The sequence below is a fragment of the uncultured Tenacibaculum sp. genome, assembly GCF_947499065.1.
Lineage (GTDB): Bacteria > Bacteroidota > Bacteroidia > Flavobacteriales > Flavobacteriaceae > Polaribacter.
The window spans coordinates 230,685-288,355 of sequence record NZ_CANMMT010000001.1; the positions used below are offsets into that span (position 1 = coordinate 230,685).

The following is a 57,671-nucleotide window of genomic DNA, read 5'->3' on the forward strand; positions in this document are numbered from 1 at the left end:
CAAGATACTTTTTTAAAAGCAAGTATTAGTTGGCAAAATAAAAATCCAGAAAATCCAGAAGCATGGCTAACTCAAGCTGCTAAAAATAGAGTACTTGATCTTTTCAGAAAACTTAAAGCAGAACAAAAGTACCTCCCCGAAATTAAAAGTGGGATTGAAGTTATAAGTATTAACGAATTGTTCTTAGACTCTGAAATTGAAGATGCACAGTTACGAATGATTTTTACTGCCTGTCACCCAAACTTAGCTCCAAAAGACAGAATTACCTTTGCTTTAAAAACTATTTCTGGATTTAGTATAAAAGAAATAGCATCTGCTTTGCTCACTAAAGAAGAAACGATTAAAAAACGTTTATTAAGAGCTAGAAAGACAATTAAAAAAACAAAACTTGAATTTAAAATCCCTCAAGGCAATGAGCTTCCCCATCGTATAGAAAGTGTCTTAGAAGTTCTATATCTAATCTTTAACGAAGGTTTTCATTCAAATAAAAAAGAAATTTTAATACAAAAAGAGTTATGTGGAGAAGCAATGCGTTTGTGCAAAAGCTTATTAAAAAATAAACACACAAATATTTCTGCAAGTTATGCCTTATTTGGTTTAATGTGTTTTCATGCTGCTCGTTTAGATGCTAAAATAAACACAGAAAATGAATTATTAGATTTAAGAGAACAAGATAGAAACAAATGGTCTTTTCCTTTAATTCAATTAGGCAATGCTATGATGAACAAAGCTGTGGAAGGTAATGTATTCTCTTCTTATCATTATGAAGCTGCTATAGCTTCAGAACATATCAAAGCTCCAAGTTTTAAACAAACTAATTGGAATAAAATATTGCAATGGTATCAATGCTTACACAAACTACAACCCAATCCTTCTCATTTACTAACTATGGCTGTTGTTTGTTTACAAAACAAAAACTACATTAAAGCCAATTATTATTTTGATCAATTACAACCTGACATTCTAGAACAGCGTTCTTATTTATTTTACGGTGCTAAAGCAGATTACTTTTTTGCAATAAATAACAAAGAAGAAGCTATAAAAAATATTGATTTAGCTATTGAAAAGGTTACCAATAAATTCGAAAAAGAATACTTAAAAAAGAAGAAAGCTACTTTTAAAAACTAATTTTAACTTAAGTTGTTTTGCTTTTTTTAAAAAGATAAATTAGTTTTCAGTTCTAAAAATTAAACAATGAACAACAATCACATAAATTACATTGAATTTAAAGCTAAAAACATTGAAAAAATAAAACAATTTTATTCAAAAGCTTTTGATTGGACTTTTACTGATTACGGTCCTACCTACACCGCTTTTTCTAGTAGTGGATTAGAAGGTGGATTTGAAAAAACTGATGAAGAAATAAACAATGGAGCTTTGGTAGTTTTATATAACGAAAACTTAGAAGAAATTAAAAAACATATTATCGAATTAAACGGAACCATTTCTAAAGAAATATTTTCTTTTCCTGGAGGAAAAAGATTTCATTTCAAAGATCCTTCTGGAAACGAACTAGCCATTTGGTCTGACAAATAAAACCTAATTACATTCCTTTTTTAATTCTTTTTTGTTGATATACCTCAGCAATAGTAGGATTTTCGGGACATGATTTTATTTGTTCAAATTCATCTCCCGATTTTACCTTACCGGTTTCTAATATTTTAAAGTAAATTCCTGGAAAATCCTGTTTCCAGAACTGTTTTACGATTTTCATATTATTAAATCGTACTCCAAGTTTCATGCAAGGTTGACGTGGTTTTGTTACTTCTATAACTACATCACCTACTTTATAAGTATCTCCTACATGAATTTTAGATTCATCCAAATCATCAATAGTTAGATTTTCTCCAAACATTCCATATTGCCAATCCAAATCTGGGTAAAATTCTTTCCAATAAGCATAGTGTTTTTCTGAATAGGCATAAACTGCTTGCTCTAATCCTCCATGATGTACTCTATCGCAAACTGCATCTCCTCTAACATCTTCAACATCTAAAAAAATAGGTTCATCTATTGTAAATTTAAAAATACCAGTCGTTATCAACTTTCCTTTCCAATCAATTTCTTTTCGTTCCCCTATGTTTGTAGATACTATCTTCATTTTTTTATTCTTTTAAAAAGCCTTGTAATACGTCAGCAATCTTTCTATTATCTGATAATTGTGGAATTTTATTTTGACCTCCAAACTTTCCTATAGATTTCATATACTCATGGAATCCACCTTTTTTTACTTTTCTAATTATTAAAGGTCGTAGTACTTTCCCTTCAATTAAATCAAAGTAATATACATTTTGGGACTGCATTGATGCATCTATTTTAGAAGCTAGTTCTTCTAAATTATCAGGTTCATTTTCAAACTCAATAAACCATTCATGATATGGCAATCCACTTTCTGGATTTACTTGAGGAGCTACTGTAAATTCGCTAACATTTACATCTGTCCCTACTATGGCATCATTTAAAGCTTTTTCCACTTCCTTACCTATAACGTGTTCTCCAAAAGCAGAAATAAAATGCTTAATACGTCCAGTTACTTTTATTCTATAAGGTTTTAATGAAGTAAACTCTACTGTATCTCCAATATTATAGCCCCAAAGTCCAGCTGTAGTATTTAAAATAATTACATAATTTATTCCTAACTGTACATCTTTTAAAGAAATTCTAGTTGGATTTTCATCAAAAAATTCTGTTGCTGGTATAAACTCATAAAAAATACCTGAGTTTAACTGCAATAACATTCCTTTTTCTGTTTGAGTATCTTGATAAGCTATGAATCCTTCTGATGCAGGATACAATTCAACATAATCAATCTTTTTACCTATTAATGTCTCAAACTTATTCTTGTAAGGTTCAAAATTTACACCTCCATAAATAAAGAAGTTAAAATTAGGAAAGGTTTCAGAAATTGTTTTTCCTGTTTTATCTATCAACTTCTCAAAATACATTTGTACCCAAGAAGGTATACCACTTATTACCGTCATGTTTTCCGGTAAGGTCTCTTCTACTATCTTATTTACTTTAGTATCCCAATCTTCTATACAATTGGTTTCCCAACTAGGCAAACGATTTTTTAATAAATAGTTAGGTACATAATGCGCAGCAATTCCACTTAAACGTCCTAACTTTACTCCATTCATATCTTCTAGAACAGGACTTCCTTGTAAAAAAATCATTTTTCCATCTACAAAACTTGCATCATTTGTTTCAGCAATATAAAACAACAAGGCATTTCGTGCTGCTTTAATATGTGTAGGCATTGACTCTTTTGTTATCGGAATATATTTAGCTCCAGACGTTGTTCCAGATGTTTTTGCATAATACAATGGTTTTCCTTTCCATAAAACATTCTCTTCTCCTTCCACCATCCTATCAACATAGCTTCTTAATCCTTCATAATCATTTACAGGAACTCGCTTTTTAAAATCTTCATAATTATTGATAGAAATAAAATCATGATCCTGTCCAAAAGCAGTTTTACAACCTTCAGCTACTAAATATTTAAAGACTTTTTCTTGTGTTTCATGTGGCTTATTTGCCCATTTATACACTCTTTTTCGAATCTGCTTTGCAAATGGAATTGCTATTCTTGATTTAATACTCATTTACTGAAAATCTATATAATTTGTTGGATCCACCGGAAATCCATTACTCCATAACTCGAAATGTAAGTGTGGCCCTGTAGTTAATTCACCTGTTGAACCTACACTTGCTATTACTTCTCCTGATTTTACGATATCCCCTTGTTCCTTCAATAATGCTCCATTATGCTTATAAACAGATATAAATTCGTTAGGATGTTGAATTGTTATTACATACCCTGTTTCTGCAGTCCATTCCGATAAAATAACTGTCCCATCTGCAATTGCTTTTACTGGAGTTCCTGTTTGCGCAACAATATCTATTGCATAATGCTTATCGTCTCTATTAAACTTTTGAGACACACTTCCTGTCAAGGGAGAAAAAAACACAATTTTTGCTCTTCCTTCTGCTCCTTCTGACAGAGGGAATCGATCTTTTCCTTCAACCTTATCTCTAAATTGCAAATCTTGTTCTGTAGGCCCTAACTTACTTTCATCAACTACAATGTTTTGAGCTACATCTTTAATTGAATCAACCTTTTCTGGCTCTATTTCCCCAGTAAAAACAGGTTTTAAAGCTCTAGTATAACGTTCTAATATTGCTAACTTTTTTTGTAAAGAATCTGATTTATAAATTGCTCTTGCAGCTTCTTTCTTCAAGCTTGTAGACGAATACCCTGGTATGTATTCTCTCAAACCTGTAAAGGCTATCAATAAAGAAGTTAATACAATAAGAATTATTGAAAACACTCCTCCAAAAACAAATACATTTAGACGTGATAATTTTAATGAAAATTTTTCTTGAAAAGTATCTTCATTTAAAATCACCAATCGATATTTATCAATTAGTTTTTGTTTAAGCTTTCGCTTTTTTTGAATTTTTGTCACTTTTAATACTAGTTTGGAATTCAAATATACAACGAAAAAATGGCGTAACTATTTTTTACCCTAATTACACCTTATGTTAAAAAATGAAGTATTATAAATCAAACAAATACGAGATAGAAAAATTAAAAAAACTAGTTGTATTCAAATTCGTTTCTCCCTCTAAGGCTGTTGGGAAGTTAAAGGTATAGCCTAACTCAAAATCAACGTTACCAGTACTATATTGTAAAGGTACTTGCAACTGTGTATTTATTAATCCAAAATCATTATTTTGAACATATCTTGTAAATTGCTTACCTCTAATAGTAAAAGTTTGTGACAACTGAATTGTTTGTTGAGCTAACACTATGTTTAATTGAGGCTGTAATCTTAAATGATGGCGCTTCTTTTTCACTAAATTAACAACCCCATATGTAGAAGAAACTATTTGAAATGAATTATCACTTCCAAATAAATAAGTTGTTGATACTTCCGTTCCAAAGGTTTTCTTTTTATTATCTATTTCTATTCCTAAAGATAATGCATTTTTAAAAGGATTATTTTCAGAAGTGTCTGAATAAAAATATCTATCATATGAAATAGACCATCTGTACTGTTTATTTTTCCCAAAACTTTTACCAAAACCTATAGTTGCTGATGTATAATCCCATTCTGGTGTAAATTGATCATAATAAACTCCGGTTAAACCAATGAACAAACCATTTGAATGAACATAAGTTATTTGTGGACCTATATTAAACTGATCTGTTCCAATATCTCTTCCTGAAAAATACGTTTTGTTATTATACTCTACCGATAAATGAATAAACTGAAGTTCTGTTACCGATTTTAAAAACTCTTCTTCACTTTCTTCCTCTAAAATACTGTCAATAATTTCATCTTCTTCTGAAAGCTGAACATCTTCTGATTCTTCAGAAGAGACTTGTCCATAAGCACAAATAGCGCTTAATAATAAAGAAAAAAGTAAAAATGTTTTTTTCATATATGCTATAAAAATACAAAAAAGTGGTTGATAAGATCAACCACTATAATCAAATACACTACAAAAATTTCTATCTTCTTTTCCTATTTTGTGTTCTGTTTCTAATATTTTTTTTAATTCTTTTTTTTGAGTTTTTATTTTTAAACCGTGTTTTTAGCTGCGCTTTTTGCGATTTAGTAAGTGTATTTCTAAACTTAGCTTTTACTTGTTTTACACTCTTAGTATTTTGTGCTACTAATTTTTTTTGAGACGATGTTAATGACCTCTTTAAAGCTTGTTGTCTTTCTTGCTTAGTTAAAGCCTGATTTTTTAATATAGCCTTTTGACTAGGAGTAAGCGTAGCTTTAAATGCTTCTCTATTTTTTTTTATTAGTTCTTTTTGGGTTTTTAATAATTGCTTTTGCTCTTTAGAAAGATTTAACTTTTCTATTGAGTTCTGACCTACCACATTTGAAACACCTAATAAAAGCGAAAATATAATTGCTAATATGATTTGTATCGGTTTCATCTTTATTCTTATTAATACTATTCTTTAGACCTTTTATTTCTTAAAAAGTTTTAATCTTACTCAGAAAAAATTTCATCTGTTAATAATTCTTCGTTTACATAATCTTCCAGTAGCTTATCAACATCTGCTTCCTCTGTTACTAACGATGCTATTAAAATATCATTTTCTTCTTCACTACTTATTCCAATAGGGTTATACACAGCTAAAGTAAATAACAATGCTACAACCGCTACAGCTGACCAAATAGATATTTTTTTATACAAAGAAACTACTTTTCCTTTTTTCTCTAAAACTGTTTGTTCTAAAATAGACTGTTTAGATTTTGAAAAATAATCCGAAGGTACATCCAAACCTAAATCGGATTTATGTTTTCTTTGTGTATTCATATCAAAAGTATTTCGAATGTTAAAGTTATCATTTTGTGTGCTCATAACAAACTATGCTTTAATTTTTTCTATATACGACATTTTAGTTATGTTACTTTCTATATATTTTACAGCTCCATAATAATGTGTTTTTACTGTTCCTTCTTTGATCTTTAAAATATTTGAAATTTCTCTAAACTTTAAGTTATCGTAATATTTCATGTAAAATACCTTCTTTTGATTTTCCGGCAATTGACTTAATACTGTTTGCAATTTTAATTGTGCTTCATCTCCATCAAAAAAGATATCGTCTTTTAAATCTCCTAAAAACTTATCACTCACATCTTGAAGCGAAGAAAAAGTTTTCTTCTTTTCTTTCTCTATAAAACGCATAGACTCGTTATATGCTATTTTATACATCCAAGTATGAAGTGAACTTTGTTGCTTAAAATTTGCTAAACTTTTATATACTCTTACAAATGTATTTTGCAACACATCATCAGCGTTTTCGTGAGTTCCTACTAATTTTCGAATATGCCAATACAAACGCTCTTGATATAAATCTAATAATTTAGAAAACGCCCGTTCTTTATATTTCTTACTAGTTAATTGATTTATAAAATCAGCTTCGTTCATTGGTTTTTAATAGTCTTATTTCTTAGTTAGACCTCTAAAGTTTTAAAAAGTTTAGATTTTCCTTATTTTTTTAAATTACTAAAAATGAACGGCATAAAAAAACCAGCTCTATGAGCTGGTTCTTCCCTTAATTAATAAAAACTTACTTCTTTTTCTTATTCAATTTCAAAGTAATTTCTTTAGTATCTCCATTAGCATTCGTTAAAGTTGCTACATTATCACATGATCCGTCTCCAAAATCTAAAGTAGCAGTAGCTCCATCTCTTGAAAGCTCTATTACACCACTTACAATATATTTACAAGCCCATTCTCTCCTTAAATTGGTAGTAATTGTCGCTGTTTTTACAACACCATTTTTATTTATAGACTCCCAACTTCCTGATATTGAATACACATCATCTCCTCTATTATCTGTATCTGCTCCTTCTATTTTCTCTTTTACCTTTGTGCCTTTTTTGGTAATTTCAACTCCTGACTCTAAAGTAATTTTAATATCAATAGTAAAAGTTGCTTCTGGATTTCCATTTGAATTTTCTTTTACCTTTACTATAGATTTCCCTCCTTCAACACTATTTCCTTCTACTGAAAAGTTTTCAAAAGTTACAGTCTTTGAAAAACTACTATCAGTTTTAACATACTCTATAATTATTTTACCAGCAAATTCTCTTCCTCTCTTACCTTCACATCCATCTCCAAAATCTAAGGTTACAATTTTTCCTGTTGCTGTTTCTTCTGAAGTTCTTACAACACAATCTGGGTGATTAGAAGAAGGTGTTGTACTTTTACTTTCAAATCCACTATCTATTCCATCATCTTCAATTACCTCATCAATCTCTGTAGAAATATCATCTGCTAAAACTACATTTAAAGCCTCTTCTGTTGTTACAGCATTTGCTTCTAAATCTATCCCATCATTAGATTCACAAGATGCAAACAATAATAATCCAGCTATAAATAGTCCGCTTAATTTTCTTTGTACATTACTTAAAGTCATAATTACTAATTTTAAAAGTTAATCAGTTCTTTGACCTAAGTATTTTAAAAAAGTTTTAAAAAAAATTATTTTTTATAAAAATTCATCTCATCAACATAAGTCCAAACTTCAGTAGAAAGAAGTGGTTTCATGTTCTTTTTAGCTTTGATTCCATTTCGAATCATTGTTGATGATATTTGTACGATAGGCGCGTCAACTCTATGAATTTTTGAGTTTTCTAAAAATTCATTTTCAACAATACCCTCTGATATTCTTGGATACACATAAATATTATAATCATCTAAAATTGCTTCATAATTTTTCCATTTATGAAAGCTCTTTAAATTATCCTCTCCCATAATTAAATTAAAATTATAGTCTGGATACTTCTCTGTTATGTGCGCTAAAGTATTTATAGTATAATTAGGTTGTGGTAAATTAAACTCTATGTCAGACGGTTTTATTTTATCATACTCTTTGGTTGCTAAATACACCATTTCTAACCTATGATGATTATCTAATAAAGAACTTTTCTTTTTAAATGGATTGTGTGGAGTAACTACCATCCAAATTTCATCCAAATCAGAGTTTTCAACCATATGATTTGCTATAATCAAATGACCAATATGAATAGGGTTGAATGTCCCAAAATATAATCCGATATTTTTCATACCTAAAAACCTACTCCTTTTGATTAGCTTTATCTAAACCTAAAAATTCATCAACTAAATCTTCAGCTTCTTGCAAGGCTACTTTTAAATCGTAGTTTTTAATAATTTTATCAAACATTGGTGCTGTTGCCAACTCTATAGGAGCTTTGGCTATTCTTGAAGCTATTTTTTCTTCGCTTTCTTCACCTCTACTTTTTAAACGTCTTAATAACTCATTAATATCTGGTGGTTTTACAAATACTGCTAATGTTTCTTCTGGAAATTTTTCTTTAATTCGTAAACCTCCTCTTACATCAATATCAAAAATCACATGTTTTCCTAAAGCCCAGATACGCTCTATTTCTGTTTTTAAAGTACCATAGAAGTTGTTCATATAAACCTCTTCCCATTCTAAAAACTCTTCGTTCTTTATTTTTTGCTTAAAGTCTTTCGCTGAAATAAAATAATAATCTTCTCCATCAACCTCATTACTTCTTGGATCTCTTGACGTTGCTGAAATAGAGAATTCCAATCCAAATCTTTCTTGCTTTAATAAATGACGTACAATTGTTGTTTTTCCTGATCCTGATGGCGCTGAAAACACAAATAATTTTCCTTTAAATTCTTTAGTCATTTCTATAAAACGTTTAATATTTGTTCTTTAATTTTTTCTAACTCGTCCTTCATTTGAATTACCAATTTTTGCATTGGAGCAAAATTTGCTTTAGACCCTGTAGTATTTATCTCTCTTCCTATTTCCTGAATAATAAATCCTAATTTTTTACCATTAGAATCTGGTGTTGCTAATTGTTCCAAGAAATATTCTAAATGATTTGCTAAACGAACTTTCTCTTCGTTTATATCTAATTTTTCTAAATAATAAATTAATTCTTGTTCAAATCGATTTTCATCAATTTCAACTTTTAACTCTGTTAATGCTTTTTGTAAACGCTCTTTAACATGTTCTATTCTATCTCCATCTAGCTTTTTTATTTCTTCTAAAGCTAACTGAATATTAGCTATTCTTACTTTAAAATCTTCTTCTAAAGATTTAGCTTCATCTTTACGATATTGAATAATTTCTTTTAATGCTTCATCAATATGGATATCTATCTGATTCCACTCTTCTTCATCTAACTCTTCTCTCTCTGTTTTTAAAGCATCTGGCATTCTTACTGCCATCTTTAAAAGCTCAATATCATCAGAAGAACCTGCTTGAGTTACATTTCTTAATTGTTGTATATATTCTCTTACAACAGCATTATTTACAGTTGTTGAAGTTTCATCTGCAGTCATTTCTACATAAATAGAGAAGTCTACTTTACCTCTTACCAAATTGCTCGCTAATTTTTTTCGAACAGATAATTCTTTTTCCTTGTAATAAGATGGAATTCTAGTATTTAAATCTAAATTCTTACTATTTAGAGATTTAATCTCAATGGTTACTTTCTTAGATGGTAAATGTAGTACGGATTTTCCATAACCCGTCATAGACTGTATCATATCTCCAATTTAATAAACCGCAAATATACATTTATTTATTTTTTGCAACCACTTGTTTAGCAACCAAAAAAGGCTTTTGAACATTAAACCTTCATATAATTTTATTACTATACAATATGAAAATGAAGTTAATACTAACTTTAAAAAACAAATAGAAATAAAAAAAGTACTGCAAATGCAGTACTCTTTCTTTGGTTGATTAACTCTTGATTAGTCCACTAAAGGTGGTATTCTTAATACTTGCCCTGGATAAATTTTATCTGGGTGCGTTAACATTGGTTTGTTTGCTTCAAAAATAACTGGATACTTCATTGCATTACCGTAAAACTCTTTTGCAATTTTACTTAACGAATCTCCGCTTACTACTGTATGAAATTGCGCCATTGCTGCTTCTTCTACCTCTTCAACTTCTGCTACAGTCATATTATCTTCTACAGATGCAATTCCATTCGTGTTTCCTACTACTAAGACCACTTTTTCTTTTGTTGCTAAATCTGATGCTTCTCCCGATACCGTTGCCTTGTCTTCATCAACAGTAATTGATAAGTTTTCAACAGATAACTCTAAAGTATTTACAGCATCTACTAATTTTGCAGCTTTTTCTGAAGCTTCTTCTTCTGTTGTTTTTCCAATACCAAATACTTTGGCACCAGCATTTTTAATAAATGAAAAAATTCCCATTCTTTTTGATTTTTTGTTAATTATTAATTTTTTGCTTGACCAATATACAATTTTTACGTCATTTTTTTATGCTTTTTCAATTCAACCAGAAACGAATTTCTTAAAAATTATTTTTCAAAAAAAAAAGCCATACAACTAAGTATGACTTTTTATATTTTGATTTAACTTTTTTACTCATCAAAAGAATTCCATCCTTGGGCTTTCAAATCCATTTCTTGATTTGCCCTTGTAACTAACTTCATTCCTTGATTTTCCTCTGTCATATGTCCTATAACAGAAAAGTTAGGATTCCCTTTTATTTTATCAAATTCTGAGATTGGAACTGTAAATAACAATTCATAATCTTCTCCTCCACTTAAAGCAATCATAGTACTATCCATGTTAAATTCTTCTGAAGTAGATATCACCTGAGGGTCTAATGGTAATTTATCTTCATAAATCTTACACCCCAATTTACTTTGCTTACAAATATGCATAATCTCCGAAGAAAGTCCATCAGAAATATCAATCATAGCTGTTGGTTTTACCTCAAGCTCTTTTAATAACTCAGGTACATCTTTACGAGCTTCTGGTTTTAATTGACGTTCTATTAAATAGGTATAATTATCCAAATCAGGTTGATTTTGAGGGTTTACCTGAAATACTTGCTTTTCTCTTTCTAAAATCTGTAAACCAAGATATGCTCCTCCTAAATCACCAGAAACAACTATTAAATCAGTTTCTTTAGCTCCACTTCTGTATACTACATCTTCTTTTTTTGCTGATCCTATTGCTGTAACAGAAATTAGCATTCCTTTAGTTGATGATGTTGTGTCTCCTCCTATCAAATCTACTTTATAAGTATCACATGCTAATTTTATACCCGCATATAATTCTTCTACTGCTTCTAATGGAAACCTATTAGAAATTGCAATTGATACAGTTATTTGCTCAGCTACTCCATTCATTGCATACACATCAGATAAGTTAACCATTACTGCTTTATATCCTAAATGCTTCAAAGGCATATAACTTAAATCAAAATGCACACCTTCTATAAGTAAATCAGTCGTTATTAACGTTTCTTTACCTGTTTGACTTATAACTGCTGCATCATCTCCTATACCTTTTTGAGTTGAAGAATTATATAACTTAAAATGCCCTGTTAAATGGTTAATTAATCCAAACTCTCCTAGTTTAGACAATGAAGTTCTCTCTTGATTTTTATCTTCTAACATGCTGCAAAGATAACAACTAGTAACTAAAAAAAACATTATAAATTAGTAACCTAATTTAAAATATTCATAGGGTTTAACTGTTTATAAATGTTTTATAATTAGTTAATTATTTATTTTAGTGTTTTAAAAGCTCCCGAATATGATAAAATACAGAACTTTACTTAGCCTAATCTCATTCTCTTTTTTAATTTCTTGTTCTTCAAGTGATACACCTCCAGCACAACCGCAACCTGACCCTACTAATATAGTAAAATGTACAGGTGGTAAAGCTGGAATATATCCTTGTAGTGGTTATGATTTACTTTTAACTCTTCCTTTGGATACTTTTGATGCTACGAAAGGAAATGATTCATGGGGATGGACTGACACAACTACCAACAAAGAATACGCAATTATGTGTTTAAATAACGGAACTGCATTTGTAGATATTTCAGATACAGATAACCCTGTTTATCTAGGTAAACTACCAACAGCAACAGTGAGCAGTTCGTGGAGAGATGTTAAAGTATATAAAGACCATGCATTTATTGTTAGTGAAGCATCTAATCATGGAATGCAAGTTTTCGATTTAACGCGATTACGAAATATAACTAATACTCCTACTACTTTTACAGCAGATACACATTTTACAGAATTTGGTAGCGCACACAACATGGTTATTAATGAAAATTCTGGTTATGCTTATCCTGTTGGAACAAGTAAAACAGGAACTTACAAAGGGGGTCCCTTGTTTATAAACATACAAGACCCTAAAAACCCAAAAAGCGAAGGTGGATGGGGAATGGACAACTACAGCCACGATGCACAAGTTGTTACTTATAATGGCCCAGACACCGATTATACTGGAAAAGAAATTTTAATAGGGAGCAATGAAAATGAAGTAGTTATTGTAGATATAAGTAACAAAGCAAATCCAAAGAATATTTCAAAAATATCTTATCCTAATGTTGGCTATACGCATCAAGGATGGTTTACAGAAAATCAAAAACACTTTATTTTAGGAGATGAATTAGATGAACAAAACTTTGGAAATAAAACAAAGACTATTATTTTTGACTTTACTGATTTAGACAATCCAAAACTAGACTTTATATATACTGGATTAACCGAAGCTATAGATCATAATGGCTATGTAAAAAACAATACATTTTATTTAGCAAATTACACTGCTGGTGTACGTTTTATAGATATTTCAAATATCAATGGTAAAACGATAACTGAAACTGGTTATTTTGACACTTATCCAGACAATGATGGGGCTAGTTTTAATGGTGTATGGAATGTGTACCCTTATTTTAAAAGTGGAAAAATTTTAGTAAGTGATATTAATAGAGGATTATTCATCATCAAAAAACAATAAATGTTAAAAAGACTTTCAATTTTTTTATTTATTACTCTTGCAATTGTAGGCTGTAGCAATGATGATGGTATTAGCTTATCTAACCCTATAAAAGCATTGCAAGTAGATTTTATAAAAACTTATGGAGGAACCAGAAATGAAAGCGGAAGAAGTGTTGTGCAAACTTCAGACAACGGCTATGCTGTTTTAGGTTACACTCAAAGTATTGATGGAGATGTTTCTACTACCAAAACCACCGTTCAATATGATTATTGGCTTTTAAAGTTTGATAAGGATGATAAATTACAATGGCAAAAAAACTATGGTGGCTCTAAAGACGATAGAGCATATCAAATTATTGAAACGAGTGATAAAGGATTTGCTATTATAGGATTTAATAAAAGCGCTGACGGAGATTTAACTACCAATGAAGGTTTTGAAGATGTTTGGATATTAAAACTAGATGCTACTGGAAATATTACATGGAAAACCACTACTGGTTTTTCTGGAACAGATCAAGGATTTAGTATAATACAGACTAGTGATGGTGGTTATTTTGTTGGAAGTATTTTAGACGTAACAGCTTCAGGAGGACAAGGAAACTCTAAGTTTGCAGCAAAACATGCTGGAGGCGATTATTGGGGTATAAAACTAAATTCATCTGGTAATATTGAATGGCGAAAATACTTTGGTGGTCAAAATACAGATACTTGTTATGGTGTCGTAGAAACAACAGATGGCTATATAATGATAGGATCATCAGATAGTATAGATGTTGATATCAAAAACAACAAAGGTTCATACGATTTTTGGATTGTTAAAATTGATAAAACTGGTAAACTCGTTTGGGAAAAATCTCTAGGAGGTGATCAAATTGATGAAGCAAGAGGTATTGCTGCAACAAACGATGGTAATTTTATTATCATTGGAGATAGTCGAAGCAATAATAAAGATGTAACTAAAAACAATGGAGGTGCAGATGTTTGGGCAACTAAAATTGACACCAAAGGAAACATCATTTGGCAAAAAAATTACGGAGGTTCAAGTTTTGACGTTGGTCGTTCTATTCATAAAACATCAGATAATGGATTTATTATTTCTGGAAGTTCGAGAAGTTCCGATAATGGAATTGTAAATAAAGGACAAAACGATGCTTGGATTCTTAAAATAGATGCAAATGGAAACCAACAATGGCAAAAAACAATTGGAGGTTCTGAAATAGATTTTTGTTACGATGCTGTAGAACTCTCAAACGGAAGTATTATTGCGGTAGGCGAAAGTAGTAGCAACAACCAAGACATAAAAACAAACAAAGGTTTTTCAGACCTATTAATCATAAAATTAAAATAAAAAATGAAAAAATATTTAACCCTCTTTTTAAGCTTATTACTTTTATCTTGTAGTTCAGATAGTGATGAACTTATAAAAGAAGTTACTCTTAAGCTAAACTTTACACAAAACTGGGATGGAACTGCTATTGAAAAATCAGATTTAAGTAGCTTTGAATTCACCAACAAAGCTGGTACTAAGTTAACTATAGATAGGTTAAGATATTTAATTTCAAGAATAACTTTAACTGATGGAAATCAAAAAGCAACGGTTTTCGATGGTTATAAACTAATTGACCTTAGTAAAAGTGATGAGTTAATTCATACGCTACCTCAAAAAATATCTGAAGGGTCGTATAAATTAGCCATTACATTTGGTTTTAATAATGACGATAACAAAGATGGGGTTTATCAAGATTTAAACACAGTTTCTTGGGGAGTTCCTACAATGTTAGGTGGAGGTTATCACTTCATGCAAATGGACGGAAAATACATTAATAAAAGTGGTGTTCAATCTAACTTCAATTATCATGCTATTAAAGCTGTAGATAATACTGACCCTACAAACTTAAAGTTTGAAGACACTTTTTTCACTGTAGAATTAGGTACAATATTAATTACAAATAATGCTACAATAGAGATTAGGATGAATGTTGCTGAATGGTTTAAAAACCCTAATGAATGGGACTTAAATACATTAAACACTATGTTAATGCCTAATTTTGATGCTCAAAAACTAATGGCTGCTAATGGAAAAAGTGGTGTATTTAGTCTAGGGAATATCTCGCAATAGATTATTAATGATAAAAAAAAGTATATATATCGTATTCCTTCTTCTTTTAATGAATTGCTCATCAAAAGAAGAAGATGTATATACTCCGAAACCAACTACTTTAAAGGTACCTGAACTTTTTCAACAAAAAATAATTGCCCCAGTTATACCTTCAAACAACCCATTAACAGAAGAAGGTATTGCATTAGGTAAAAAACTATTTTTTGATAAAATTTTATCTAAAAACAATACACAATCGTGTGCAACATGCCATGATCCAAAAAGAGCTTTTACCGATGAAACTCGATTTAGTGATGGTGTTGATGGAAATTTAGGAACTCGTAATTCCATGCCTCTTTTCAATTTAGCATGGAATTTTGATGAACGTTTTGCTTGGGACGGAAAAGAATTAAGTTTAGAAAGACAAGCCTTAGAACCAGTTCGTAATCCTATAGAAATGCACAGTAAATGGACTGATGTAGCACAAAGGATTCAAAACCATGCTGAATACCCTACATTATTCAAACAAGCCTTTGGAAATGTTAAAATAGATTCCACATTAATAACCAAAGCACTTGCTCAATTTGAAAGAACTCTAATTTCTGGAGACTCTAAATTCGATCAATTTCTATTAGGTAAAGCACAGCTAACCCCAGAAGAAAAAAATGGCTTTGATGTCTTTATGGATGAAACTCGTGGAGATTGTTTTCATTGTCATGGTAGTAATAATAACCCTTTATGGACCGATAATAAATTTCATAATAATGGCTTGAATGCTACTTTTACAGATTTAGGTCTGGGTAAAGTTACGGGTGATCCAAACGACAATGGTAAATTTAGAACCCCTTCTTTAAGAAATTTAAAATTTACAGCTCCTTATATGCATGATGGTAGGTTTGCTACAATAGAAGAAGTTATTGAACACTATTCAACAGGATTAAAAGCTTCTCCAACAATTGATCCTTTGATGAAAAAAGTGAATCAAGGAGGTGTAAATATTTCCAATAAAGACAAAGCTGACTTAAAAGCTTTTTTACTTACTCTTACAGACAATAACTTTGTCAATAATCCAGATTTCCAAGAATAATCGAGAAAATTAATAACTCTATTTAAAAACACAATGAAAGGTTGTGCAAATAAGTGAGACTTAAATTGTATATTTGCAAACTATTTAGAGTTAATCCACTTATACAATGATAAAAGTTTCAGACACAGCTAAAAAGAAAGTCATTGAACTAATGACAGACGACGGATTTAACGCTACAACCGATTTTGTTCGTGTTGGGGTAAAAAGTGGTGGTTGTTCAGGGTTATCATACGATTTAACCTTTGATAAAAACACCCAAGAAAATGATAAAATTTTTGAAGAAAACGATGTAAGAATTGTTGTTGACAAAAAAAGTTTTTTATACCTAGTCGGAACTACCTTAGAGTATTCTGGAGGATTAAATGGAAAAGGATTTGTTTTTAACAATCCAAATGCAAACCGTACATGTGGTTGCGGTGAAAGTTTTTCTTTATAACATTACAACTCAATCATGAGCAAGTATACCGAAGACGATTTAAGAGAAGAGTTAAAAACCAAAGAATATGAATATGGTTTTTATACAGATATAGAAAGTGAAACCTTTGCTAAAGGGTTAAACGAAGATGTGGTTCGTGCTATTTCAAAAAAGAAAAACGAACCAGAATGGATGACTGAATGGCGTTTAGAAGCCTTTAGAGTTTGGCAACAAATGGAAGAGCCAGAATGGGCTAATGTACAGTACGAAAAGCCAAACTTTCAAGAAATCGCTTATTATTCAGCACCAAAACAAAAACCTAAATTAAATTCTTTAGACGAAGTTGACCCAGAAATGTTGGCAACTTTTGAAAAATTAGGAATTTCTTTAGATGAACAAAAACGTTTGGCTAACGTTGCTGTTGATATTGTAATGGACTCTGTTTCTGTTGCAACAACTTTTAAAGAAACTTTAGCTGAGAAAGGAATTATTTTTATGCCAATCTCAGAAGCAATACAAGAGCATCCTGAATTAGTTAAAAAATATATAGGTTCTGTAGTTCCAACAACAGATAACTTTTATGCAGCATTAAATTCAGCAGTTTTTTCTGATGGATCATTCTGTTATATTCCAAAAGGAGTTCGTTGTCCAATGGAATTATCTACTTATTTTAGAATTAACGAAGGTGGTACAGGGCAATTTGAAAGAACTTTAGTAGTAGCTGATAAAGGAAGTTATGTTTCTTACTTAGAAGGATGTACTGCACCTCAACGTGATGAAAATCAATTACACGCAGCCGTTGTTGAATTAATCGCAATGGATGATGCTGAAATTAAATACTCTACAGTACAAAACTGGTTCCCAGGTGATGCTGAAGGTAAAGGAGGAGTTTTCAACTTTGTAACTAAAAGAGGTATTTGCGAAACCAATGCTAAAATTTCTTGGACACAAGTAGAAACTGGATCTGCAGTAACATGGAAATACCCAAGTTGTGTATTAAAAGGAAATAATTCTGTAGGGGAGTTTTACTCAATTGCAGTAACTAATAATCACCAACAAGCAGATACTGGAACAAAAATGATTCACTTAGGAAAAAACACTAAGTCAACCATTATTTCAAAAGGTATATCTGCAGGAAAATCACAAAACAGCTACCGTGGATTAGTACAAATTAATTCAAGAGCTGAAAATGCACGTAACTTCTCTCAATGTGATTCTTTATTAATGGGTAATGAGTGTGGAGCACATACATTCCCTTATATAGAAGCGAAAAATAAATCGGCACAAATAGAGCACGAGGCTACTACAAGTAAAATTGGTGAAGATCAATTATTTTATTGTAACCAACGTGGAATTGATACCGAAAAAGCAATAGCATTAATTGTAAACGGATTTAGTAAAGAAGTATTAAATAAGTTACCAATGGAATTTGCTGTTGAAGCACAAAAATTATTAGAAATTAGTTTAGAAGGAAGTGTAGGTTAAAATTTAATTGATTTTAACCACTAAGTTAAGTTGTTATTTAACACAACTTTACCCAAAACAAAATAAAAAAACACGTAGCAATAGCTAACATAACATAAGAACAATGTTAAAAATAGAAAACTTACACGCACAGGTAGAAGACAAAGACATTCTAAAAGGAATTAATTTAGAAGTTAAAGCTGGAGAGGTACATGCTATCATGGGACCAAATGGTGCAGGAAAAAGTACTTTATCATCTGTAATTGCAGGTAATGAAAATTATGAAGTTACTTCTGGAAACATCGAGTTAGAAGGTGAAGATATTAGCGAATTAGCTCCTGAAGAAAGAGCGCATGCAGGAGTATTTTTATCATTCCAATATCCAGTAGAAATTCCTGGTGTTACTGTAACTAACTTTATTAAAACAGCTATTAACGAATCTCGTAAAGCACAAGGTTTAGAAGAAATGCCTGCGAAAGACATGCTAAAAAAGATTCGTGAAAAATCTGAATTATTAGAAATTGATAGAAAATTCTTATCTCGTTCTTTAAATGAAGGTTTTTCTGGAGGAGAGAAGAAACGTAATGAAATTTTCCAAATGGCTATGTTAGAGCCTAAATTAGCAATCTTAGATGAAACAGATTCTGGTTTAGATATCGATGCATTACGTATTGTTGCTAATGGTGTAAACAAATTAAAATCTGAAAACAACGCAGTTGTAGTTATTACACACTACCAACGTTTATTAGATTATATAGTTCCTGATTATGTACACGTTTTACATGATGGTAAAATTGTAAAAACAGGTGACGCTTCTTTAGCTTTAAAGCTTGAAGAAAAAGGATACGATTGGATTAAAGAAGAGGTAAACTCATAATTAGTTGGATTCAACTAAACATTGAAAGAATGGAGTTAAAAGAGAAATTATTATCATCATATGTAGCCTTTGAAAATGGATTGAATGTTAATTCTGATATTCATGATATTCGTACAAAAGCGTTACAAGAGTTTGAAAAATTAGGATTTCCTACAAAGAAATTAGAGGCTTGGAAATACACTTCTTTAAATTCAGTTTTAAAAGAAGATTATAGCTTATTTCCAGAACATGATATTGCCATAGAATTAGCTGATGTAAAGAAATATTTTATTCACGATATAGATAGTTATAAGATTATTTTTATCGATGGTAAATACAGCTCTTTCTTATCGGAAACAACACACGATGGTATGGATGTATGCTTACTTTCAGCAGCATTATCTAAACCTAAGTACAAACCTGTAATTGAAAACTATTTCAATAAAATAGCTAAGCAAGATAATTTAACATCTTTAAATACTGCTTTTGCTACTGAAGGTGCATTTATTCATATTCCTAGAAACGTAGAAGTTGAAAAACCAATACAGATTATCAACTTTACAACTGGAAAGGAAGATGCTACTATGATTCAACCAAGAAACTTAGTAGTAGCTGAACGCAATGCACATGTTCAAATTATTGAGCGTCATCAAAGTTTAACAGATAACCCAGTTCTTACTAATGTGGTTACTGAAATTTTTACTGATACACATTCAACTGTTGATTATTATAAAATTCAGAACGATAATGATAACGCTTCTTTAGTAGATAATACTTACATAGAGCAACAATCGGAAAGTGTTTGTTCTGTACATACTTTCTCTTTTGGAGGAAATATTACACGTAATAACTTAAATTTCTACCAAAAAGGAGAGCGTATTGATTCTATTTTAAAAGGAATTACAATTATTGAAGGAAAACAACACGTTGACCACCACACTTTAGTTCACCATATAGAACCAAACTGTGAGAGTCACCAAGACTACAAAGGTATTTATGGAGGTCGTTCTACTGGTGTTTTCAACGGTAAAGTTATTGTTGAGAAAGAAGCTCAAAAAACGAACGCTTATCAACAAAACAATAATGTTTTAATTAGCGACAAAGCAACGATAAATGCAAAACCTCAATTAGAGATTTTTGCCGATGATGTAAAATGTTCTCATGGTTGTACTATTGGGCAATTAGATGAACAAGCATTGTTCTATATGCAACAACGTGGTATTCCTAAAAAAGAAGCTCGTGCATTATTAATGTATGCTTTTGCTAATACTGTATTGGAAAGTGTAAAAATACCTGAAGTTAAAAAGAGAATTAATAAATTAATAGCTAACAAATTAGGTGTTAATATTGGTTTCGACTTATAATATCAGATTATAAAAAATAAAACAGCCCTCTTAGAAATTAAGAGGGCTGTTTCTTTTATGAATTATTCTCTATTCTATCACAAATCGTTTACTAGTTTTAGTAAACTTATTTTCTAATCTTAAAATATAGATTCCTGAATTCAGTTTATCGATATTAATTGTTTTTTCTTCAGATAAACTTCCTTCTTTCAATACTTGTCCTAATACATTTACCACTTTATAAGATGCATTTGAAAAATTTCTTTCTGGCCCAACTAATTGTAATAATTTGCCTTTTTTAATAGGGTTTGGAGCAATATTAACTGATGTAAAGATTCCTTCATCTTCATCTCCTAAAATATCTACTCTAATATCAAATAATTCAGTAGCTATTACATTTGAACTTTCACATGATCCTTCATAAATTTTTACATTGCTAAATGTAGAGTTATTTCCAGAACCACCATCGTTATCGTTTATAAACACTAATCTATCCATAGCACCAGTATAAGAACTACCAACAGGAATTACATATTTCTTGGTTCCACTTGCATAATTATCAAAATTGGTGATTCCATAATTTTGTGTACCATGAACTTTAAAATATCTACTTGATGTTAAAGTATTATCGTTTTCAAAACCTATACCATGGATTTCTCCTTGAGAAGTACTACTAAATTCAAACTCAATCACAGTATTAGCTGTAACTGTATAATTTAAAGAAATATACTTCCAAGTATTATTTGTCAAGGTTAATGAAGCTCCTCCAGAACCTACAGAATAATTACCTGAGCTATCTTGATTAGAAAAAGAAGTAATTGTATAGTCATTAAAGTTTAATGATGAACATCCTGAACTTCCTCCTCCAGAAGTTAATGCTAAATTATCTATAGCTATATCACTAGACCAACCAGCTCCTGTTGTACCAACAAATCTTAATCTTACTTCATTTTGACCTACATATGAGCTCAAGTTTACGGATTGATTATTCCATTGATTTCCTTTATTTCCAGAATCACTCCATAAACTAGTCCAACTAGTACCATTTGTAGAAGCTTCTAATTTTAAAGAACCTACATTGGTACCGTACATATGATTACTAAAAGTAAATGTTGCAGAACTTACTCCTGACAAATTAAAACAAGGACTTTCTAAAATAGCCGTAGCATTTGCCCCTATTTGACCAGGACTACTATTATTAGAAGCCTCTAAAAACATATAATAATTACCATCAGCACCAGAACTAGGTCCAGTTCCTGTTGATGGTGTTCCTGAAGCATCTCTTACCCAATTACCATCATCTCCAGTAGCTTGTGTCCATCCATCTCCTGTTTCAAAACTTTGAGCATAAGGAAAAGAATTTACAGTACTAGAACATCCGGTTGGATTACCTCCACCACCACTACCTACACCATTTGCAGGCATAGAACTACCAATAGCACTAATTAAATCGTCGCTTCTTCCATAAGACCCATTAGGACAAAATCCTGTATTATGAATAGCTACAACAAAATTTGTGTTATAATCAATTACTGGCGAACCTGAACTTCCGCCCTCTGTATCTGCATAATAATTCATTCTTTTTCCTGCTCCTCCAGCATTTCCGCAACTTCCCACACAAGAAACTTCTGAAAAACCAGTATCGGTATTCACAGAAATTTCTTTTCTTCTTCCTCCTGGGTGTTGTGGAATATAAATTCGGTCACCTACAGATGATACTGTTGGGCTAATACTTAAATAACCATATGTACTAGTTGGATTAGTAGGTAACTTTACCAAAGTATAATCTAAACTAGAACTTGTTTTTACAAAAGTAGCTGAAGATGCTACTACATTTTGAGTAGCACTCGCAGAACCCGTACAACTTTGATATTGATAGTTGAAAATAAAATCTGTGTTTTGAGCATCAGATGAAGAACCAATACAGTGATTATTGGTCATTAAGTGACCTTCACTACCTAATAGCCAACCTGTACAACTTGAACTACCATTAATTATTAGTCTACATACAGCCTTTGCTTTTTCATACATATCTGTTCCACTATAACAAGCTATTCGCTCTTTATTATCGCTAGAACAAATAGATTTTCCTTGATGCTTTTCTACTGCTTTTATTAGCTTATTTGGGGTAAATCCATAGGCAACTTTAGCAATTTCAAATCCATTGTATTTACCTACATTTCCAGATGAATATAAGCGAACTTCAACTTTATCATCAAATAATACTTTTGACCAAAAATTGCTAATTGTTGTCATACTATTGTCAACAATTTTTCCTTTTCCACCATATATCAATGATTCTTTATTTTTTGCTCCAATTATTTCTAGGTAATCACCTGGAGCTAAATCAAAATTTTTAAAGTACAACTTAATGTAAGATGAGTTTTTAGAATAAAACTCTTTGCTATACACTAATTCCTTTTTTTGTTGATCTGAACTTTTCTTTTTAAACTTTTGATAGGTTTTTGTAATCTTGATGTCTGAGTCAAACTCATCACCTATTTTAAAAGCTTTTTGGGCATTTACGACTAATGCACTTAGAAAGATTAGGGCACAAAGTACCCCTTTGAAAAGATAATTTTTCATTTTTGAAGGGTTTTGGTTAATTTAAATCTAAATTACTAATAATCAGCACAATAAACAAAGTTAAAAATTAATTTTTAGCCTAAAAAAGCCAAAATCCTACTGTTTACAAGAGTTTTCAACCTCTCTTAAAATTTTATCTATCTTACTTTTTGACAAGAAGTTTCCTTTAACAAATACACCAGCTATTTTCCTTGTATTTGTAATATTTTCTAAAGGGTTATCTTCCAATAAAACCAAATTTGCATTCTTACCTTCACTAACACTTCCTTCTTCTGAAATAGCATTAAAATATCTTGCAGGAATTATAGTTGCAGTTTTTAAAGTTTCATAAGTTGTTAAACCTGATTTATTAATAAACTCAAGTTCTGTATGCAATGAAAAACCTGGTAAGAATAAACCATAAGTATCGCTACTTGTTAATAAAGGAACTCCTTCGTTATGTAATAACTTAGTAAACATTTGTTGCCATTGTAACTCTTTTGCTAAACGCTTTAATGATTTTTTTGAAGTAAACCATTCATACTTACGATAATGAACACTATCTGAAACCCAATAATCTTTATAGTAGTTTGGCAAATATTTCAACTCTTCTTTTTTAAGTAGTTTATCATGCCTATCATTATCAGCATAATTACTAATCATATCGAATATTCCTAATGTTGGTGACACATACACTCCACTCGTTTTAATTTGTTTAGCAGCTTTTTTCAAAAAAACTGAATTTTCTCTTTCTTTTTCAGAAAAGATATTCATAAACTCTTCTATATGTGCTATCGATTTCATTCGTAAAGAATATTCTAAAGGCATTTTTCTTTGTCCATGACCAATTACTTCTAATTGATTTTTTTGCGCCTCTCTTAACAACTTTAAATAAATATTCTTAGGTAAGTTGTCAGCTAACTTTATATAATCATATCCTCTTTTTTTATGATATGAAACTACGGACACTACTTCTTCTTCCGTTTTCAAATCTTTTCTTTGTAAATAGGGTCCTGTAGTATAATATTTAGGAGCAATGGTTAATTTTTCTGATAGCTTTTTGTTTTTAATTTGATCTTGCTTTTTATCCTCAGCCATATTTCTTGCTGAAGTAATACCATTAGCTACTAATAACTTGAATTCATTTTTAATATCAGTTTGATTATGGAAATGCATTTCTGCAAATCCTGGCAGCAAATATTTATTAGTTCCTGTAATTAATGTATCATACTTCCAATTTAACAAAGATGAATTTGGTGCTATTTTTTCTATTCTGTTTTTATGAATAAGTACATTATAATTTTTCAGAATGGTATCTACATCCATTGGAATTATATGCACATTTTCTATAAGTGTTTTTTTGTTTTGAGCTTGACTATTTGTAATTACTATGAAGAAAAAAAGTAATATTTTAAAATTGAATTTTATCATAATGGTTTGCTTTAATTTTTCAGCAAACCTAATTACAACAAGGGTTTAAGGAGTTTAAAAATGTTAGATTCTAAGAAAACAATACTTATTTATGTTGTTTTTGATACTCGCTCGGTGTGATTCCTGTATATTTTTTAAAAGCATTGAAAAACGTTGCCTTTGAATTAAAACCAACTTCTAAACCTATTGCTAATAAACTATAATTTGAAAAATCAGGATCTATCAACATTTCTTTTACATCCTCTACTCGATATTTATTAACTATATCTGAAAAGCTCTTATACGGACTTTCTTTTATTAGTTGAGATAAATAACCTGGGCTTATTCCTAGTTTTTCTGCTACAAAGTCTCTATTTAATTGTGAACTTCTATGAATATGTTCATCTGATAATAAACGAATAAACTCTTTTATTATCGGGTTTTCTATTAGTTCATTAGTTGCATTAACTTTTTTTGTTTTTAAATACTCTCTTATTTCATATTGATCGTTAGATAATTTAAATCGATAAATACCTATATAAATAACCCAGTACATCAATAAAGAAACTCCTATCCATAAATAATTTAATGACTTGCGTTCTAAGTATAAAAACCTATGAAATTCCAATAGAAAACCATAAACTTCGATTAGTGCAAAAATTACCCAAAATACTCGCAACCATTTTATAGTAGATTTTTGTGTTTTAACAAATAGTAACCAAAAGGAGGGCAGTAAAACAATAAAGGGAAAAATAATAGAACATAAACTTATTGCTTTATAAAAAAATGAAACTGAATCCTTTGTTATAAACGGCAGCTTATATAAGCCATAAATATTTTCTAAACTAACTATAATATTACATATCGTTAATACTACAAATGGTAAAAAAAATAAGACTTTAGTTCTTTTATGTATAAAGCTTTTGTTAGCCTTATAAAAAAACAATAACAATGTTACAGGATACAAAAATTGCCATAAAAAAAAGTCTAAAAATTGGATTATAACAGGGTTTTTATTAAAATCCCAAAACCAATTATTTATACCGATAATAGATATAACTATAAGTGTAATTCCCAAATATCTATTAGTTGAACTTCTTAAAAACTTAGAAAACAAAATTACTAAGCTTAACACAAAGCAATGTACTATAGCTATTAAAGTAAAAACTTCAAGATAGGATACAACCATTTTTAATTTCTAAAATTAGACCTCATCCATGCCACAATCATTCGCAATTCTCCCCAAGTATACTCGTCTTCTACAATCTCTTTTACTTTAGATAAATTATCTAAACCTGTAGCATTGATAATTCTTTTAGCCTTTTCAAGCTTTTTATCACTGAATAATTCTGTTATTTCAATATCACCTTGAGTAACAAAATGTGATAAATGTCCTTCAATAGTGCCTATAACCAAACCACGTTTTGCTGCAATTTCTTCTGTATTCAAACCTTCCTTATACAAATCGAATGTAATATCTTTTGTATTACGCTTGTCTTTCTCTATTTCTACAATTTCAATTTGTGATTTTAGATTATTGGCTTTTGCATAATCATTAATAATTTCTAATATTTCATCACCATATTTATTAACTCTAATTTTACCCATTCCATTTACTTTTATAAGTTGAGATTTATCCATTGGTAACAATTCGCATAGTTCAAACAATGTTTTTTGGGTAAAAACTTGAAATGGTGGAATATCTTCTGAATTAGAGACACTAGTTCTAAATAACTGCAACTCTTCAAATAATTTTTGATGTGCTGTTGAAGTTACAACAGTTCTCTTTTTCTTCTTTTTCTCTGGTTTATCAAGAATAGCTTTTGCTCTTACTTTTAAAAACTCTTCTGCTGAAAACTCAGATGATAATGAGTTAAATAATATTTTTTTTATTCTTAGAAAATCTTCAAAAGCTGATACTTGTTTTTCTATATCTTTTTCTACTGCAGAATTATCTGTGCTGTATGAAAAAGTTTCAAATACATCTATAATCTTTTCTGTAGTTTCTTTTTTAAAATATGCTAGGGCTTTAATATATCTCTCTTGAATAAGATTATCATTTATCTCATCTTCTTTGAGAGCTAAATTTTCTAATTGTATTTTAAATGAATTTGCAACTTTAAGTAATGGAACAATTCCTTCATCTTTTATCTTTTTCAAGGGCTCTATGACATTTCCTTGCAAAGAGGTTTGATTATTATAATATATATCTATTAAACGTGCTACAGGCTGTAAAAACTCATGATAACTAAATAGGTCATTGATTAAATTTATTTGAAACTTCTTTTTCGATTTTTCTAAATCGTCATTAGTAGGTACATTTTCTTCTACTTGCTTATTGAAACTTTTTACTGAATTATCATTGATGATACTTGAGGATTTAATAGGTGTTTTTAGTACAATTCCTTCAAGAGTTTTACATCTACTTAACGCTACATATGTTTGCCCGTGTGCAAATGATGATTCAGCATCAATAATAGCTTTATCAAAAGTTAATCCTTGACTTTTATGTATGGTTATTGCCCATGCTAATCTTAGAGGGATTTGCGTATAAGAACCTTCCAACTTCTCTGAAATTTCTTTACTTTTCGAATCCAGACTATAAGATATATTTTCCCAAGTTTCAACTGTTGTTTCAATAATATCATTTTCAGAACACTTAACAGTAACTGTATCTTCTTCCAACAAAATAACTGTTCCTATTTTTCCATTATAATATCTTTTTTCTGGTGAACTATCATTTTTGATAAACATTACCTGTGCTCCAACTTTTAAAGATAAATGCTCATCATTAGGGTAGTTTTTCTCATTGAAATCTTTATAAACTTCCGCCTTATATGTTGTTGCTTTTGTTGTAATTTTATCTAATTCCTCTTGGTTTATCGTATCTGCTTTTTTGTTATGTGTTGTTAGCGTTATATAACCATCTTCTTTTTGAGGTTCAAATTCTGGTTCGTATTGATTATTTAACAATTTTGCTGACTCTTCTGATAGTGTATTGGTACGTACCTCATTTAAAAGCTTGATAAAATCTTCATCTTGTTGTCGGTAAATATGTTTTAACTCAACACTAATAGCATTGGCTTCTTGAAAAGCTATACTACTAAAAAAATAAGCTGTTTTATAATAAGAACTTAAAATAGACCAGTCATTGGGTCTAATTACAGGGGAAAGTTGTTGCAAATCTCCAATCATTAATACTTGTGCTCCTCCAAATACTTTATTTCTGTTTTTATAACGACGTAAAACTTCATCAATACCGTCCAAAACATCAGCCCTTACCATACTAATTTCATCAATAATGACAAGGTCTAACGATTTAATTATATCAATTTTGATTTTACTAAATTTTCGTTGTATTCTATCTGTATATGGGCTTTGAGATTTAGGAATAATAGGTCCAAAAGGCAATTGAAAAAACGAATGAATTGTAACTCCTTTAGCATTAATAGCAGCAACACCAGTTGGAGCCACCACCACCATTCTTTTTAAACTTTCATTTTTTATTTTACGTAAAAAAGTTGTTTTTCCTGTCCCAGCTTTACCAGTTAAAAATAAATTCCTATCAGTTTTTTCTATAAAATTGAAAGCTAATTCTAACTCCTTATTCTCTATCATACAGCTTTTAAATAGTATTTTTTATAAGTATAAACTTAGTTCATTTTATTAGATTTTTTAATCTAATTTAAAATATTTTGTAATGTATTAAAAAAAAGTGCGTCAAAAGTAATCAAATGTCTCACACTATTTAAAATTAAAAAAATGCGAAAAACTATTATCCTTTTCTGTCTATTATTCGTTAGTATTCAGTCGCAATCACAAACAGATGTATTTAATGCCCTTCTTAAAACTTATGTTAATTCACAAGGAGATGTAGATTATAAAGGGCTTAGAAAAAACCGTGCATTATTAGATCTTTATTTGAAGCATTTGAAAAAAACTGTACCTGGAAAAAATTGGTCGACAGCAAAAGCAAAAGCTTTTTGGATTAACGCTTATAATGCCTATACTATTAAATTAATTTTGGATAGTTATCCATTAAAAAAGATTACTGACATTAAAAGAAAAGGTAGAAACGCTTGGAAAATACCTTTTGCTGTAATTGGTAACAAAACCTATTCTCTTGATTATATTGAGCATAAAATATTACGTAGATGGCATGATGATCCAAGAATACACGTTGCTATAAATGCTGCTTCTAAATCTGGACCTAGATTTGCGAACTATGCTTTTACAGCTAAAAATATTGAATCAAAATTGGAAGAATTAATGAAAGGCTTTATTAATGATCCTACTAAAAATAAAATTACTATAAATAAAGTTGAAGTTTCAAAAATGTTTGAATGGTATCAAGAAGACTTCACTATAAAACATTCCTTAGTTGATTATATAAATAAGTACTCTGATATTCAGGTTAATGATAATGCAGAAGTTGTTTATTTAGATTATGATTGGAACTTAAACGGAAAATAACATATCCCCTCCCTTAAATTATCACTCAAACGGAAAAGCATTATTGTTTTTCCGTTTTTTTATACATTATTCTTTTATGATATTTTTCTAACAAATTTCGCTGGGTTACCAACCCATAATTCTCCTTTTGGAATATCTTTAGTTACCACACTTCCAGCCCCAATCATTGCTTTTTCTCCTATTGTAACCCCTCCTAAAACTGTTGCATTTGCTCCAATAGACGCTCCTTTTTTTATTAAAACCGATTGATATTCGGAATAATACACCTTAGACCTAGGATATTTATCGTTTGTAAATGTAACATTCGGACCTATAAAAACATCATCTTCTACTCTCATCCTATTCCATAAATAAACTCCCGACTTCACAGTAACATTGTTTCCTATAACTACATCATTTTCTATAAAATTATGACTGCAAATATTACAATTAGCACCTATTACTGCTCCTTTTAAAATTACACTAAACTGCCAGATTCTTGTTTTAATACCAATGTCTGTACAAGCTACGTCTGCTAATGGATGAATAAACACTTCTTCTTTCTCAAATTCTTTCATATCATATATATTTAATGATACTAACTAATTTACAAGGAATTAGAATAAAAATCAAAAAAACCTATACATGTGTATAGGTTTTGATTTATTACAATGAATATGAAAAGCTAAAACTTACCATTTTTATGTGCCATTTCTGACGGTATTTCTTGAATTACATCCCAATGTTCTACAATCTTATCATCCTTCAATCTAAATAAATCGTAAAATGCTTGAGATTTACCATTCCATTCACCCTCACTCATTGTTAGTATAAAATTTCCTTCTCCTAATACTTTGTGCAGCTTTTGGTATTTGAACATGTTATTCTGTGATGTCAAATACTCTATTGCTTCATTTAATCCAGCTAAACCATCTTTCACCATTGGGTTATGCTGTAAATATTCTTCACTACTTACATAGTCAGTTATTTTTTGGGGAGCTTTACCAAACAAAACATCATTTACAAAATTGGTTACTATCTCTTTATTCGCTTCAGTTTTGTCTATATCTTTTATTGCTGTTTCTCCATCTACTTGAGATCGTCCACTTGCCGTATTATCTACTTTAACAGTAATATTATCCCAATGTTCTGCAACCTTACCATTTTCCATTCTCCAAACATCAAACGCAACTACTTCCTTTCCTCCAAATGGTTCTGCATTATGATATGAGTTATGGAACACTATAAAATCGCCGTCTTGTAAAATTCTATGAGTTGTATAAGTTGTTTTTCCTTCTTTTAATACCGGTAAAAAACCTAACACAGGTTCAATTCCTGTTGGTACATGAGGATTATGTTGTATATAATTTTCTGTAAAATATTTTTTGACTCCATCAACACTATAATCTTTGAAAAAAGCTTCTTGTGCTTTCTGTGCAATCCCTTTTAAATTCTCCATTTTTGTTTCTTTTTTAGTTATCGGTTTTGTTGTTATCTTTTTACGAGGTGTATCACAGCTTACTAGAACTATTGCACTTAGTAATACTGTACATATTTGTTTCATCCTTTTTAAATTTTAAATGATAGGACAAAACTAATTTGAAATGATAGTTTGGTATAGGTTAACCTAGAGAATAAAAGGGTTAATATCGAACCTAAATAATTACAAGTTATTACTTTTAAACACATTAGGGGTTAATCCCGTATGTTTCTTGAAGTATTTTACAAAATTAGTGGATTCTTCAAACCCCATTTGATAGGCTAATTCTGTACTTTTAATAGTTGAGTTTACTAAGTTTCTCTTAGCTTCTAAGATTATAAAATCATCAATATACTCTTTTGCTGTTTTAGAAATAATCTCTTTACAAACTACATTCAAATGTTTGTAGGTTATATTCAGTTTTTCAGCATAGTATACTGCATTTCTACTAAGTGTAAAATCCCTTTTTAGTATTGTTTGAAAAGATAAAAAGAGGGTTAACTTATCAGATTCTTTAATATAATTTGTATGATTTCTTTTTACTTCTTCTACTTTTGAAAAAATAATATTGAATAGAGAATTTATGATATGTTTTCTATTAAATACTTCTGAAGTTTTATAAAACTCATTAAAAAGTAACTCAATGTATTTTGGAATATTTGAACTTTCTGGAATTTGGATTTGAGAAGAAAAAAGTTGTGGAGTTAATAATCTAATTGCTGTATCTTGAGGAATATTACTTAACTGATTTTTAAAATATTCTTCTGTAAAAAGAATTAAAAACCCTTTTACATTTCCTTTAAATTTAAAAGCATTTACTTGTCCTTTTGACACATATATTATTGAGTTTTTTCGTACTTCATGCCAAACAAAATCTACCAAATGTTCTGTATCTGCCTCTGTATAAAATGCCAACTGATAAAACTCAAGTTGGTGAGGTTTTTCAGGTAAATGATCTAAGCTATTTTTTTGTTTTTCTATACTTTCTAATGTTATTATCTCTACCCCCTCTATTTCTGGCGACTTTGACTGAAACGATAAATTTGGTAGTTCTTTAATCATTTTTATATATAGAAATAAATATGATGATAAAGGTAATTAATCTCTTAAAAACAAAAAATCCCGCAAAAGCGGGATTTTTATATAATTGACTAAGAAAATTACATTTCTAATGCTTTCTTAGGGTTGTTATCCATTAATAACTCTACTGGGTTTTCTAATGCTTCTTTAACAGCTACTAAGAAACCTACAGACTCACGACCATCAATAATTCTGTGATCATAAGATAAAGCAACATACATAATTGGTTGAATTACAACTTCACCGTTAACTGCCATTGGACGATTAACAATATTATGCATTCCTAAAATTCCACTTTGTGGAGGATTGATAATTGGTGTAGATAACATAGAACCGAATACACCACCATTGGTAATTGTAAAAGTTCCTCCTGTCATTTCATCAACAGTAATTTGACCATCACGAGCACGTAAAGCTAAACGCTTAACTTCGCTTTCTACTCCTCTAAATGATAAGTTCTCTGCATTTCTAATTACTGGTACCATTAACCCTTTAGGCCCAGAAACAGCAATTGAGATATCTTGAAAATCGTGTTTTATTTGTTCTTTTCCATCAATCATTGAATTAACATCTGGGTACATTTTCAATGCTCTTACAACTGCTAAAGTAAAGAAAGACATAAATCCTAATCCTACTCCGTGTTTCGCTTTAAAATCTTCTTTGTACTCCTTACGTAAATCGAAAATTGGTTGCATGTTAACTTCGTTGAACGTAGTTAACATTGCTGTTTCATTTTTTACAGCTACTAAACGCTCTGCTACTTTTCTTCGTAACATAGACATTTTCTTACGCTCTGTACCTCTAGAACCATTTACTGGTTGAGTTCCCATAGAAGGAACAGCTTTTACTGCATCTTCTTTAGTTATACGACCATCTTTACCAGTTCCTTTAATAGACGAAGCATCCATTCCTTTTTCTGCCAAAACTTTCTTAGCTGCTGGAGATGCTGCTCCTGTTGCATAAGTTTCTTTAGCTGGTTCTGCTTTTGGAGCTTCTTTTTTCTCCTCAGCTTTCGGAGCTTCTTTCTTCTCAACTCCTCCTTCTGGTTTAGCAGCACTCATATCAATATGACATACTACAGCCCCAACCTCAACAGCATCACCTTCTTCAGCTTTTAAAGTAATAATTCCACTCTCTTCAGCTGGTAACTCTAACGTTGCTTTGTCAGAATCAACTTCAGCAATAGGTTGATCTTTTTCTACATAATCTCCATCTTCAACTAACCAAGTTGCGATTTCTACTTCTGTAATTGATTCCCCCGGAGAAGGAACTTTCATTTCTAAAACACTCATGTTTTTTATTTTTATTCTGAAATACTTTCTTTATTTAATCAAAAACTTTATCCAATACTCTATTGTGGCGACGAGTATAACGTGCACTTGAACCTGCAGCTGGTGCCGAATGATAATCTCTCGAAGCACACTCTAATTTAGCTAATTCAAAACGCTCTAACATATAACCCCAAGACCCCATATTTTTTGGTTCCTCTTGTGCCCAAACATAACGCTCTACATTTGGATATCTATCCATTATTTCCTTTATCTTATCATTATGTAATGGAAATAGTTGCTCTATTCTAATTAATGCTACATCCTCTCTTCCTAACTCTTCTCGTTTCTCTAGCATATCATAGTAGAACTTCCCTGTACAGAATACCATTTTTTTCACTTTAGCAGTATCAACTGTATCATCAATTACCTCTTGGAAAGTTCCATTTGCTAAATCTTCTATAGGGTTCACTGCTTTTGGCAAACGTAATAAACTCTTAGGTGTAAAAACTACTAAAGGCTTTCTGAAATCACGTTTCATCTGACGACGTAATATGTGATACATATTTGCTGGCGTAGAACAATTCGCTACAGTCCAGTTATCTATTGCCGACGATTGTAAGAAACGCTCAATTCTTGCCGATGAGTGCTCTGGTCCTTGACCTTCGTACCCATGAGGCAATAGCATTACTAATCCGTTTTGTAATTTCCATTTATCTTCTGCTGAAGAAATATATTGATCAAATACAATTTGAGCTCCATTGGCAAAATCACCAAACTGAGCCTCCCAAATAGTTAACGTATTTGGAGCTGCCATGGCATAACCATAATCAAAACCTAATACACCGTATTCTGATAAATGAGAGTTGAATATGGTCATCTCTCCTTTATTTTTCGGATTTGTATTTAATAAGTTAACACGCTCTAGTGTTTCTTCATCACGCATAATTGCATGACGATGTGAAAACGTTCCTCTTTCTACATCTTCTCCTGAAATACGAATATTATAACCTTCTTCTAATAAAGTTCCATAAGCTAAGTTCTCAGCAGTTCCCCAATCCAATTCATTATCAATAAAAACGGCTTTATCACGACCTTTTAAAATACGCTCTGCCTTTCTTACAAACTTATGCCCTTCTGGAGTTGTTGATATTACTCTTGCAATATCTTTTAATGCTTCAACCGAATAAGTAGTATCTACTGGTTGTAACATATCTTGTAATTGCTTACGAACAAATCCATCCCATACTTCTGGCATGAATTCCTGAATCTTAGAAGTTGTTTTCTTTTTAGATTCTGTAAATTCCGCTTCTAAATGTGCTTTAAATTCGCTAGTAATTTCCTTTACATAATCAGTTGAAATACTACCTTCTTCAACTAATTTTGCAGCATATATTTCTTTAGCATTTTTATGCTTAGAAATTGCTTTATATAATTTTGGCTGAGTAAAACGAGGTTCATCACCTTCGTTATGTCCATATTTACGATAACCTAAAAGATCTATGTAAATATCTTTTTTGAACTTAGTTCTATATTCTACAGCCATTTCCATTGCATGACAAACCGCTTCTGCATCATCTGCATTTACATGTAATACTGGCGATAATGTTACTTTAGCCACATCTGTACAATAGGTACTAGAACGCGCATCTAAATAGTTGGTTGTAAAACCTACTTGGTTATTCACTACCACATGAATAGTACCTCCAGTTTTATAACCATTTAAAGTCATCATTTGCCCTACTTCATAAACAATTCCTTGTCCAGCAATAGCAGCATCTCCATGAACTAAGATTGGTAAAATCTTACCATTATCTCCTTTATAATCTAAATCTATTTTAGCACGAACAATTCCTTCTGCTACAGCATCAACTGTTTCTAGGTGAGATGGATTTGGAACCAAATTCATCTTCATTGTTTGTCCGCCTTTGTATTCTTTACTTAAAGTTAAACCTAAATGGTATTTTACATCTCCATCTATGTCTTGATCTTCAAAATCTTTCCCTTCAAACTCGCTAAATAAATCACGAACTGGTTTCTTAAAAATATTTACCAGTGTATTTAAACGACCACGGTGTGCCATACCTAACACACATTCTTCTACTCCATATTTCTCGGCAGCATCACGAAGTGCAACACTTATACCTGGAATTAATGTTTCTCCTCCTTCTACAGAAAAACGCTTTTGACCTACATATTTTGTTTGTAAAAAACTCTCAAAAGTAGAAGCTTGATTAAGTTTAGTAAGTATGTATTTTTTTGCCTCTAAATCGTAACTAGGATGATTATCATTTTTATTTAAACGATTTTGCCACCATTTTAACTCCTCGGGATTTCTTAGATACATATATTCCACTCCAATACTATCGCAATAAATTGCTTTTAGGTGTGAAATGATTTCTGATAAAGAGCTTGGCCCCATACCTAAAATTTCTCCTGCATTAAAAACTGTATTTAAATCAGCTTTTGTCAGTCCAAAATTTTCAATATCTAAAGTAGGTGTATATTTTCTTCTATCACGAACTGGATTTGTTTTTGTAAACAAATGTCCACGAGTACGATAACCATTAATTAAATCGATTACCAAAAATTCTTTGCGTACTTCTTCAGGAACTTCGATTGCAACCTCATCATCCGTTAACGAATAATTTTCGTTTGCTAAATCATATCCTTGAAAAAAACTTCTCCAACTTGGTTCTACCGCATCAGGATTTTTCTGATATTGTTCGTACAAATCACCTATAAAACCTGAATGTGCTGCGTTTAAGAACGAAAACTTGTCCATATATATTTTTATGCTTTTCTATCAATAAGAATAATGCTGACAAAAATACAACTTTTAGTAAAAACAAGACTTTTTTTCTTGCTTATTTTAACTAGCATAATCTCCCTCTTCGAAGCTTTGTACTAAAAAATAACGAAAAATAAACTTCTGAAAACCAGAATCAAATAAAATTAATTGTATTTTTTATTAAAAATAATTTGCAGATATAAAAAAAGCCCTTAAATTTGCACTCGCATTTTAAAACAAGTTCGTTTTAAATTCCTCCTTAGCTCAGTTGGTTAGAGCATCTGACTGTTAATCAGAGGGTCCTTGGTTCGAGTCCAAGAGGGGGAGCTAAAATGTTAAAGGCAACGTAGGAGCCGATAATTTCTACAACATACATATTTTGTTCTATAAGAACATTCCTCCTTAGCTCAGTTGGTTAGAGCATCTGACTGTTAATCAGAGGGTCCTTGGTTCGAGTCCAAGAGGGGGAGCAAAAAGACTTACAAATTTGTAAGTCTTTTTTTATTTTTGCACTATGTCATTTCCTAAGAAACTTACTACTAAATTACTCCAACGTAAAGAAAACAATTCTCTAAGATCACTTGGAAAAGAAATTAACTTAGTTGATTTTTCCTCTAATGACTATTTAGGTTTAGCCAAATCAGAAATTGTTTTTAATAATGTTCATCAATTTTTAGTAGCGCAAAATATCAGACAAAATGGAGCTACTGGTTCTAGACTTTTATCTGGAAATCACAAATTATACCCACTAGTTGAAAAACAATTAGCTGAATTTCACAATTCAGAATCTGCTCTAATTTTTAATTCTGGATATGATGCAAACATCGGATTTTTCTCTTCTGTCCCACAACGCGGAGATATTATTTTATATGACGAATTCATTCATGCTTCTATTAGAGATGGTATACAACTTTCAAACGCTAAAGCTTATAAGTTTAAACATAATGACACTTTAGACTTAGAAGAAAAAATTATTCGTCTCAACAACTTAAATAATAACAACGAAATTTATGTGATAACAGAATCTGTTTTTTCTATGGATGGAGACAGTCCAAATCTTAAAGAAATTGTTCAGATTTGTAAAACTAACAAAGCCTATTTAATAATTGATGAAGCTCACGCCATTGGTGTTTTCAATAAAGGTTTAGTTGAAACTACAGAAATACATAATGATATTTTTGCTAGGATTGTCACTTTTGGAAAAGCATTAGGATGCCATGGTGCTGCAATTATATCTTCTAAAGAATTAAAAAATTATCTCGTTAATTTCTCAAGAAGTTTTATTTATACCACAGGTCTATCTCCTCATGCTCTAGCCACCATTAGTTTTGCCTACAAAGAACTTCCCAAATTTAAAGAGCAATTACAAAAGAACATCCTCTTTTTTATCAAAGAAACACAACGTTTAAATCTTAATTTTATTAAGAGTGAATCCGCAATCCATTGTTGTATTATTCCAGGAAACGAAAAAGTAAAACTGATAGCTCAAAAACTTCAAAAAAAAGGATTTGATGTGAAACCTATTTTATCTCCTACTGTTAACAAAGGGGAAGAAAGATTACGCTTTTGCTTACATAGTTATAATTCTTTTGAAGAAATTACCAGTGTTTTAGAGAACCTTGCTACTTTTGCTTTATAAAATTAGCATAAATGAACGATAATCATGTAATTCTAACTGTATTTGAGTATTCAACCGAAGCTCAAGTAATTAAATCTAAATTGGATTCTGAAAATATTAGAACCATGTTAATGGATGAGAAAACTATTGATTCTGACCCTTTATTAAGTCAGGCAATAGGAGGAGTGAAATTATTAGTTCATAAAGATGATTTAGAAAAAGCATTAGTCATATACAACGAAATTAGAGAATACGAAAAAGATGAGAACGGAGTATCTTATCAATGTGGCAAATGCAAATCATCAAGAATTCTTGTTGCTCCACCTCAACGCAAAAGTTTCTTTTTTATGCTTTTCCCTTTTTTTGAAAGTAGAAAATTAATTTGTAACGATTGTAAAACAATCTTTTAATGAAAAAATATTTTATCACTGGTATTTCCACAGAAGTGGGAAAAACAGTAGCTTCTGCTATTGTTACCGAAGCTCTAGAAGCGGATTATTGGAAACCTGTTCAAGCTGGCGAATTAGATAATTCTGATGCTCATAAAGTTGAACAACTAATTTCTAATTCTACAACAACCATTCATACTAACGCATACGCATTAAAAACTCCTATGAGCCCACATGCTGCTGCTGAAATAGACAATATAAATATTGAACTTTCTAACATAACTGAACCAAAAACTTCAAACAATTTAGTTATTGAAGGTGCTGGTGGATTGTTAGTACCTTTAAATAATACAGACACTATTTTAGACATTATAAAACCTGACTACAAAGTAATTGTCGTTTCTCGCCATTATTTAGGAAGTATTAACCATACCTTATTAACCATAAACCTTTTAAAAGAAAAAGGTTTTGATGTTTCTTTGATTTTTTCAGGTGATGAGCATCCTACTACTGAATCAATTATTAAAAAAATGACAGGCGTTTCTGTTATTGGACGAATTGACGAAGAACCATATTTCGATCAAAATGTTATTCGTGAGTATGCTGACCTTTTTAAAGATAAATTATGACACTACAAGAAAGAGATAAACAACACTTATGGCATCCTTTAAAGCAACACCAAACACATCCAGATAGTTTAGGTATTGTAAAAGCCAAAGGTTGTATTTTAACCGATGAGAACGGTAACGAATATATTGATGCTATTTCTTCTTGGTATACTTGTATGTTTGGTCACTGTAACGACTTTATTACCAATAAGGTTTATAAACAAATGCAAACATTAGATCAAATAATGTTTAGTGACTTTACACATGAGCCTGCTGTTGCTTTATCGGAAGAATTAATTAAAATATTACCTAAAAACCAGAATAGAATATTCTTTAATGACAATGGTTCAACAGCTGTTGAAGCTGGAATTAAAATGGCTTTGCAGTACTATTTTAACAAAGGTGAAAAAAGGAATACTTTCGTTGCTTTTGAAAACGGTTTTCATGGAGATACTTTTGGTGCTATGTCTGTATCTGGACTCTCTGTTTACAATGGTCCTTTTGAAGATTTCTTAATGGACATTAAACGTATTCCTGTTCCTAATGGAAACAACAATCAAGAGATTTTAAGACTATTAAAACAAATTGTTAGTGAGAATAGTATTGCTGGTTTTATATACGAACCTTTAGTTCAAGGTGCTGCTGGTATGAAAATTCATAAAGCAGAAGATTTAGATTCTATTTTACAATTTTTTAAAAACAATGATATTTTAACTATTGCTGATGAAGTAATGACTGGATTTGGTAAAACAGGAAATAATTTTGCTTCTGATGAAATTACCACAAAACCAGATATTATTTGTTTAAGTAAAGCATTAACCGCTGGTTTGGTTCCTATGGCTATTACTTCTTGTACCGAAGATATTTACAATGAGTTTTTAAGTAATGATATTGCCAAAGGTTTTTTCCATTGTCATACGTATTCTGCGAATCCAATAGCATGTAGTGCTGCTTTGGCGAGCATTGAATTATTACAGAGTAATGAAATTCAAAAAAACATTCAAAGAATTTCAAAAACTCATCAAGATTTTTCAAATCAAATAGCAAATCATGCTAAGGTTACTGAGGTACGTTCAAAAGGAGTTATTTTAGCTATTGATTTAAAAACCAACGCTGGAAGATATGGTACATTAAGAGATCAACTATTAAAATCTTTTATGGATAAAGGTGTGTTTTTAAGACCTCTTGGAAACACTATTTATATACAACCTCCTTATGTAATTACTGAAAAACAATTACAAAAGGTATATACAACTATTGAAGAGGTTCTAGATTCTTTCTAGAACCTTTTCATTTTCCAGTAAATTTATTTCTTCTTGAGTTTCTTTTATACGCACATATAAATCTTCATAAACCCATTCTCCGTCAGTTTTAATTCCTTTTACTATTAAAGTTCCTTCTCCTTTACTACCACGAATTGGAATCGAAAAATCAACATCTCCATCATTATTTCTTAATGAAATATTTCCTGAAGGAATACTATATTTTTCAATATCATCGCCAAGTAAAGAAACTACTTTATCATTATTTCTTACTTGTTCCATAGCATATTCTATGGGTGTTGCATTATCTATCATTTTAGAAACCCCAAAAATTGCAGCGCCAATTCCAAATACAAAAAACAAAACAATCAAGAGGCAACCACATCCACAGCCTCCAACAGGAACTGCCCACATCCAATTTCTACCAAACCAACTTTTTTCGTGTTTTTCATCCATAGATTTAATATTTAGTGACAAGATAACTATTAAATTTCTTCATGATACCTGATTTTAACTTTATTTTTGTCAAAATTTTAAATGTGTTGAAAGAACGTATTTCTATAACAGCAATGGCATCTGTTTCTTCGGTAGGAAGTTCCCAAAATGAAATTTGGAATAACTACCTTAATACGAAACATTATCTAAGTAGTAAGAGTTTTGATAATTTTAAAGCTCATGTAGCTCAATTATCTGATGACATTAAAAATGAAATAAATCAATTAAAGCATTCCGATAATAAGTACAAAAACTTAGACGAAACAGTTTTATATACTTTATATGTAGCACGAAAAGCTATTAAAGATGCAAACTGGAATTCTCAAGATAATTTTGGAATCAATATAGGTTCTTCACGTGGAGCAACTTCTTTATTTGAAAAATACCACAAAGAATTTTTAGAATCAGGAAAATCATCAACATTAAGTTCTCCTACAACAACTTTAGGAAACATTTCTTCATGGATTGCACATGACTTACAAAGTAATGGCCCTGAAATTTCACATTCTATTACTTGTTCTACTGGTTTACACTCTTTATTAAATGGAGTTGCATGGTTACAATCTGGAATGACTAATAAATTTATGATTGGTGCTAGTGAAGCTTCTCTAACTGACTTTACTATTGCACAAATGCAAGCTTTGAAAGTCTATTCAAAAGAAACAGATGAATATCCTTGTAGAGCTTTTGATATGACAAAAACAAAAAACACCATGGTTTTAGGAGAAGGAGCTGCTGTTTTTTGTCTAGAATCAGGTATCTCTGAAAATGCAATTGCTTTTATTGATAATGTAGGATATGCTACTGAAGTATTAAAACACAATACATCAGTTACTACAGATGCTGAATGTTTTCAGAAATCTATGAAAATGGCTTTGAAAAATATTTCTCCTGAGGAGGTAGATGCTATTGTTATGCATGCTCCAGGAACTATAAAAGGCGATCAATCAGAAATAAATGCTATTAAGGCTATTTTTGGAGATAATCAACCTTTTTTAACAACTAATAAATGGAAAGTTGGACACACTTTTGCTACTTCTGGATTATTGAGTTTAGAATTAGCTATTTTAATGTTACAACATCAAAAAACAATAGAAGTACCGTTTGCTGAAAAGCAAAAACACCCGAAAAAACTAACAAAAATCCTAGTAAATGCAGTAGGTTTTGGAGGAAATGCAGTTTCTGTATTGCTATCTAAATAATATCCTTATTTTTACCCCAACAAACAACTTGAATTTATGAGCGAAGTAAGACATAACTGGACGAAAGAAGAAATTCTAGAAATATATAACAAACCTATGATGGAGCTTTTATACGAAGCTGCTACAATTCATAGGAAAAGTCACGACCCAAACGTAGTACAAGTTTCTACATTATTATCTATAAAAACTGGTGGATGTTCTGAAGACTGTGGATATTGTCCACAAGCTGCACGTTACCATACTAATGTTGATGGAAACGATTTAATGTCTGTACAACAAGTAAAAGCGCAAGCTTTAAGAGCCAAATCTGGTGGAAGTTCTCGTGTATGTATGGGAGCTGCTTGGAGAAATGTAAAAGACGGACCTGAGTTTGATCAAGTTTTAGAAATGGTAAGAACTATTAACAAACTTGACATGGAGGTTTGCTGTACTTTAGGTATGGTAACTGAAAATCAAGCACAACGTTTAGCTGAGGCTGGACTATATGCTTATAATCACAATTTAGATTCTTCAGAAGAATACTATAAAGAAGTAATTTCTACACGTGGATACCAAGATAGATTAGATACTATTGATAATGTTCGTAAAACTAACGTAACTGTTTGTTCTGGTGGTATTATCGGTATGGGAGAATCTGCTGAAGATAGAGCTGGAATGTTAGTTGCTTTATCTACTTTAGATCCACAACCTGAATCTACTCCGATTAATGCTTTAGTTGCTGTTGAAGGAACTCCTTTAGAAGACGAAAAGCCTGTAGAAATTTGGGATATGGTTCGTATGGTAGCTACTACGAGAATTGTATTACCAGAAACGCAAGTACGTTTATCGGCTGGTAGAACTCAAATGAGTAGAGAAGGTCAAGCAATGTGTTTCTTTGCTGGTGCAAACTCTATTTTTGCTGGAGATAAATTACTAACAACTCCAAATCCTGATGTAGATGAAGACATGAAAATGTTTAAGTTATTAGGATTAAACCCACAAAAGCCATTTACTAAAAAGGTACAACCAAGAACAGTTGAGGCTGAAGATTCTAATTTTGAAACTTTAGGTGAAAAACCAAAATGGTCTCGTCCTGATCATAAAATTGAGCGTAACGAAAAAAAGAAAGAAGAGGCAAAGGAAATAAAAAAGCAGACTCTTAAAATTAAGAGAATGTTAACCGATGAACCTCAAAAAGAAACTATAAAATAACTTAAAAAAGAACTACTATTTAGTAGTTCTTTTTTTATACATATAACTTTGTACTATAATCGCTTATTGATTAAATAGACTCTTAAAATCAACTTTGATTTTAATACATTTTTTAACAAGAATCTTTCTAAATAATTTGGAAACGTTTTCTTAACTTTGCTTCTTTAAAAATTGGGCCCATGGGATTACAGTTACAACAAGTAGACAGAGTTGAAACCATAACAAAAGAAGATTTTATAAAAAACTACTTTAAACCTCAAAAACCAGTAGTTATTGAGCGTTTTATTGAAGATTGGCCAGCATTTAACAAATGGTCATTAGAATATATGAAGGAAGTTGCTGGAGACAAGACTGTTCCTTTATACGACGACAGACCAGTAGACTACAAAGATGGATTTAATGAACCGCATGCTACCATGAAAATGAGCGAGTATGTTGATTTATTAAAAAGAGAGCCTACAAAATTCCGTATTTTCTTATGGAATGTTTTAAAAGAAGTTCCTATACTTCAAAAGGATTTTAAATTTCCTGACTTTGGTTTACGTTTAATGAAAGGTTTACCAATGTTATTTTTTGGAGGTAGAGATTCTTATACTTTCATGCATTATGATATTGATTTAGCTAATATTTTTCATTTTCATTTTGAAGGTAAAAAGAAGTGTATATTATTTGATCAAAAGCAAAATAAGTACCTATATAAAATACCTCATTCATTAATTACAAGAGAAGATATTGATTTTAACGACCCTGATTTTGACAAATGGCCTGCTTTAAAAAAGGCAAAAGGTCATATTGCTGAATTAGAACATGGAAACGTTTTATACATGCCTGAAGGTTATTGGCACTATATGCGTTATGTAACTCCAGGTTTTTCTATGAGTTTACGTGCTATTGCTCGTAATCCTAAAAACTTAGGAAAAGCGATATATAATGTATTTATTATGCGTACTGTTGATAATGTAATGAGACGTATAAAAGGTCAAAAATGGATTGATTGGAAAAACGAACAAGCCATTATTAAAACGAATAAAGCAAATAAGATTGCATAAAAAAAGCGCCAAAATTGGCGCTTTTTTTATTTTATCCTGCTTATTTTATTTTCCAAATAAACGTTGAAAGAAATTTTTTGTCTTAGTTGTAGCTTCTTTAAGTTCTTCTTGTGCATCTTCAGCAAAATCCGATGCTTTTTCTGTTACATTTTCCATGACCTCTCTTGCGTCATCTATAAATTCGCTAGTAGACTCTTTTATTTTTTGTACAGATTCTTCTGATACTATATCACTAACTTTATCTTTTATATCTTCTACAGCGTCAACTACATGTTCTCCTGTTTCTCCTGCAAGTTCTGAAGCTTTTTCCGTTACTTTATCCATAACATCTTTTGCTTTATCTAAACCTTCATTTAAACTATCTTTAAACTTATTATTTTCTGCTTCCATTTCTTTCAACTTTTAAGTTAATTTAAAACCAGCCTCTGCTATTTGTCTGATAAGTATACACAAATTCTTCGTCTGATTTAGTTAAATAGATAATACCTTCAATTAAACCAATAACTCCCATAGCCCAACTAGCAATACCACAAGTAATAATTCCAAGAATAAAAGTACCTACCAACATTATTATTCCTTCTTTTGTATAACCTAATATAAATTTATGAATTCCTAAAGGCCCTAAAATAATAGCTAAAATACCTGCTAAAACTCTTTTACTTTCTTGGTTTGGAACTGCATTTCCATTTTCATCAATTATATTCATGTTTTTCTTTTTAATTATTAACTGCCCTAAATTTATAAAAAAGCATCATCTTTTGGCTCCCATAATTCAATTTTATTTCCATCTAAATCAACAATCCACCCAAACTTACCATAATCGTACTCTTCAATTTTATCAATTACTGTTACTCCTTTTTCTTTAAGCTCTTCTAATAACTCCACTAAATTTTCAACACGATAGTTGAACATAAAATCTTTCTCCGATGGCTTAAAATAGTTTGTATCTTTTGGAAATGGACTCCATTGGGTTGATGCTTTTTTTCCTTCATTATCTTTCCACCAAAATGTACAACCCCAATCATCAGTATTAAACCCCAAATTATTTTTATACCAATCTTTCGTTTTATTTGGATTTTCTGTTTTAAAAAACAAACCACCTATACCTATTACTCTACCTTTCTTCTTCATTTATTTCCTTTTTACATTTGTTTCATAAATATTTATCCACTCTCCTACCGTCATTTTTGTAGCTAATTCTGCTATTAAATCAAATGGAATTTCTTCTGTTTTTTTAAATCGTATACAGCTTTTACCCATATCTAATTTTCTTTTACAATGTTTAGGATATTCAGCTACAAACCAATCTAATAATTCTTTCTTAGCATAAATTCCGTTGTGATACAAATTAATTGAATTTTTCTGTGAAGCAATATTCATAAATGGTAAAGGTAAACTGGTATCGCAATGATATCCTTCTGGATAAATTGAATGTGGCACGTAATAACCAATCATATTATAATTAATTCCTTCTTCAAAACCTTTTGGGAGATTCTCTTTAATTGTTTTACGTAATCTTTCCATAATTGCTTGTCTTTCCTCTGGAATTTGAGCAATATACTCTTCTGGTGTATCGGCTTTATACTGCATAATATTTTATTTACGTTGTAAAAATAAGGCTGACAATAAAGATATAATAAATCCTATTACACTAACTAAAACTATCATAAATAGAGCTGCAGTGGCACTTGTCATTTCAATTATTTCTGCTTCTCTACCTTGTTTTATTAACATGTCTTCATAGCTTTTAAAAAAGTCAGGGTTTATAAATTGTGTGTAAATAAAATCTGCTATGCCAATTCCTATTCCTACCATTAAAGAAATAAGTGTTCCAATAGCTATAGCTTTTCCTAATGAGATAATTCCATTATTAACATTTTCTCGATAATGTTTTATTCCGAAATAAATAAACGATAGTGATATAAATATTGAGACGTATCCTAATATTTCATTTGTACTATAATCTAGATTTTTAATTCCTAAAACAAGGTGAAGAGTAAAAATTATAAGGCCTGTTAAAAAACCATAAACTCCATACTTTAGTATTGTGCTTTTCATTTAAGTATTTTTTTAAATTTATGATAAAACTAAAGAATACCTTCAAAAACAAGCTCATACTAAAGTACCAAAAACATATTTTTATAAAATTTGAAGAGATTTTGCTACTTGAACTGCTTGAGTTCTTCGTTTAGAATTTAGTTTTACAAGAATATTTGATACATGAGTTTTTATAGTACTTTCTGATAAAAATAAAGACGCTGCTATTTCTTTATTTGACAATCCTTCTGCTATTTTTTGAAGTACCTCATACTCTCTTTTGGTTATACTAAGTTCTTTTATTTTTTTATGATTTATTTCTTTAGTTAAAGACTTTGGTTTATTCAAACTCTTTTTATTGATGTAAATTCCAACAAAAAAGAAAACCACCGCAATAACACCTATAATTATTTCAGTCCTTAAACCTTGTGAAACAACAGCATATTTACTAATTTCAAAAAGAAAAAACAATGCTAAAATAAGAGCACTAAAAACAAATACCGTCTTTTTCATTCTGTTAAGTTAACAAAATTTTGCTTTAATTTTATCAACTATTGTTTGCGCTAACTTTTCTTTACTTTCTATAGTCCAACCTGCTACATGCGGAGAAAGAATTACATTTTCCGAATTAATTAAATACTGAAACGCCTCTGGCATTTCTACTTTTCCTGATATATCTTTTTTCTGAAATAAATTTTCAAATGACTTTTTCTCATATTCCAAAACGTCCAAACCAGCTCCTAAAACTTTTTTGTTTTTTAGAGCTTCTACTAGATCTTCCGTTACTATTGATTTACCTCTTGCTGTATTAAGTACCCAAAAAGGTTTTGAGAATTGATTAATAAATGTAGAATCCACCATGCTTATAGTTAATTTTGTCTGAGGAGTATGAAGACTTAAAACATCTGCTTTTTCTTGTAATTCTTCTAAAGATACTTGCTTACAATTCTCATCTCCCACATTTGGTTTTATATCATAACAAATTACTTCTACATCAAAACCTCTTAACTTTTTAGCAAAAGCTTTCCCCATGTTTCCATAACCTATTAAACCTACTATTTTTCCATCTAACTCAATTCCTCTATTATCTTCTCGAAGCCATTTTCCTTTTCTGACTTCGGCATCTGCTTTATTAAATTTATTGAAAAGAGAAAGTAACATACCTAATGTATGTTCTCCTACAGCATTTCTATTTCCTTCTGGTGCTGAGATTAAATAAACTCCTTTTTCTTCAGCATAATTACAATCTATATTCTCCAAACCTGCTCCAACTCGACCTATAAACTTTAAGTTTGTTGCTTTATCTAAAAATTGTTGGTCAATTGTAAATCTACTTCGAATAATAATTCCATCGTATTGATGAATTTTTGCTTCTATTTCTGACTTTGTTGAAGTATAATCTTCCTCATTTATAAAACCTAAATCGTTTAACTGATTTAATAATAATGAATGATTTGAATCTAAGTGAAGTATTTTCATTTTAAGTATAAAAAAACCTTCTTAATCAGAAGGCTTGTAATAGTTAATATTGCTCTTTTTCATTAGGGAAATCTTGCGACTTCACATCTTGTATATAACTTTGAAAAGCATTTGTCATTTCTGCATACAAGTCTAAATACCTACGTAAAAAACGAGGATTAAACTCATGTGTCATTCCAAGCATATCGTGCGTTACTAACACTTGCCCATCTACTCCTCCACCTGCTCCAATTCCTATAACAGGAATCGTTAAACTCTTAGCTACTTTTTCTGCTAAAACTGCTGGAACTTTTTCTAAAACCAAAGCAAAGCATCCTAACTCTTGTAATAATTTCGCGTCTTCTAATAATTTATTAGCTTCCTCTTCTTCTTTTGCTCTTACTGTGTACGTACCAAATTTATAAATAGATTGAGGTGTTAATCCTAAATGCCCCATAACAGGAATTCCTGCTGTTAAAATTCTAGAAATTGATTCAGCAATCTCACTTCCTCCTTCTAACTTTACTGCATGTCCTCCAGACTCTTTCATTACTTTAATGGCAGATTCTAAGGCACTTTTAGAATTTCCTTGATACGTTCCAAAAGGTAAATCAACAACTACCAAACTACGTTCTGCTGCTCTAATTACAGAACTTGCATGATAAATCATTTGATCTAATGTAATTGGCAAAGTTGTTTCATGTCCAGCCATTACATTCGAAGCTGAATCTCCAACTAATATCACATCAACTCCAGCTCCATCAACAATTTTCGCCATTGTATAATCATAAGCAGTAAGCATGGATATTTTTTCTCCATTAGCTTTCATCTCAACTAATGATTTTGTGGTAATTCTTTTGTATTGTTTTTTAGCTACTGACATTGTTTTTAATTTTCTAGTCTGTAAAAATACACATTTATTCTATTGAACAATTTACTTTAAGGAACTTCTATCATTATTATTCAATTCATAGAAAACTAGTTAATCTTCTGTTAATTATATTTTCTCTCTTTTCTTTTTTAATAGCTTTACTATCTAAATTCTAACAAATATGCATAAAATTACTACTGTTTTAATAGTGCTAATTCTTACAAGTGTTGCTAATGCTCAAAGTAAAAATGAACACGATATGATTAAAAAAACTATTGATACTTTTTTTGAAGGACTTCACAAAGGTGATAGTGCTATTGTTGGCAACACACTTCATTCTTCTGTTAAAATACAAACGACTTTTACCAACAAAAAGGGTAAAAAAAAGTTGGCTACGGAAAGTAGAGAAAATCTTCTAGCAAAAATTGCAGGTAAAAAACCTGAGCACAAATATTTTGAAAAACTTTTGTCATACGATATTAAAATCGATGGTAATTTAGCTTCGGTTTGGACTCCTTATGAATTCTATTTTAATGATAAATTTAGTCATTGTGGAGCCAATTCTTTTCAACTATTTAATAATAATGGAAAATGGGAAATTATTTATTTAGTGGATATGAGACGTAAAAGTAGTTGTAAATCTGTAAAAGAATAGTTTAATGAAGAAATACTTACTTTTTTGTTTTTTAATATCTAGTATCGGGTTTTCTCAAAACCCTAAAATGTTTTTACCTAACTTATTTAAAGATTTGCCTAACGTAAGAGATTTTTCAATAAATAAAAATGGAGATGAATTTTATTTTACTGTAGAAAGTTATGCTAAAGAATATTCATTTATTGCTTTTTCTAAAAAAATAAACGGTAAATGGACCAAACCTGAAGCTGTAGTTTTTTCTGGACAGCATAAAGATTTAGAACCTTTTTTATCTCCTGATGGTTTAAAACTATTTTTTGCTTCAAATAGGATTAATAATAATTCTTCAGAAGTAAAAAAAGATATGGATATATGGTATGTTACCAGAAATAACCTTTCAGATAATTGGTCAGAACCTAAAAATATTGGCGCTATAGTTAATACTTCTAAAGACGAATTTTATCCTTCTGTTACGAATCAGGGAGATCTTTTTTTTACAGCTCAATATGAAAATTCAAAAGGAAAAGAAGATATTTATGTTAGTAGACTTGTAGATGGTGAGTATACTAAACCTACCTCTTTAAATAATAAGATAAATTCAGAAAAATATGAATTTAATGCTTTTGTAGCACCTGATGAAAGTTTTATAATATTTACTTCTTATGGAAGAAAAGATGATTTAGGACGTGGCGATTTGTACATAAGTAGGAAAGATAAAAATAATAATTGGTTACCTGCTGAACATTTACAGAATGGTATTAATTCAAGAAAATTAGATTATTGTCCGTTTGTGGATATGAAGAATAATATTCTTTATTACACCACTAGTAAAAGTTCAATTTCTAGAAGCTTTAAAAAGAGAAAAAAATTAACCGAAATTATTAATTACATAAATATTAATCCTAATGGATTAAGTAGGATTTATCAGACTACATTTAAATAAAAAATAGCTTATATTTGACGCAATGAACCGAACTGATAAATCCAACACTTTATCTCCAAATAAATGGGTAGATAACTATGCAGATTATTTATTTAATTATGCTATAGTTCGTGTTAATGATTCCAATATAGCTAAAGATTTAGTCCAAGAAACATTTTTTGCTGGGCTTAAATCTGCGAAAAACTTTGAAGGTAAATCAACCGAGAGAACTTGGTTAGTTTCAATTTTAAAGAGAAAAATAATTGACTATTATCGAAAAATTAATTCTAAAAAGGGTCAAGCTGAAGTTAGAATGAATTTTTATGATAATGGTGAAAATGAAGGTAACTGGATTGAGGAACGTGTGCCTCAGTCTTGGAATAATGAAGCTGAAAAGAGTATTGAAAACAACGAATTGAAGTCTCAAATAGATGAATGTATAGGGCATCTTCCTGAAAAATATGCTATGGTTTTTAGGATGAAAACTATTCAAGAATTTGAAACTGAAGAAATTTGTAAGGAATTAGATATCACTCCGTCGAACCTATGGGTTATTATTCATAGAGCGAGAACTCAGCTAAGAAACTGTATGGAAAAGAACTGGTTTAATAAGTAAAAAACAATGTTTAAAAATTTTAAAATAACATGCGATGAAGCTACTACTATTTGTGATAAAGCACAATATGGTGAAGCTTCATTTTACGAGAAATTACAACTTAATTGGCATATTTTAGTTTGCAAAGTTTGTGCTTTATATTCTAAACAGAATAAAAAGATGACACACATTTTTAAAATGAAAGCTAATGATTGTAAAAACGAAACACAGTGTTTATCTAATAAAGATAAAGAAGCTTTAAAGGAACAATTAAGTCAATTTAATTAACGACTTTGATCTGAATAAGATCAATTTTTGATTTTTTGTTAGATTGAAACGGAATTTATGCTATAATAGATTCCGTTTTTTTATACCTTTGATTTAAAAATATATTCATGCATTTTCTTCCTGAAAAAATTGATGATTACGTTGTTAATCACTCTCAACAAGAGCCTGAAATCCTTCAAGAATTAACAAGAGAAACTTGGCAAAAAATATTAAACCCAAGAATGTTAAGTGGTGCTTTTCAAGGTAGAGTGTTATCTATGATATCGAAATTAATTCAACCTAAATCAATTTTAGAAATTGGAACCTATACTGGATATTCTGCCTTATGTTTAGCAGAAGGTTTACAAAAAGATGGAATTCTCTATACTATTGATAAGAATGAAGAATTGGAAGAACTTCAATATAAATACTTTCAAAAATCTGAATATAGAGAACAAATCAAGCAAATTATAGGAAATGCTATAGAGGTTATTCCTTCTATAGATGACACCTTTGATTTAGTGTTTATTGATGCAGATAAATCTAATTATTTAAATTATTTTGATTTGATTATCGATAAAATGAATTCTGGTGGAATTATTTTATCTGACAATGTACTTTGGAGTGGCAAAGTAGTAGAAGCTTTAAATCCTAAAGATATTGACACAAAAATTCTTTTAGAATATAACAGAAAGCTAAATGAAGATAATCGCTTAGAAACCGTATTATTACCAATTAGAGACGGTCTAACTATTAGCCGAGTAAAATAAAAGTTTTTATCTTCTTTTAATAGGCCCTGTGAAGTCATCTATATTTTCTTTGACTTCATTTACTTCTTTGTTTATATCTCTTACAAAATCGGTATCAATGCCTTGATTTTTGGCACTATCGTTTATTTCTTTTTTAATATCGTTAGTTGCATCTTTAATTTGTCGCATACCTTTCCCTAATCCTCTAGCTATTTCAGGAATTTTATCTGCTCCAAATAACATCACCACTATTAATAAGATTACAAAAATCTCAGGCCCTCCAATAAATAAAAATATTCCGTTCATAAGTACAAAGATAATTAATTTAGGTATTTTAATTATTTATAAAACAAAAAAAGCCAAACTTAATGTTTGGCTTTTTTATTATTTAAATCAATTAGTCTGCTAGAATAATTGCTTTATTTTCTTTCATCTCTAAAGTTCCAGACTTTATACTTAAAGTTAAAACTTTATCATCTTCTGGTAAACTTACAATACTACCATGCAAATCATCAAAAACTTTATGGTCTTGAGTGTGTACATGTACTTTTACTGTTCCTTCGTTTAAAATAGATACAACCGGTGCGTGATTATTTAAAATCTGGAATTCACCATTTATACCTGGTACAGTAACAGAATCTACCTCAGATGAAAACAAAATAGCTTCTGGTGTTACAATTTCTAAAAACATAATTTCAATAGAATTAATTATTGTTAATTGTTAATTGAATTATGCTTCAGCTAACATTTTCTCACCAGCATCAATTGCTTCTTGTATAGAACCTCTTAAGTTAAACGCTGCTTCTGGGTACTTATCTAACTCTCCATCCATAATCATATTAAATCCTTTAATAGTGTCTTTAATATCAACTAAACATCCTGGGATACCAGTAAACTGCTCAGCTACGTGGAAAGGTTGAGATAAGAAACGTTGTACACGACGTGCTCTGTGAACTACTAATTTATCTTCCTCAGATAATTCTTCCATACCTAAGATTGCGATAATATCTTGTAATTCTTTATATCTCTGTAAAATTTCTTTTACTCTTTGTGCAGTGTTATAGTGCTCATCACCTAAAATTTCTGGTGATAAAATTCTAGAAGTAGAATCTAATGGATCTACTGCTGGATAAATACCTAACTCAGCAATTTTACGAGACAATACAGTTGTTGCATCTAAGTGAGCAAACGTTGTAGCTGGTGCTGGATCCGTTAAATCATCTGCAGGTACATAAACTGCTTGTACAGAAGTAATAGATCCTTTCTTAGTAGAAGTAATACGCTCTTGCATTGCTCCCATCTCTGTTGCTAATGTTGGTTGGTAACCTACCGCTGATGGCATACGCCCTAATAAAGCCGATACCTCAGAACCTGCTTGTGTAAAACGGAAAATATTATCAACGAAGAATAATACATCTTTTCCTTGAGCTTCTCCTGCACCATCACGGAAATATTCAGCAATAGTTAAACCAGATAAAGCTACACGTGCACGTGCTCCAGGTGGCTCATTCATTTGACCGAATACGAATGTTGCTTTAGAGTCTCTCATTCCTGGTTTATCAACTTTAGATAAATCCCATCCTCCTTCTTCCATAGAATGCATGAAATCATCACCATATTTGATAATTCCAGATTCTAACATCTCTCTTAATAAATCATTTCCTTCACGAGTTCTCTCTCCAACTCCTGCAAATACAGATAAACCTCCGTGTCCTTTTGCAATGTTATTAATTAACTCCTGAATTAATACTGTTTTACCTACTCCAGCTCCTCCAAATAATCCAATCTTACCTCCTTTTGCATAAGGCTCAATTAAATCAATTACTTTAATTCCAGTAAATAATACTTCAGTAGATGTTGATAATTCATCAAATTTTGGTGCTTGACGGTGGATAGATAATCCTGAATCACCAGTTTTTGGTAAGTCTCCTAATCCATCAATAGCATCACCAGTTACGTTGAATAAACGACCATAAATATCATTTCCTATTGGCATTTGAATTGGATTTCCTGTAGCTACTACTTCCGTACCTCTACTTAATCCATCAGTTGCATCCATAGAGATTGTACGAACCGTATCTTCTCCAACATGTTGTTGTACTTCTAAAACTAAAGTTGAACCATCAGCTTTTTTAATTTCTAATGAATCGTAAATCTTTGGTAATTCAGCATTTTCTGTATTAAACTCAACATCGATAACTGGACCAATAATTTGAGAAACTTTACCTGTTATTGTAGACATTACTATATGTAATTAAAGTTATTTAATTTGCTATGTGAGCTTTAGCTCCTTTTTTCAAGGTGCAAAGGTAATTTTTTTAAAGGAATTTAAAAAACCTTTTAAACTATTTTTCACAAAAAAAAGTATATAAAAAAAGCCTCGCAAATGCGAGGCTTTAATTATGTATGTTTTTGGTTAAATTATTTTACTAATTTAATCTCTACACGTCTGTTTTGTGCTCTACCAGCTCTAGTTTTATTATCAGCGATTGGGTAATCTTCACCAAATCCTTTAGATGATAATCTGTTTGCAGGAATACCAGCTTTACCTACTAAGTAATCTAATACAGCCTTAGCTCTTCTTTCAGATAACTTCATGTTAGTTGAAGCTCTACCTTGGCTATCTGTATGTCCTTGAATACTAAAGTTAGCTTTTGGATATTCTTTCATGATATCAGCAATTAAGTCTAACTTACCAGTTACTCCTCTTCTAAAAGTAGTTCTTCCAGAGTTAAAGTAGATAGCTCTTGCGAAATCATTTAATTTCTTTACAGCCTCTTCTTTAATTACAACCTCAGGACATCCATTGTTAGATGCAACTCCAGCAACTTTAGGACACTTATCGTCTTTGTCTAAAACTCCGTCACCGTCAGTATCTGGCCAAGGGCATCCATTGTTTTCAGCTGGTCCTGCAGTATTAGGACACTTATCTTTACCATCTACAACACCGTCTCCATCAGCATCAGGACATCCGTTGTTAGCTTTAGTTCCTTTTTCAGTTGGACAAGCATCATCTTTATCAGCAATACCGTCACCATCTGTATCAGGACATCCGTTTAAAGCAGCTAAACCAGCTACTTCTGGACAAGCATCATCAGAATCTTTGATTCCATCACCGTCTGTATCAGGACATCCGTTGAATTCTTTTAATCCTGCTACTTCTGGACAAGCATCATCTTTGTCATATACACCATCTCCGTCAGTATCTTTACCTCCGAATTTGAACACTAAACCAACTGAGTGTTGGAAGTGATCTTGTACTTTATCAGCAAATTGTTTCTTAGCTCCTGTTTGAAAGTTTAAACCTAAATTTTCGTTAAACCAAGTGTTAAATCCTAAACCAGCATTTAACATTCCTTCAGAACCTTCAGCTCCTGCAGCGCTAACACCGTTAGTATAACCTCCACCTAAATATACATAAGGATCAAACCAAGAAGTATCTCCAAATAAATTATTTAAGTCATATTTTACGTTTGCATCGATAGCCCAGTAAATCTCATCAGTATCGTTTTCTTTATTAACAGTTTCAATTTTATTTATAGATCCTGCTAACTGTAAAGTAAACCCATCGTTTAAGTATCTATCAACAGTAATTCTAGAAATTGAAGGCAAAATGTTCCAGTCACTAGTACCGATATAATCTTTTGCATAATCTCCAAACTTAGTTGGGATTCTTACGTCAACTGCGTTGACACCAAATCCAACCGCCCATGGGTTGTCTGAATCCTGTGCGTTTACCGTCCCTACAGTAGCGAACGTAAACAAAGCTATCACAGCTAATTTGATTTGTTTCATTATTAAAAATTTAAATTAAAAGTTCGTTTATATATAGCGCAAATGTAAGTTGTTAAAACTTATTTACAAAAGCAAATCTACAAAAACTTATAATAAATACAAGTTTTTACATTAATATCTTTATATCACATTTAACTCTTTTCCTACTCTAACAAAAGCATTTACAGCTTTATCTATATGCTCTTTTTCGTGTGCAGCTGATAATTGAACTCTTATTCTAGCTTGTTCTTTTGGCACTACTGGATAGAAAAATCCAATTACATAAATTCCTTCCTCTAATAGTTTATTAGCCATTATTTGTGATAACTTAGCATCGTATAACATTACAGGTACAATTGCTGCATCTGCACCTACTAAATCAAAACCAGCTTTTTCCATTTCTGTTCTGAAATAATTTGTGTTCCACTCTAATTTATCTCTTAAAGTAGTATCATTTGATAACAAATCAAATACTTTCAAAGAAGCTCCTACTATTGTCGGCGCTAATGAATTTGAAAATAAATATGGACGTGAACGTTGACGTAAGATTTCAATAATTTCTTTTTTACCTGTAGTATAACCTCCCATTGCCCCACCAAGAGCTTTCCCTAATGTTCCTGTAACTATATCTACACGACCCATTACATTTTTCAGTTCTACTGTACCTCTTCCTGTCTTTCCAATAAATCCTGCTGCATGGCATTCATCAACCATTACTAACGCATCGTATTTATCTGCTAAATCACAAATCTCATCTAATTTAGCTACAATTCCATCCATAGAAAAAACTCCATCAGTTACTATGATTTTAAATCTATGGTTATGTTTGTTTGCTTCTATTAATTGTTCTTCTAACGAAGCCATATCATTATTTGCATAACGATATCTTGCTGCTTTACATAAACGAACTCCATCAATAATTGAAGCGTGATTTAAACTATCAGATATAATAGCATCTTCTTTTGTTAATAAAGGCTCAAAAACTCCTCCGTTTGCATCAAAAGCTGCTGCATATAAAATAGTATCTTCTGTTGTATAAAAATCTGCTATCTTTTTTTCTAAATCTTTATGAATATCTTGAGTTCCACAAATAAATCGTACTGAAGACATTCCAAATCCATGAGTATCCATTGTATCTTTTGCTGCCTGAATTACCTCTGGGTGATTTGACAACCCTAAATAATTATTTGCACAAAAGTTAATTACTTCTTCTCCTGTTGAAACTTTAATTACTGCATCTTGTGATGATGTAATAATTCGTTCAGATTTATACAATCCAGCATCTTTAATATCTTGAATTTCTTGCTGTAATTGTTCTTTTATTTTTCCGTACATAATTTATGTTTGAAAGTTGTTTGCTTTTTAAATGGTCAAAGTTAATTCTTATACCTCTTCAATCAAATTTTTTTCATTAATATATATGAGTAGCTTTTTCTTTACTACATAGCCCATAGATTTTAATACTCGTTCATACCTCAACAATTGTTGATGATAACTTTTTGATGGCTTACCTGTTTTATAATCTATAATTATAATTTCTCCGTTTTTATCAAAAACAAGTCGATCAGGAATCATAATTTGATTATCTACATCAACAATTTCTCTTTCATTATAAACTATTATATCCTCCGAGAAATAAGCTTCTAATAATGGGTGATTTACGATTCTATTTATATCTTCTTTTATAAAATCTGAATCTTTATTATCAATAATTCCCTGCTGAACATATTGATTTATCACTTTACCAACATCTTCTTTTATTATTATTTTTGACATAACCTCATGAATAAGATTACCAAATTTGATAGCTTCTTCTTGTTCTGTATTCCATAATTTTGAAGCACTTGCCAACATCTGAATGTTATGTTCTTTCCAAGATGTTGAAATAAATGCTTCTTGAATATTTGTTGAAGACAACTCTTTTTCTTTTTTCATAAGCCTTTCTCTATCTCCAAAAGAATACTCTAATTCATCTTCTTTCCATTCTTCTATTTTCTTCAAATAATTAATAAAAATTCCAGAATAGTAATTTGTATTCTCTCCTGTTTTTGAAATTCTTTTTTCTGTTATGATATGTAGCTGTTCAACTGGTCTTGTTAAGGCCACATACAACAAATTAAAGTTATCTAATTCTAATTCCTCTCGCTGATTATTATAAATTTCTGCTCCAGTAGTATTTAAATAACTCATATCTTTACTAAATGGAACTAACAACTCGTTAAAACCATTAAAATTTTCTGGCAATTCATTTAACCAAATCTTTGGATTTATTTGACGATAAATATCCAAATCATAAGGAAAAATAACTACTGGAAACTCCAGCCCTTTAGATTTATGAATTGTCATTACTTGTACTGCATTACCACTTTCTGGCACTACTATACTCAGATTCTGTTTTTTCTCTTCCCAAAACTCTAAAAACTCTTGAATGCTAGTTCCTTTTCTTTGTTGCTCCAATACAACATCTAAAAAAAACTGAACATAAGCATCTGATGAATTGATTAATTTAAAACTTCGAATTATTTCTTCTACTTTTTCATAAAAAGGTAATTGATGAAAAGTTGATAACTCAAATAAAACCCCATAGTCTTTTAAATTTTGAAATATTGTTTCATTTGACTGATGAATAAACTCCGAAATAAATGAATGTTTGTCTTTTTCAAACTTTAAATGATTATGCAAAAAATACAAGACTTCTAACAAAGTTTCTTTATCATTTGAATATTGAAGTACGCGTAATATATTAACTATAAAATTAACCTTGGTACTATTTTGCAACAACAATGTTTCTGAAGAAATAATATTAATCCCATTTTCCGATAAATAATTGGCTACCGCTATTCCATCTTTCTTTTTTCTCACCAACACACAAATCTCATTCAACAAGAAATCATCTTCTAAACTTCGAATGATTTCCAAAAC

Annotated in this window: 60 protein-coding genes and 2 tRNA genes (2 of these 62 cut by a window edge); 25 read left to right on the forward strand and 37 right to left on the reverse strand. The window is 30.6% G+C overall.

Annotated features, from left to right (window positions below; genetic code table 11):
- On the forward strand, positions 1-1,128 hold the 3' portion of the coding sequence (locus Q0958_RS01050) for a sigma-70 family RNA polymerase sigma factor (protein WP_299118522.1). It extends 111 nt beyond the left edge of the window; only the last 1,128 of its 1,239 coding nucleotides appear in the window; the start codon falls outside the window, past its left edge; it ends in the stop codon at positions 1,126-1,128.
- A 66-nt stretch (positions 1,129-1,194) separates the two neighbouring features.
- Positions 1,195-1,536: a VOC family protein gene (locus Q0958_RS01055; protein WP_299118523.1), complete on the forward strand. Its 342-nt coding sequence runs from the start codon at positions 1,195-1,197 to the stop codon at positions 1,534-1,536.
- Between the two features lie 7 nt (positions 1,537-1,543).
- Here the strand turns inward: Q0958_RS01055 and Q0958_RS01060 are convergent, their stop codons facing one another.
- From Q0958_RS01060 to thiL, 13 genes are all read right to left on the reverse strand, one after another.
- Positions 1,544-2,101 (reverse strand): MOSC domain-containing protein, encoded by a 558-nt coding sequence (locus tag Q0958_RS01060; RefSeq protein ID WP_299118525.1) that lies wholly within the window; start codon positions 2,099-2,101, stop codon positions 1,544-1,546.
- 4 nt (positions 2,102-2,105) lie between these two features.
- A complete protein-coding gene (locus Q0958_RS01065) occupies positions 2,106-3,602 on the reverse strand; it encodes a GH3 auxin-responsive promoter family protein (RefSeq protein WP_299118526.1) in 1,497 nt (498 codons plus the stop codon).
- Positions 3,603-4,466 (reverse strand): M23 family metallopeptidase, encoded by an 864-nt coding sequence (locus Q0958_RS01070; RefSeq protein ID WP_299118528.1) that lies wholly within the window; start codon positions 4,464-4,466, stop codon positions 3,603-3,605.
- Between the two features lie 91 nt (positions 4,467-4,557).
- On the reverse strand, positions 4,558-5,445 hold the full coding sequence (locus tag Q0958_RS01075) for a hypothetical protein (protein ID WP_299118530.1): 888 nt from the start codon (positions 5,443-5,445) through the stop codon (positions 4,558-4,560).
- A gap of 70 nt (positions 5,446-5,515) precedes the next feature.
- Positions 5,516-5,953: a hypothetical protein gene (locus Q0958_RS01080; RefSeq protein ID WP_299118532.1), complete on the reverse strand. Its 438-nt coding sequence runs from the start codon at positions 5,951-5,953 to the stop codon at positions 5,516-5,518.
- Positions 5,954-6,009: 56 nt separating this feature from the next.
- The gene (locus Q0958_RS01085; RefSeq protein WP_299118533.1) at positions 6,010-6,384 is read right to left on the reverse strand and encodes a hypothetical protein; all 375 of its coding nucleotides are present in this window, start codon (positions 6,382-6,384) and stop codon (positions 6,010-6,012) included.
- Positions 6,385-6,390: 6 nt separating this feature from the next.
- Complete coding sequence (locus Q0958_RS01090) at positions 6,391-6,954, reverse strand: RNA polymerase sigma factor (RefSeq protein WP_299118535.1); 564 nt, start codon at positions 6,952-6,954, stop codon at positions 6,391-6,393.
- Between the two features lie 142 nt (positions 6,955-7,096).
- Positions 7,097-7,948, reverse strand: a complete 852-nt coding sequence (locus tag Q0958_RS01095; RefSeq protein ID WP_299118537.1) for a hypothetical protein — start codon at positions 7,946-7,948, stop codon at positions 7,097-7,099.
- Between the two features lie 65 nt (positions 7,949-8,013).
- The gene (nadD, locus tag Q0958_RS01100) at positions 8,014-8,598 is read right to left on the reverse strand and encodes a nicotinate (nicotinamide) nucleotide adenylyltransferase (protein WP_235274227.1); all 585 of its coding nucleotides are present in this window, start codon (positions 8,596-8,598) and stop codon (positions 8,014-8,016) included.
- Positions 8,599-8,608: 10 nt separating this feature from the next.
- Positions 8,609-9,211: a guanylate kinase gene (gene gmk, locus Q0958_RS01105; RefSeq protein ID WP_299118539.1), complete on the reverse strand. Its 603-nt coding sequence runs from the start codon at positions 9,209-9,211 to the stop codon at positions 8,609-8,611.
- A gap of 2 nt (positions 9,212-9,213) precedes the next feature.
- Positions 9,214-10,080 (reverse strand): YicC/YloC family endoribonuclease, encoded by an 867-nt coding sequence (locus Q0958_RS01110; RefSeq protein ID WP_235274229.1) that lies wholly within the window; start codon positions 10,078-10,080, stop codon positions 9,214-9,216.
- A gap of 210 nt (positions 10,081-10,290) precedes the next feature.
- Complete coding sequence (gene lysM, locus Q0958_RS01115) at positions 10,291-10,761, reverse strand: peptidoglycan-binding protein LysM (RefSeq protein ID WP_235274230.1); 471 nt, start codon at positions 10,759-10,761, stop codon at positions 10,291-10,293.
- Positions 10,762-10,931: 170 nt separating this feature from the next.
- Entirely contained in the window at positions 10,932-11,978 is a 1,047-nt protein-coding gene (gene thiL, locus Q0958_RS01120; protein WP_299118544.1) for a thiamine-phosphate kinase, read from the reverse strand.
- A gap of 139 nt (positions 11,979-12,117) precedes the next feature.
- Here thiL and Q0958_RS01125 point away from each other — a divergent pair, with 139 nt between their 5' ends.
- The 8 genes from Q0958_RS01125 (at position 12,118) to sufD (ending at position 20,603) form a co-directional block, all read left to right on the forward strand.
- Positions 12,118-13,338, forward strand: a complete 1,221-nt coding sequence (locus Q0958_RS01125; protein ID WP_299118545.1) for a choice-of-anchor B family protein — start codon at positions 12,118-12,120, stop codon at positions 13,336-13,338.
- On the forward strand, positions 13,339-14,667 hold the full coding sequence (locus Q0958_RS01130) for a hypothetical protein (protein WP_299118547.1): 1,329 nt from the start codon (positions 13,339-13,341) through the stop codon (positions 14,665-14,667). It abuts the gene before it with no gap.
- A 3-nt stretch (positions 14,668-14,670) separates the two neighbouring features.
- Positions 14,671-15,438, forward strand: a complete 768-nt coding sequence (locus tag Q0958_RS01135) for an MbnP family protein (protein WP_299118549.1) — start codon at positions 14,671-14,673, stop codon at positions 15,436-15,438.
- Between the two features lie 7 nt (positions 15,439-15,445).
- Positions 15,446-16,504 carry a cytochrome c peroxidase gene (locus Q0958_RS01140; RefSeq protein ID WP_299118551.1) on the forward strand — a complete coding sequence of 353 codons (1,059 nt, stop codon included), beginning with the start codon at positions 15,446-15,448 and terminating at the stop codon, positions 16,502-16,504.
- Positions 16,505-16,610: 106 nt separating this feature from the next.
- Positions 16,611-16,940, forward strand: a complete 330-nt coding sequence (locus Q0958_RS01145; RefSeq protein ID WP_150898403.1) for an iron-sulfur cluster assembly accessory protein — start codon at positions 16,611-16,613, stop codon at positions 16,938-16,940.
- A 15-nt stretch (positions 16,941-16,955) separates the two neighbouring features.
- Positions 16,956-18,404 (forward strand): Fe-S cluster assembly protein SufB, encoded by a 1,449-nt coding sequence (sufB, locus tag Q0958_RS01150; RefSeq protein WP_299118552.1) that lies wholly within the window; start codon positions 16,956-16,958, stop codon positions 18,402-18,404.
- A 103-nt stretch (positions 18,405-18,507) separates the two neighbouring features.
- Entirely contained in the window at positions 18,508-19,260 is a 753-nt protein-coding gene (gene sufC / locus Q0958_RS01155; protein ID WP_150898401.1) for a Fe-S cluster assembly ATPase SufC, read from the forward strand.
- A 29-nt stretch (positions 19,261-19,289) separates the two neighbouring features.
- Positions 19,290-20,603 carry a Fe-S cluster assembly protein SufD gene (gene sufD, locus Q0958_RS01160; RefSeq protein WP_272150621.1) on the forward strand — a complete coding sequence of 438 codons (1,314 nt, stop codon included), beginning with the start codon at positions 19,290-19,292 and terminating at the stop codon, positions 20,601-20,603.
- Between the two features lie 69 nt (positions 20,604-20,672).
- Here the strand turns inward: sufD and Q0958_RS01165 are convergent, their stop codons facing one another.
- The 4 genes from Q0958_RS01165 to Q0958_RS01180 all read right to left on the reverse strand — a co-directional run bounded on the left by Q0958_RS01165 (position 20,673) and on the right by Q0958_RS01180 (position 28,175).
- On the reverse strand, positions 20,673-23,168 hold the full coding sequence (locus tag Q0958_RS01165) for a trypsin-like peptidase domain-containing protein (RefSeq protein ID WP_299118554.1): 2,496 nt from the start codon (positions 23,166-23,168) through the stop codon (positions 20,673-20,675).
- 96 nt (positions 23,169-23,264) lie between these two features.
- Positions 23,265-24,578: an amidohydrolase family protein gene (locus tag Q0958_RS01170; protein WP_299118556.1), complete on the reverse strand. Its 1,314-nt coding sequence runs from the start codon at positions 24,576-24,578 to the stop codon at positions 23,265-23,267.
- An 85-nt stretch (positions 24,579-24,663) separates the two neighbouring features.
- On the reverse strand, positions 24,664-25,236 hold the full coding sequence (locus tag Q0958_RS01175; protein WP_299118558.1) for a helix-turn-helix domain-containing protein: 573 nt from the start codon (positions 25,234-25,236) through the stop codon (positions 24,664-24,666).
- A 512-nt stretch (positions 25,237-25,748) separates the two neighbouring features.
- Entirely contained in the window at positions 25,749-28,175 is a 2,427-nt protein-coding gene (locus Q0958_RS01180; RefSeq protein ID WP_299118560.1) for a helix-turn-helix domain-containing protein, read from the reverse strand.
- 144 nt (positions 28,176-28,319) lie between these two features.
- Here Q0958_RS01180 and Q0958_RS01185 point away from each other — a divergent pair, with 144 nt between their 5' ends.
- Entirely contained in the window at positions 28,320-29,030 is a 711-nt protein-coding gene (locus tag Q0958_RS01185; protein WP_272150616.1) for a DUF547 domain-containing protein, read from the forward strand.
- Between the two features lie 74 nt (positions 29,031-29,104).
- Here the strand turns inward: Q0958_RS01185 and Q0958_RS01190 are convergent, their stop codons facing one another.
- From Q0958_RS01190 to Q0958_RS01210, 5 genes are all read right to left on the reverse strand, one after another.
- Positions 29,105-29,587, reverse strand: coding sequence for an acyltransferase (locus Q0958_RS01190; protein WP_299118562.1), 483 nt, complete (start codon positions 29,585-29,587; stop codon positions 29,105-29,107).
- 107 nt (positions 29,588-29,694) lie between these two features.
- On the reverse strand, positions 29,695-30,573 hold the full coding sequence (locus Q0958_RS01195) for a nuclear transport factor 2 family protein (RefSeq protein WP_299118564.1): 879 nt from the start codon (positions 30,571-30,573) through the stop codon (positions 29,695-29,697).
- A 99-nt stretch (positions 30,574-30,672) separates the two neighbouring features.
- On the reverse strand, positions 30,673-31,551 hold the full coding sequence (locus Q0958_RS01200) for a helix-turn-helix domain-containing protein (RefSeq protein WP_299118566.1): 879 nt from the start codon (positions 31,549-31,551) through the stop codon (positions 30,673-30,675).
- A 98-nt stretch (positions 31,552-31,649) separates the two neighbouring features.
- The gene (gene odhB / locus Q0958_RS01205; RefSeq protein ID WP_299118568.1) at positions 31,650-32,861 is read right to left on the reverse strand and encodes a 2-oxoglutarate dehydrogenase complex dihydrolipoyllysine-residue succinyltransferase; all 1,212 of its coding nucleotides are present in this window, start codon (positions 32,859-32,861) and stop codon (positions 31,650-31,652) included.
- Between the two features lie 34 nt (positions 32,862-32,895).
- Entirely contained in the window at positions 32,896-35,622 is a 2,727-nt protein-coding gene (locus Q0958_RS01210) for a 2-oxoglutarate dehydrogenase E1 component (protein WP_299118570.1), read from the reverse strand.
- Between the two features lie 259 nt (positions 35,623-35,881).
- On the opposite strand from Q0958_RS01210, the gene Q0958_RS01215 reads away from it, so the two are divergent.
- The 6 genes from Q0958_RS01215 to bioA all read left to right on the forward strand — a co-directional run bounded on the left by Q0958_RS01215 (position 35,882) and on the right by bioA (position 39,526).
- Positions 35,882-35,955, forward strand: a tRNA-Asn gene (locus Q0958_RS01215).
- Positions 35,956-36,024: 69 nt separating this feature from the next.
- Positions 36,025-36,098 (forward strand) — tRNA-Asn (locus tag Q0958_RS01220).
- 44 nt (positions 36,099-36,142) lie between these two features.
- Positions 36,143-37,267 (forward strand): pyridoxal phosphate-dependent aminotransferase family protein, encoded by a 1,125-nt coding sequence (locus Q0958_RS01225; RefSeq protein WP_299118572.1) that lies wholly within the window; start codon positions 36,143-36,145, stop codon positions 37,265-37,267.
- An 11-nt stretch (positions 37,268-37,278) separates the two neighbouring features.
- Positions 37,279-37,656 (forward strand): DUF2007 domain-containing protein, encoded by a 378-nt coding sequence (locus tag Q0958_RS01230; protein ID WP_150898388.1) that lies wholly within the window; start codon positions 37,279-37,281, stop codon positions 37,654-37,656.
- Positions 37,656-38,264 (forward strand): dethiobiotin synthase, encoded by a 609-nt coding sequence (bioD, locus tag Q0958_RS01235; protein WP_299118574.1) that lies wholly within the window; start codon positions 37,656-37,658, stop codon positions 38,262-38,264. Before Q0958_RS01230 ends, bioD begins: the two co-directional genes overlap by 1 nt.
- Positions 38,261-39,526: an adenosylmethionine--8-amino-7-oxononanoate transaminase gene (bioA, locus tag Q0958_RS01240; protein ID WP_299118576.1), complete on the forward strand. Its 1,266-nt coding sequence runs from the start codon at positions 38,261-38,263 to the stop codon at positions 39,524-39,526. Before bioD ends, bioA begins: the two co-directional genes overlap by 4 nt.
- Here bioA and Q0958_RS01245 read toward each other — a convergent pair.
- Entirely contained in the window at positions 39,512-39,961 is a 450-nt protein-coding gene (locus tag Q0958_RS01245) for a cytochrome c oxidase assembly factor Coa1 family protein (RefSeq protein ID WP_299118578.1), read from the reverse strand. The two genes, bioA and Q0958_RS01245, sit on opposite strands and share 15 nt — an antisense overlap.
- 41 nt (positions 39,962-40,002) lie before the next feature.
- Here Q0958_RS01245 and Q0958_RS01250 point away from each other — a divergent pair, with 41 nt between their 5' ends.
- The 3 genes from Q0958_RS01250 to Q0958_RS01260 all read left to right on the forward strand — a co-directional run bounded on the left by Q0958_RS01250 (position 40,003) and on the right by Q0958_RS01260 (position 43,442).
- Positions 40,003-41,202, forward strand: coding sequence for a beta-ketoacyl synthase N-terminal-like domain-containing protein (locus Q0958_RS01250; RefSeq protein ID WP_299118580.1), 1,200 nt, complete (start codon positions 40,003-40,005; stop codon positions 41,200-41,202).
- A gap of 36 nt (positions 41,203-41,238) precedes the next feature.
- Complete coding sequence (gene bioB, locus Q0958_RS01255; protein ID WP_272150604.1) at positions 41,239-42,393, forward strand: biotin synthase BioB; 1,155 nt, start codon at positions 41,239-41,241, stop codon at positions 42,391-42,393.
- 179 nt (positions 42,394-42,572) lie between these two features.
- A complete protein-coding gene (locus Q0958_RS01260) occupies positions 42,573-43,442 on the forward strand; it encodes a cupin-like domain-containing protein (protein ID WP_272150603.1) in 870 nt (289 codons plus the stop codon).
- Between the two features lie 45 nt (positions 43,443-43,487).
- On the opposite strand, the gene Q0958_RS01265 is transcribed toward Q0958_RS01260, so the two are convergent.
- From Q0958_RS01265 to panB, 8 genes are all read right to left on the reverse strand, one after another.
- Positions 43,488-43,832, reverse strand: coding sequence for a hypothetical protein (locus tag Q0958_RS01265; protein ID WP_299118582.1), 345 nt, complete (start codon positions 43,830-43,832; stop codon positions 43,488-43,490).
- Between the two features lie 22 nt (positions 43,833-43,854).
- Entirely contained in the window at positions 43,855-44,148 is a 294-nt protein-coding gene (locus Q0958_RS01270) for a TM2 domain-containing protein (protein ID WP_299118584.1), read from the reverse strand.
- Positions 44,149-44,180: 32 nt separating this feature from the next.
- Positions 44,181-44,573 carry a VOC family protein gene (locus tag Q0958_RS01275; protein WP_299118585.1) on the reverse strand — a complete coding sequence of 131 codons (393 nt, stop codon included), beginning with the start codon at positions 44,571-44,573 and terminating at the stop codon, positions 44,181-44,183.
- The gene (locus Q0958_RS01280) at positions 44,574-45,032 is read right to left on the reverse strand and encodes a DUF1801 domain-containing protein (RefSeq protein ID WP_299118586.1); all 459 of its coding nucleotides are present in this window, start codon (positions 45,030-45,032) and stop codon (positions 44,574-44,576) included.
- Between the two features lie 6 nt (positions 45,033-45,038).
- Positions 45,039-45,500 carry a DUF4199 domain-containing protein gene (locus Q0958_RS01285; protein WP_299118587.1) on the reverse strand — a complete coding sequence of 154 codons (462 nt, stop codon included), beginning with the start codon at positions 45,498-45,500 and terminating at the stop codon, positions 45,039-45,041.
- Between the two features lie 81 nt (positions 45,501-45,581).
- Complete coding sequence (locus Q0958_RS01290) at positions 45,582-45,992, reverse strand: response regulator transcription factor (protein ID WP_299118588.1); 411 nt, start codon at positions 45,990-45,992, stop codon at positions 45,582-45,584.
- A 9-nt stretch (positions 45,993-46,001) separates the two neighbouring features.
- On the reverse strand, positions 46,002-46,958 hold the full coding sequence (locus tag Q0958_RS01295) for a 2-hydroxyacid dehydrogenase (protein ID WP_299118589.1): 957 nt from the start codon (positions 46,956-46,958) through the stop codon (positions 46,002-46,004).
- 43 nt (positions 46,959-47,001) lie between these two features.
- Positions 47,002-47,820: a 3-methyl-2-oxobutanoate hydroxymethyltransferase gene (gene panB, locus Q0958_RS01300; protein WP_299118590.1), complete on the reverse strand. Its 819-nt coding sequence runs from the start codon at positions 47,818-47,820 to the stop codon at positions 47,002-47,004.
- Positions 47,821-47,989: 169 nt separating this feature from the next.
- Here panB and Q0958_RS01305 point away from each other — a divergent pair, with 169 nt between their 5' ends.
- The 5 genes from Q0958_RS01305 (at position 47,990) to Q0958_RS01325 (ending at position 50,996) form a co-directional block, all read left to right on the forward strand.
- On the forward strand, positions 47,990-48,463 hold the full coding sequence (locus Q0958_RS01305) for a nuclear transport factor 2 family protein (RefSeq protein WP_299118591.1): 474 nt from the start codon (positions 47,990-47,992) through the stop codon (positions 48,461-48,463).
- Between the two features lie 4 nt (positions 48,464-48,467).
- Complete coding sequence (locus tag Q0958_RS01310) at positions 48,468-49,385, forward strand: hypothetical protein (protein WP_299118592.1); 918 nt, start codon at positions 48,468-48,470, stop codon at positions 49,383-49,385.
- Between the two features lie 22 nt (positions 49,386-49,407).
- Positions 49,408-49,980, forward strand: a complete 573-nt coding sequence (locus Q0958_RS01315) for a sigma-70 family RNA polymerase sigma factor (RefSeq protein ID WP_150898372.1) — start codon at positions 49,408-49,410, stop codon at positions 49,978-49,980.
- 6 nt (positions 49,981-49,986) lie between these two features.
- Positions 49,987-50,247, forward strand: coding sequence for a hypothetical protein (locus tag Q0958_RS01320; protein ID WP_150898371.1), 261 nt, complete (start codon positions 49,987-49,989; stop codon positions 50,245-50,247).
- A 107-nt stretch (positions 50,248-50,354) separates the two neighbouring features.
- Positions 50,355-50,996 carry an O-methyltransferase gene (locus tag Q0958_RS01325; protein WP_299118596.1) on the forward strand — a complete coding sequence of 214 codons (642 nt, stop codon included), beginning with the start codon at positions 50,355-50,357 and terminating at the stop codon, positions 50,994-50,996.
- Positions 50,997-51,002: 6 nt separating this feature from the next.
- On the opposite strand, the gene Q0958_RS01330 is transcribed toward Q0958_RS01325, so the two are convergent.
- From Q0958_RS01330 to Q0958_RS01355, 6 genes are all read right to left on the reverse strand, one after another.
- A complete protein-coding gene (locus Q0958_RS01330; protein ID WP_272150592.1) occupies positions 51,003-51,281 on the reverse strand; it encodes a twin-arginine translocase TatA/TatE family subunit in 279 nt (92 codons plus the stop codon).
- 91 nt (positions 51,282-51,372) lie between these two features.
- Complete coding sequence (locus Q0958_RS01335; protein WP_150898368.1) at positions 51,373-51,666, reverse strand: F0F1 ATP synthase subunit epsilon; 294 nt, start codon at positions 51,664-51,666, stop codon at positions 51,373-51,375.
- 39 nt (positions 51,667-51,705) lie between these two features.
- Entirely contained in the window at positions 51,706-53,217 is a 1,512-nt protein-coding gene (gene atpD, locus Q0958_RS01340; protein WP_299118599.1) for a F0F1 ATP synthase subunit beta, read from the reverse strand.
- 179 nt (positions 53,218-53,396) lie between these two features.
- Positions 53,397-54,770 (reverse strand): OmpA family protein, encoded by a 1,374-nt coding sequence (locus Q0958_RS01345; RefSeq protein ID WP_299118601.1) that lies wholly within the window; start codon positions 54,768-54,770, stop codon positions 53,397-53,399.
- A 120-nt stretch (positions 54,771-54,890) separates the two neighbouring features.
- The gene (kbl, locus tag Q0958_RS01350; protein ID WP_299118603.1) at positions 54,891-56,084 is read right to left on the reverse strand and encodes a glycine C-acetyltransferase; all 1,194 of its coding nucleotides are present in this window, start codon (positions 56,082-56,084) and stop codon (positions 54,891-54,893) included.
- A 48-nt stretch (positions 56,085-56,132) separates the two neighbouring features.
- Positions 56,133-57,671, reverse strand: partial view of a UvrD-helicase domain-containing protein gene (locus Q0958_RS01355; protein WP_299118605.1) — the end only. Its footprint extends 1,584 nt past the window's final position; only the last 1,539 of its 3,123 coding nucleotides appear in the window; its start codon lies off the right edge, out of view — the gene reads right to left on this strand; it ends in the stop codon at positions 56,133-56,135.

Excerpts from the sequence above, each read along its gene's own strand:
- Q0958_RS01055 (WP_299118523.1), top strand. The coding sequence starts at position 1,195 with ATGAACAACAATCACATAAATTACATTGAATTTAAAGCTAAAAACATT.
- Q0958_RS01060 (WP_299118525.1), bottom strand. The coding sequence starts at position 2,101 with ATGAAGATAGTATCTACAAACATAGGGGAACGAAAAGAAATTGATTGG.
- Q0958_RS01065 (WP_299118526.1), bottom strand. The coding sequence starts at position 3,602 with ATGAGTATTAAATCAAGAATAGCAATTCCATTTGCAAAGCAGATTCGA.
- Q0958_RS01075 (WP_299118530.1), bottom strand. The coding sequence starts at position 5,445 with ATGAAAAAAACATTTTTACTTTTTTCTTTATTATTAAGCGCTATTTGT.
- Q0958_RS01080 (WP_299118532.1), bottom strand. The coding sequence starts at position 5,953 with ATGAAACCGATACAAATCATATTAGCAATTATATTTTCGCTTTTATTA.
- Q0958_RS01085 (WP_299118533.1), bottom strand. The coding sequence starts at position 6,384 with ATGAGCACACAAAATGATAACTTTAACATTCGAAATACTTTTGATATG.
- Q0958_RS01090 (WP_299118535.1), bottom strand. The coding sequence starts at position 6,954 with ATGAACGAAGCTGATTTTATAAATCAATTAACTAGTAAGAAATATAAA.
- Q0958_RS01095 (WP_299118537.1), bottom strand. The coding sequence starts at position 7,948 with ATGACTTTAAGTAATGTACAAAGAAAATTAAGCGGACTATTTATAGCT.
- nadD (WP_235274227.1), bottom strand. The coding sequence starts at position 8,598 with ATGAAAAATATCGGATTATATTTTGGGACATTCAACCCTATTCATATT.
- gmk (WP_299118539.1), bottom strand. The coding sequence starts at position 9,211 with ATGACTAAAGAATTTAAAGGAAAATTATTTGTGTTTTCAGCGCCATCA.
- Q0958_RS01110 (WP_235274229.1), bottom strand. The coding sequence starts at position 10,080 with ATGATACAGTCTATGACGGGTTATGGAAAATCCGTACTACATTTACCA.
- lysM (WP_235274230.1), bottom strand. The coding sequence starts at position 10,761 with ATGGGAATTTTTTCATTTATTAAAAATGCTGGTGCCAAAGTATTTGGT.
- thiL (WP_299118544.1), bottom strand. The coding sequence starts at position 11,978 with ATGTTAGAAGATAAAAATCAAGAGAGAACTTCATTGTCTAAACTAGGA.
- Q0958_RS01125 (WP_299118545.1), top strand. The coding sequence starts at position 12,118 with ATGATAAAATACAGAACTTTACTTAGCCTAATCTCATTCTCTTTTTTA.
- Q0958_RS01130 (WP_299118547.1), top strand. The coding sequence starts at position 13,339 with ATGTTAAAAAGACTTTCAATTTTTTTATTTATTACTCTTGCAATTGTA.
- Q0958_RS01135 (WP_299118549.1), top strand. The coding sequence starts at position 14,671 with ATGAAAAAATATTTAACCCTCTTTTTAAGCTTATTACTTTTATCTTGT.
- Q0958_RS01140 (WP_299118551.1), top strand. The coding sequence starts at position 15,446 with ATGATAAAAAAAAGTATATATATCGTATTCCTTCTTCTTTTAATGAAT.
- Q0958_RS01145 (WP_150898403.1), top strand. The coding sequence starts at position 16,611 with ATGATAAAAGTTTCAGACACAGCTAAAAAGAAAGTCATTGAACTAATG.
- sufB (WP_299118552.1), top strand. The coding sequence starts at position 16,956 with ATGAGCAAGTATACCGAAGACGATTTAAGAGAAGAGTTAAAAACCAAA.
- sufC (WP_150898401.1), top strand. The coding sequence starts at position 18,508 with ATGTTAAAAATAGAAAACTTACACGCACAGGTAGAAGACAAAGACATT.
- sufD (WP_272150621.1), top strand. The coding sequence starts at position 19,290 with ATGGAGTTAAAAGAGAAATTATTATCATCATATGTAGCCTTTGAAAAT.
- Q0958_RS01165 (WP_299118554.1), bottom strand. The coding sequence starts at position 23,168 with ATGAAAAATTATCTTTTCAAAGGGGTACTTTGTGCCCTAATCTTTCTA.
- Q0958_RS01170 (WP_299118556.1), bottom strand. The coding sequence starts at position 24,578 with ATGATAAAATTCAATTTTAAAATATTACTTTTTTTCTTCATAGTAATT.
- Q0958_RS01180 (WP_299118560.1), bottom strand. The coding sequence starts at position 28,175 with ATGATAGAGAATAAGGAGTTAGAATTAGCTTTCAATTTTATAGAAAAA.
- Q0958_RS01185 (WP_272150616.1), top strand. The coding sequence starts at position 28,320 with ATGCGAAAAACTATTATCCTTTTCTGTCTATTATTCGTTAGTATTCAG.
- Q0958_RS01190 (WP_299118562.1), bottom strand. The coding sequence starts at position 29,587 with ATGAAAGAATTTGAGAAAGAAGAAGTGTTTATTCATCCATTAGCAGAC.
- Q0958_RS01195 (WP_299118564.1), bottom strand. The coding sequence starts at position 30,573 with ATGAAACAAATATGTACAGTATTACTAAGTGCAATAGTTCTAGTAAGC.
- Q0958_RS01200 (WP_299118566.1), bottom strand. The coding sequence starts at position 31,551 with ATGATTAAAGAACTACCAAATTTATCGTTTCAGTCAAAGTCGCCAGAA.
- odhB (WP_299118568.1), bottom strand. The coding sequence starts at position 32,861 with ATGAGTGTTTTAGAAATGAAAGTTCCTTCTCCGGGGGAATCAATTACA.
- Q0958_RS01210 (WP_299118570.1), bottom strand. The coding sequence starts at position 35,622 with ATGGACAAGTTTTCGTTCTTAAACGCAGCACATTCAGGTTTTATAGGT.
- Q0958_RS01225 (WP_299118572.1), top strand. The coding sequence starts at position 36,143 with ATGTCATTTCCTAAGAAACTTACTACTAAATTACTCCAACGTAAAGAA.
- Q0958_RS01230 (WP_150898388.1), top strand. The coding sequence starts at position 37,279 with ATGAACGATAATCATGTAATTCTAACTGTATTTGAGTATTCAACCGAA.
- bioD (WP_299118574.1), top strand. The coding sequence starts at position 37,656 with ATGAAAAAATATTTTATCACTGGTATTTCCACAGAAGTGGGAAAAACA.
- bioA (WP_299118576.1), top strand. The coding sequence starts at position 38,261 with ATGACACTACAAGAAAGAGATAAACAACACTTATGGCATCCTTTAAAG.
- Q0958_RS01245 (WP_299118578.1), bottom strand. The coding sequence starts at position 39,961 with ATGGATGAAAAACACGAAAAAAGTTGGTTTGGTAGAAATTGGATGTGG.
- Q0958_RS01250 (WP_299118580.1), top strand. The coding sequence starts at position 40,003 with ATGATACCTGATTTTAACTTTATTTTTGTCAAAATTTTAAATGTGTTG.
- bioB (WP_272150604.1), top strand. The coding sequence starts at position 41,239 with ATGAGCGAAGTAAGACATAACTGGACGAAAGAAGAAATTCTAGAAATA.
- Q0958_RS01260 (WP_272150603.1), top strand. The coding sequence starts at position 42,573 with ATGGGATTACAGTTACAACAAGTAGACAGAGTTGAAACCATAACAAAA.
- Q0958_RS01265 (WP_299118582.1), bottom strand. The coding sequence starts at position 43,832 with ATGGAAGCAGAAAATAATAAGTTTAAAGATAGTTTAAATGAAGGTTTA.
- Q0958_RS01270 (WP_299118584.1), bottom strand. The coding sequence starts at position 44,148 with ATGAATATAATTGATGAAAATGGAAATGCAGTTCCAAACCAAGAAAGT.
- Q0958_RS01275 (WP_299118585.1), bottom strand. The coding sequence starts at position 44,573 with ATGAAGAAGAAAGGTAGAGTAATAGGTATAGGTGGTTTGTTTTTTAAA.
- Q0958_RS01280 (WP_299118586.1), bottom strand. The coding sequence starts at position 45,032 with ATGCAGTATAAAGCCGATACACCAGAAGAGTATATTGCTCAAATTCCA.
- Q0958_RS01285 (WP_299118587.1), bottom strand. The coding sequence starts at position 45,500 with ATGAAAAGCACAATACTAAAGTATGGAGTTTATGGTTTTTTAACAGGC.
- Q0958_RS01290 (WP_299118588.1), bottom strand. The coding sequence starts at position 45,992 with ATGAAAAAGACGGTATTTGTTTTTAGTGCTCTTATTTTAGCATTGTTT.
- Q0958_RS01295 (WP_299118589.1), bottom strand. The coding sequence starts at position 46,958 with ATGAAAATACTTCACTTAGATTCAAATCATTCATTATTATTAAATCAG.
- panB (WP_299118590.1), bottom strand. The coding sequence starts at position 47,820 with ATGTCAGTAGCTAAAAAACAATACAAAAGAATTACCACAAAATCATTA.
- Q0958_RS01305 (WP_299118591.1), top strand. The coding sequence starts at position 47,990 with ATGCATAAAATTACTACTGTTTTAATAGTGCTAATTCTTACAAGTGTT.
- Q0958_RS01310 (WP_299118592.1), top strand. The coding sequence starts at position 48,468 with ATGAAGAAATACTTACTTTTTTGTTTTTTAATATCTAGTATCGGGTTT.
- Q0958_RS01315 (WP_150898372.1), top strand. The coding sequence starts at position 49,408 with ATGAACCGAACTGATAAATCCAACACTTTATCTCCAAATAAATGGGTA.
- Q0958_RS01320 (WP_150898371.1), top strand. The coding sequence starts at position 49,987 with ATGTTTAAAAATTTTAAAATAACATGCGATGAAGCTACTACTATTTGT.
- Q0958_RS01325 (WP_299118596.1), top strand. The coding sequence starts at position 50,355 with ATGCATTTTCTTCCTGAAAAAATTGATGATTACGTTGTTAATCACTCT.
- Q0958_RS01330 (WP_272150592.1), bottom strand. The coding sequence starts at position 51,281 with ATGAACGGAATATTTTTATTTATTGGAGGGCCTGAGATTTTTGTAATC.
- Q0958_RS01335 (WP_150898368.1), bottom strand. The coding sequence starts at position 51,666 with ATGTTTTTAGAAATTGTAACACCAGAAGCTATTTTGTTTTCATCTGAG.
- atpD (WP_299118599.1), bottom strand. The coding sequence starts at position 53,217 with ATGTCTACAATAACAGGTAAAGTTTCTCAAATTATTGGTCCAGTTATC.
- Q0958_RS01345 (WP_299118601.1), bottom strand. The coding sequence starts at position 54,770 with ATGAAACAAATCAAATTAGCTGTGATAGCTTTGTTTACGTTCGCTACT.
- kbl (WP_299118603.1), bottom strand. The coding sequence starts at position 56,084 with ATGTACGGAAAAATAAAAGAACAATTACAGCAAGAAATTCAAGATATT.